Source organism: Streptomyces lanatus, assembly GCF_014655715.1.
Classification (GTDB): domain Bacteria; phylum Actinomycetota; class Actinomycetes; order Streptomycetales; family Streptomycetaceae; genus Streptomyces; species Streptomyces lanatus.
The window spans coordinates 211,963-268,019 of sequence record NZ_BNBM01000013.1; the positions used below are offsets into that span (position 1 = coordinate 211,963).

Below are 56,057 nucleotides of genomic sequence, written 5' to 3' on the forward strand. Positions count from 1 at the left end.
AGATCCGAAGCTTTCGTCGCTGTCGTCATGACAACCAAGGTGTCATTTTCGGCGAGATTTGGCAACCAGGGTGTCATGATGGCCCCGTGAACGACTCCGACAAGCCCCTCTCCCCCGACGATCTCGGCGACCGGGTCAGCGAGGTGTTCGATCTGATCGGCGCGCTCTACCGACGCGGCCTGCGCAAGCTCGAGCAGGCCGAAGCGGTCGAGGGGGTGTCCGTCGGTGTGCGCTCGGTGCTGGTGCTGCTGCACAGGTACGGGCCCATGACGGTGCCTCAGATGGCCCGGGTGATGGCGCTGACCCGGCAGTTCGTGCAGCGCATGGTCAATGACGCGGCGGCGAGGGACTGGGTCGAGGCCATCCCCAACCCCGCGCACCAGCGGTCCTCGCTGATCCGGATCACCGGCGACGGCGAGGCCGTCATCACCGCGATCCTCGCGCGCGAACACGCCCTGAACCGGCAGGTCGGCGGCGAGCTGACCGAGGCCGAGCTCCGGGCGTGCGTGCGCGTGCTGAAGCAGATGCTGAAGACCTTCGACCACGGCGACCCGTACTGACCTACTTCCCCATGACGAGCCCGTCGTCCGCCGCGCCCCGGCTCAGCACGACCTCCCGGATCCGGTCCCGCTCGCCCTGCAGTTCGGCGCCCTTGGCGATGGCCCGGTTGAGGTCGAGCACCCGCCCCGCGTCGATGTCGAACATCTGCGGCACGAACTCGGCCTTCTTCACCTCCCAGCGCTCACCCGCCCGCTCCGGCGGGGCGAAGGTGAAACGGGCGAGGGTGGACTGGTTGCCGCGCGGGTCCTGCACGCCCTGGTCGTTGTACATCGGGCCGGCGACCTGGTCGCCCATGCCGTAGACCACCCAGGTGCCGTTCACCTTCTCGTAGGCCTGCGGGACATGGGCGTGGGTGCCGAGGATCAGGTCGATGTCGGGGCGTTTGCCGGAGTGGGCGGCGGTCAGGTCACGGGCCAGGTCCACCTGGTCCTCGTCGGGCGCGTCCTGCCATTCGGTGCCCCAGTGCATCGACACGACGACCACGTCGGCGCCCCCCTTCCGGGCGGCCCGGGCGTCGGCCACGATCTTCTTCCGGTCGATCATGTTGACCGCCCAGGGCTGGCCCGGCGGAAGCGGGAAGCCGTTGACGCCATAGGTGTACGCGAGATGCGCGACCTTGGCGCCGCCCGCGCGCAGCACCGTCACACTGCGCGCCTCCCCCGCGGTGCGGGCCGTTCCCGCGTGCCGCACCTTCGCCTGATCGAGGGCGTTCAGCGTGCGCAGGATGCCGGCGGCGCCGTCGTCGAGGCTGTGGTTGGAGGCGGTGGAGCAGCCGTCGTAGCCGGTGGCGGCGAGGCCCCGGGCCACTTCGGGCGGGGACTTGAAGAGGGGGTAGCCCGTGTAGTCGCCGTTCTCGCCGTAGATGGTCTCCATGTGACACAGCGCCAGATCTGCCCGCGAGACCACGGGGCGCACGCCGGCGAACATCGGGCGGAAGTCGTACCCCTTGCCGCCCGCGTCGAAGCGGGCGCGATCGATGATCGAGGTGTGCGGGAGGACGTCGCCGGAGGCGACGAGGGTGAAGTCGCGGGACCCGGCGGAGGGGGCCGGGTGTCCCGAGGCCTCGCGGTTGTGGGCCTGGCAGGCGGCTCCTGCGACGAGGACAGCCGCGGCAGCAATGGCCACAAGCCGACTGCGTGCGATCATCAGCTCACCCCTTGTGGTCGTATATACGCACCAAAATAGGTACGAAATATGGCCCTCCCGCAAACAATCCGGCCGCTTCCGTTAGCCCGTCCGGCGCGCCCCGGCTTGCGGAGGCGACCGTTCACCGAACCGTTCGCCGACGCGATCGACCGTCCGCCGCAGATCCGTGCGCATGCCCTGTCCTGTGGCGGGCGCCTGCGATGCCATACGGCCATGACGGCCGGAACCACGCTCACGAACGGGACGACCGCCGAGCACGAGCTCGCCGCACTGCAGCGGGAGCACGGCCGGCCCCTCTTCGCGCTCCTGCTCCGGCTCTGCGACGGCGACCGGCAGCGCGCCGAGGACCTCGTGCAGGAGACGCTGGTGCGGGCCTGGCAGCATCCCGAGGCCCTGCGCGCCGACGACTTCGACTCCGTACGGCCCTGGCTGATGACGGTCGGGCGACGGCTCGCGATCGACGCGCGGCGGGCGCGGCAGGCGCGGCCCGCGGAGGTCGGGGACGCGATCCTCGAGAATGCGCGGGTCATCTCCGACCACGCCGAGCGGGCCGCCGAGATGCTCGACGTCCGTGAGGCTGTGAAGACACTCACTCCGGAGCACCGTGAAGTCCTGGTGCTCGTGTACTTCCAAGGGGCGAGTGTTGCGGAGGCCGCGGAAACCCTTGGTATTCCGCCCGGTACGGTGAAGTCCCGCGCGTACTACGCACTGCGCGCACTGCGTCGGGTGCTTCCCGGATACGCGGCCGACCTGCGGTGAAACCGAAGGCTTAGTCAAACCTCCGTAAAGCGCCTTGCTGAACACCCCGATTGAGTAATCGGCTGTCCTCATCCGTGTTCCGGATTGGGCAAGGGCCCAGGGCCCCGGGGTAGGGCGACGCACTCACCGGAGGAAGGCAGGAAGGGATGCTGCACAGAGGTCAGGAGAGCACGGACGGCACCGGTGGCGGTGAACTCACCGTCCCCATGGCGTGGTTGTACGCCGAGTACATCGCCGACGAGCTGCTCCGCACCGGCGACCTGATGCCGCCGACGTCCTTCGAGTTCCGTGCCGGGCGTGACGCCCTGGCGCTGACGATCTTCCTGTCCGACACCGACGGCGAGCTGTCCGGCATCCGGGTGGTCACCCAGCTGGAGACCTGGCTGTCGCTGACGGCCTACGACCAGCCGTGGCAGGACTGGGTGCGCGAGCGCATGGCGGGCCTGGCAGCCGAGGCGGCCGACTCCGGCGGGCCCGCGCCCGACCTGGAACTCGCCGAGGCGGCCTGGCGCTGGCTGCAGGAGACCGAGCTGCTCGCGCCCGATCTGAACGCCGTGCCGGGCGGCGGTGCGCCGGGCGGGGAGGACGAGGGACCGAAGGTGTGGACACCGGCGTGGCAGCTGGGGCTGCCGCTCGGGCATCTCGCCATCCACCTTTTTTAAGTTCTTTTCTCCCCGGACCAATCCTCGGCACCGACGGCTCCGAATCCCTTGGTTGCGATTCTGTTTCGGCCTTGAGTGATTCGACTGCCTGGTGCGTACCAGTGGGCGCAAGGAGTAACACACCCCACACCCAACGGCACGAGGATTCGGCATGAGGTCCCTGGAGAGGCATCGCGACGTCGCCGCGTACGCGCTCGGCGTGCTGAACGAGGCGGAGGCATTCCGCTTCGAGGACCACCTCATGGAGTGCGCGCGCTGCGCCGCACACGTGACCGAGTTCGGGCCCATCACCCGCCAGTTGATGCTGTACCGGCGGTCCACGCCCCGATTCGTGCACCCCATGACCAAGCCGGGCCCGCAGATGCTCAACCGGCTGCTGGAAGCGGTGGCGATCCGCCACCGTGCGCGCCGCCGGCGCACGCTGTACGCCGTGGCCGCCTCGGTGGTCATCGCCCTCGCCGGACCCGGCGTCGCGATCATGGCGAGCGGCGACGAGAAGGCCGCACAGGTCGTCCAGGCGACCGACGAACGGTCCGGGGTGTGGGCGCAGGTCACGACCGAGAACCAGGCGTTCGGCAGCCAGGTGGAACTGAAGGTGAAGGACGGCGCGGGCCCGCGCCCCTGCCATCTGGTCGCCGTCGGCCGGGACGGTTCGGAGGAGACGGTGACCAGTTGGTCCGCCGCTCACCACGACGCCCGTGAGAACACGATGACCGGCGCGTCGGGGATGCACTCCGACGAGATCGTGCGCTACGAGGTGCGCACGGCGAACGGGGAGCACCTGGTGACGCTCAAGCCCCGGTGACACGCATGTTGAACGGTGAAATACCGTCAGTCGGCGCCGGGCCAACGAAGTTGCCGCGCCGCTGTGATCAGCACAGACTGGAGACGAGGACGTGAAGCCACCGAAGGGGCTGACCCGGTGGACAGCACATTGCAAATCCTCGTCAGCGAGGAAGGCGCGGAGGCCGAGCGCCTGGCGGATCTGACCCGCTATCTGCGCGAGGAACTCCTCCAGCTCGACGTGGACGACGTGAAGGCCGCTCCCGGCGAGGAGCCGCCACCCGGCGCCCGGGTCGTGGGTGTCGTCGAGGTCGGCACCCTGCTGGTGACCCTGGGCAGCTCCGTCACCGCGCTGAACCAGGTGGTGGGCGTGCTCCGGGACTGGCTCGGCCGGTTCCGGAACACCCGTGAGGACACGCGTCCCGCCCTGAAGCTGAAGCTGGGCGACGACGTCCTGGAGATCTCGGAGGCGTCCGACGAGCAGGTGGCACAGGCGCTCGGGGCGTTCCTCCAACGCCACTCCGCCACCTCCGAGGCCCGGCCATGACCGACACCCGGCATGCGCTGATCATCGCCAACGACCGCTATGACGACCGGGCGCTGAAGAAGCTCAAGGCGCCCGCACACGACGCCGACGCGCTCGCGGACGTGCTGCACGACCCCCAGATCGGCGACTTCGAGGTGGACGTGATCAGCAACGAGCCGTCGCACGTACTGCGCCGGCGCATCGAGCGCTTCTTCTCGGACCGCCGCCGCGACGACACCCTGGTGGTGCACTTCTCCTGCCACGGGATCAAGAGCGAGTCCGGCGAACTGTACTTCGCCGCCAGCGACACCGAGCCCCTGCTCCTTGAGGCCACCGCGGTCCCGGCCCAGTTCGTCCGGCGGTGCATGTCCCGCAGCCGCGCGGGCCGGACCGTGCTGTTCCTCGACTGCTGCTACGGCGGCGCCTTCTCCCGGGGCTCCTCCGGCGTGCGCTCCACCGGCGATGTGAACGTCCTCGACACGTTCGCGGCGGACCCACCGCCCGGCGGACGGGGCTGGGCCGTGATCACCGCGTCGAGCTCCATGGAGTACGCCGTCGAGGGCGGCGACCTCACTGCGGACACCGCCGCCCGGCCGTCCGTGTTCACGGGCGCCGTGGTGGAGGGCCTGGAGACCGGTGAGGCGGACCTCGACGCGGACGGCGAGGTCTCCCTGGACGACCTGTACGACTACGTCTACGACCATGTCCGGGAGCAGAACCCCAACCAGACGCCGAGCAAGACGGTGGAGATGCAGGGCGAGCTGCATCTGGCACACAGCCGGCGCCGCCGTATCAAGATCGAGCCGGAGCCGATCCCGGCCAGCTGGCGCACCGCCCTGAACAGCAGGAACCACTTCACCCGTCTCGGGGCCGTCGCGGAGCTGCGCTTCCGCCTGGAGAGCGAGAACCTGCCGGTGGCCGAAGGGGCGCGTCAGGCCCTCCAGGAGGTCTCGAACAACGATCTGCGGCAGGTCGCGGACATGGCGAGCCTGCATCTGCGCGAGATCCGCCTCCAGCCGTCACCGGTCCAGCTGGACTTCGGCCGGCTGAACCGGGAATCCCCCGCGCCGCACCGGTCGGTGGCGCTGGGCGGCCTTCCCCTGGCCCGCGCCTGTGTACCGGTGGCCACGGAGCCCTGGCTGGACGTCACGGAGTCCGCGGACGGCCTGGACATCACGGTGGACACCACGGCGGAGGGGCCCCTGGCCGGTGACGTCGTGCTGAAGGGGATCGCGGACGAAGCCGTGGTCCATGTCGAGGCGGAGGTGGAGACACGGAGCGAGGCCGAGGAACGCGAGCGGCGTGAGGGCGAGGAGAAGACGCGCGCGAACATGGCACGGCCCACCCAGGCCGTCACGACGACACCGCCCCGTCCGGACCCGGGCCCGCAGCCGGGGCGCGGCGAGGCCGCCACACAGGTCGTCCGGAGCAGGGAGCCGCATCGCTCGCGCCCCCTCCCGCCACGCCCGTCCCGGCCGCCCGACGACGCCAGGAGGAGAGCCGAACCCGCGCCCTCCAAGTCCAGCCGTGCGCCCGCTGTGGCGACCGCCGCGCTGGCGCTGGCCTCGGCATCCGTGATCACCGTGATCCTGGCCGTCGTGGAAGCCGCGGAGGCCGTGAGCGACCGGGCGGCCGAAGCACAGGGTCCCAAGCTCCGCCACTACGCCGAGCAGACGAACCTGGAGGTGTACCTCATCGTCTCGGCGGTCACCGCCATCGCGGCGCTCGTCCTGAACTCCGTCGCACGGCACCACGTACGCGCCCACCCGGACCGCTACACGAGCGCGATGACGGGCCTGACGGCGACACTGACCTCGCTGGTGCGGTACTTCGCGATCCCGGCGCTGATCCTGGCCGTCCTCGCGGGCGTCGCGTACTACGTGGCACGCGGCCTCTGGTGACGCACCGGACTACTTCAGCAACCTCGACATGCGCCGGTCCGCCAGTGGCTTCCCGCCCGTCTGGCAGGTCGGGCAGTACTGGAGCGAGGAGTCGCTGAAGGAGACCTCGCGGATGGTGTCGCCGCAGACCGGGCAGGGCTCGCCGGTGCGGCCGTGGACGCGCAGGCCGCTCTTCTTCTCGGACTTCAGCCGGCCGGCCGCGACCCCGCGCGAACGCTCGACCGCCTCGGTGAGGGTCGTGCGCAGTGCCTCGTACAGCCGCGTGGTGTCCTCGGCGGTCAGGGACGACGCCAGCTTGAAGGGGGACATCTTCGCGGCGTGCAGGATCTCGTCGCTGTAGGCGTTGCCGACCCCGGCGATCAGGCTCTGGTCGCGCAGGGCCCCCTTGATCTGGCGGCGCTCGTCCTTCAGCAGGGCGGCGAGACGGGCCTCGTCGAAGCCGTCGGCGAGGGGGTCGGGGCCGAGCCGGGCGACGCCCGGTACCTGCTGCGGGTCGGCGACGACATACACCGCGAGCCGCTTCTGCGTGCCCGCCTCCGTCAGGTCGAAGCCCGCGCCGGTCTCCAGGGCGACGCGCAGGGCGAGGGGTCCCTTGCCGGGGCGGGGCATGCCGCTGGGCAGCTGGTCCTTCCAGTGGAGCCAGCCGGCGCGGGCGAGGTGGGTCACCAGATGCGGGCCGGCGTCGGTCTCCAGGTCCAGGAACTTGCCGTGGCGGTGCACGGCGGTGACCTCATGCCCCTCGATGGCGGTGACCGGCGGGTCGTACGTCTTGAGCACGCTGATCGCGACCGGCAGCACGCGGACGACCTCATGTCCGACCAGGTTCTCGGTGAGGAAGTCCTTGAGCGCTTCGACCTCGGGGAGTTCCGGCATACGTCCAGCTTGCCATCCGGGCGGTCAGGGCCGCTCCGGCGCCAGGAACTCGCACCACACGGCCTTGCCGCCGCCCCGCGCCTCCACGCCCCACACGTCCGTGAGCAGGTCGACCAGGAGCAGACCCCGCCCCGAGACGCCCGACTCCCCCGCCTCGCGGCGCCGGGGCAGGGCGCTGGAGGAGTCCTCGACCTCGACGCGCAGCCTGCGTTCGGAGCCGGCGAGGACCCGCAGGGTCACCACGGCCGAGCCCTCGGTGTGCATCAGGGCGTTGGTGATCAGCTCGTCGGCGACCAGCTCGACCTCGTCGGCCCGGTCGGCCGCGCCCCACGCGCGTACCGCGGCGCGGATCATGTGCCGGGCCGCGGTGAGGGCCTCGGGGTCGCCGGGGGCGACATGCTGCTGGAGGCGGCCGCCGGCCTGCGGGGCGTCCAGGACGCGGCGGCGCAGCAGGAGCAGGGCCACGTCGTCGTCGCCGCCGCGTTCCTCGGCGACGTCGATGAGGCGGTCCGCGAGGTCCCGTACGTCGTCGGGGCCGGTGGCGATGAGCGCGGTGAGGGTCTGCATGCCGTCGTCCAGGTCGGCGCCGGGCTGTTCGACCAGGCCGTCGGTGCACAGCAGCAGGGTGTGGTCGGAGTCGAGCTCGATGGTGCCGACGGGGTATTCGAGCCGCCCGAACTCGGCGGACAGGCCCAGCGGCAGCCCGCCTTCGACGGTGATACGGCGGCAGGCACCGCCTGGTTCGCGGATCAGGGGGTCGATATGGCCCGCCCGCACCACCTGCACGACCCCGGTGGACAGATCGGCCTCGGCGTACAGGCAGGTCGCGAAGCGGTCGGTGTCCAGCTCGTGCAGGAACACCGAGGCACGGGCCATCACCGTGGCCGGGGTGTGTCCTTCGGCGGCGTAGGCGCGCAGGACGATGCGCAGCTGGCCCATGACGGCGGCGGCGTGCGTGTCGTGGCCCTGGACGTCGCCGATGACGGCGCCGACGCGGCCGCCCGGCAGCGGGATCAGGTCGTACCAGTCGCCCCCGATGTCCCGGCCGAGGGAGGCGGAGCGGTAGCGGACGGCGACGTCGGCGCCGGGCACGCTGGGGATGGTGCGGGGCAGCATGGCCTGCTGGAGGCCGGTGGCGAGGTCTTTCTCCTGCTCGTAGAACATGGCCCGCTGCAGGCTCTGCGCGATGCTGCTGCCGAGGGCGACGAGTACGTTGCGGTCCTCGGTGGAGAAGCCGCGCCGGTCGCTGTAGAGCAGGCCGATGGCGCCGATGGGCCGGGCCTGGGCGATCAGTGGCATATAGGCGGCGGCGGTGATGTTCAGGTCGGTGATGTGCGGCCAGAGGACGGGGTAGCGCTCCGCGAACTCCTCCGGCGATTCGATGAAGCGCGGGCTGAGGGTCCGCACGACCTCGCTCATCGGGTACTGCTCGTCTATCCGGGTGACCAGGGTCCCGGGCACGAAGCTGCCCGCGGGGCCCTCCGCGACCAGCCGGATGCGGCCGGCCTCGACCAGGCCCATGACGAGGCTGGTGGCGCCGAGGTGGGTCAGGCCATGGGTGTCCTTGAGGACGTCGATGACGTCCTGGATGGTGCGGGCGTGGGCGAGGGCGGCCGTGGTGAGCTGGACGACGTTGGTCTGCTGGCGGCGGGCCTCGTCGTCGGCGGCCTGCTCGCGCCGCTCCTCGATCTCGGCGAGCTCTTCGGTGGCGTCCCGGACGATGCCGATGATGCGGCGCGGGCGGCCCGTCTCGTCGCGGCGGATGTAGCCCTGGGTGTGGGTCCAGCGCAGGGTGCCGTCGCGGCAGCGGATGCGGAAGTAGACGCCGTAGTTCTCGCTGCCGTCCTTCATCGCCTTGGAGACCAGGCCGTCCAGCCGGTAGGCCTCCGGCGGCGGGACCCGGATCGCCAGGGTCGCGGGGTTGCCGTCGTATTCGTCGGGGCGCAGGTCGAAGACCTCGTGGGCCTGGGCGTCCATATGGAAGACACCGTTGTCCAGGTCCCAGTCGAAGCTGCCCATCTGGTTGAGCGCCAGGATCGGGTCCGGGTGGGCGGGCCAGTCGTCCGGGAGTGACAGGGCGCTCGCTCCCCGATCAACCATGGAGCCACCTTGCCAGGATTCGCCGGATTCTTCGACCGGTGCGACGGGCCGTGCTGCGCGGACCGCCCGCTCCGCACGCCGGTGCCGGTCAGCCGTCGAAGACGTCTGTGGGGCTGCCGAAGATGCGGACGCGGGGCACTCCGTGCCGGTCGACGAGGACGGTGGTGCCTGCCTGGAGGACGGACTGGTGGCCGGTCCCTGTTCCATCGCGGTACCCGTGGTTGGTGACCCGGGCCCGGGTCGGGTCGGATCGGAGGCCAGTGCGTCGATCTGCCGCTGAACGTCACAACTCTCCGCCCCGACCGCGGCCTGCGGGCGACCGCCGTCGACTGGGCCGCGGCATTCACGGTGGAGTCCATGAGGGGATCCGGTCCTCGGGCCGCCGCCGGCTGGAGGTGGCCCTCCCGCACGTCGCCGTACCCTCGTCGCCGTGACCGCCGCACCCGGCGTCGAGCAGCGCCGCCTGGAGCACGCAGGCCGTGACGACGGCAGGGACGGGTGTCCGCGCCAGGTCCCGCACGACGTCCTCCCGCAGCTCCTCGGGAATACCGTCACCATTGTCTGCTTCACTCACTTGGGTTACGCAAGCGGAGAGGTGGTATACGGAGAGTCACATGGGTCGAGTGGCGCGACAATGAGGAAAGGAGGCGTACGGCCGTGGACTGGTTCGTCGCACCGGACTACTGGACGAGCCGGCTGGTCTTCCAGCGGGCTCTGGCCGGCGTGTACCTCGTCGCGTTCCTGACGGCGGCTCTGCAGTTCCGGGCGCTGATGGGCGAGCGGGGCATGCTGCCCGTGCCGCGCTTCGTGGCGCAGGTGCGCTTCAGGGCGGCCCCGAGCGTGTTCCAACTGCACTACTCGGACCGGTTCTTCGCGCTCTGCGCCTGGGCGGGCTGCGCGGTGTCGGCCGCGCTGCTGGCCGGGCTGGACTCCATGGTGCCGCTGTGGGGCGCGATGCTGCTGTGGCTGGTCCCGTGGGCGCTGTATCTGTCGATCGTGAACGTCGGCCAGACCTGGTACTCGTTCGGCTGGGAGTCGTTGCTCCTGGAGGTCGGCTTCCTCGCCGTGTTCCTCGGCAACGACGAGGTGGCGCCGCCGGTCGTGGTGCTGTTCCTGCTGCGCTGGATCCTGTTCCGCGTCGAGTTCGGCGCGGGCCTGATCAAGATGCGGGGCGACGAGTGCTGGCGGAAGCTCACCTGCCTGGACCACCATCACGAGACCCAGCCGATGCCGGGCCCGCTGAGCTGGTTCTTCCACCACCTTCCGAAGCCCCTGCACCGGGTCGAGGTGGCCGCCAACCACTTCACCCAACTCGTCGTGCCCATCCTCCTCTTCACCCCGCAGCCGATCGCGTCGGCCGCCGCCGCCCTGATGATCGTGACCCAGTTGTGGCTGGTCCTGTCGGGCAATTTCTCCTGGCTGAACTGGATCACCATCGTGCTGGCCCTGTCGGCGCTGCGGTTCCCGAGTGATCCACCGCGCGTGTCCGACGCCCCGCTGTGGTTCGAGGTCGTGGTCCTCGCGGTCGCCGCGCTGCTCGTGTTCCTCAGCTACCGCCCGGTCGCCAACATGATCTCCCGCCGCCAGGTCATGAACCGCTCCTTCGACCCGCTCCATCTGGTCAACACCTACGGCGCCTTCGGCAGCGTCTCCAGGACCCGGTACGAGGTGGTGGTCGAGGGGACCGCCGACGACGTGCCGCGCGAGGAGTCGGACTGGCGGGAGTACGAGTTCAAGGGCAAGCCGGGCGATCCGCGGCGCTGGCCACGCCAGTTCGCGCCGTATCACCTGCGCCTGGACTGGCTGATGTGGTTCGCGGCGCTGTCGCCCGCCTACGCCGGCCCCTGGTTCGGCGCCCTGGTGGAACGGCTCCTGGAGAACGACCGCGACACCCTGAAGCTGCTGCGCCGCTCGCCCTTCCCCCCGGACGAGCCGCCGCGCTTCGTACGCGCCCGGCTCTTCCGCTACCGGTACACGACGTGGCGTGAGCTGCGGGAGACGGGGGCGTGCTGGGAGCGGGTGTATGTGCGGGAGTATCTGCCGCCCACGCGGTTGGCGGGGGTGGCTCAAAGGTCATGAGGTTCAGAGATACAGAGGTTCAGAGGTTCAGAGGGAGTCGTCATGGACGGTCAGCGGGATCAGGTCAGGGTCGTCACGCCCCGTGACCGAAGGCCGGGGCCCCCTACTCCGGGGATGGACCGGCAGGAGGCGTTCGCCACCCGGGGAACATGGTCGGGACACGTCCGCACCGAGCCCGGCATGGTCTCGGGCTGGCATCACCACGGTGACTGGGAATCGGTGATCTACGTCCTCACCGGCGCGCTGCGCATGGAGTTCGGCCCTGACGGTGCGAGCACGGTGGAGGCCGGTCCCGGCGACTTCATCCATGTCCCCAAGGGCGCCGTGCACCGAGAGAGCAACCCTTCGGCCGAGCCCGCCGACATCATCGTCGTGCGAGCCGGTACCGGAGGTGAATCGACCTTCAATGTCGATGGGCCGGAGCAGGGTTGAGACCGTAGACGCGTGTGGCCGTGCCCGCGAAGAGCTGGGCGCGGTCGGCCGGATCAGTCAACTCCCCTGCCGTGGCGAGCACTTGGCCGTACGTCGCGGCAAGCGTGCACACCGGCCAGTCCGAGCCGAACATCAACCGGCCCGGGCCGAAGGCGTCCAGGACGACGTCGGCGTACGGGCGCAGATCGTCGACCGTCCAGGAGCCCGGGTCGGCCTCGGTGACCATGCCGGAGAGCTTGCAGACGGTGTTGGAGAGAGCGGCGAGTGAGCGCACGGCGGTTTCCCAGGGTTCCCGCTCACCGGAGGCGATGGGCGGTTTGCCCAGGTGGTCGAGGACGAAGGTGAGGTCGGGGTGGTCGGCGGCGGCCTTGACGCAGGCCGGCAGCTGGTGCGGCAGCACGACCAGGTCGTAGACCAGCCCGGCGTCCGCGACGGCCGCGAGCCCGCGCCGTACGTCCGCCCGCAGCAGCCACTCCGGGTCGGGCTCGCCCTGCACCTGGTGGCGGATGCCCTTGAGGTACCGCCCGCCGGGCAGCTCCCGCAGCCGGGCCAGTTCGTCGGCGATGTCGGGGCGGGTGAGGTCGGTCCAGCCGACGACACCGGCGATCAGTTCGTGTTCCTCGGCCAGGGCGAGGAACTCCGGGGTCTCCTCCGGCACGGTGATCGTCTGGACGAGGATCGTGCGGTCGACTCCGGCCGCGCGGGCCTCGATTTCGAGGTCGGCGACGGTGAAGTCCCGTCGGATCGGGCTGTGTTCGGGGATCCAGTCCTGGTCCCGCACCGACAGGTCCCAGACGTGGTGATGGGCGTCGACGACACTCACGGCAGCTCCCATACGACGGGGAGGCCCGCGTCCGCACCCTCACCGGAGTAGTCGTGCACCACGTCGAGCAGCTCGGCCATCCGGGCCTGCCAGGCCACGTTGACCGGGAGTTTCTCCAGCTCGGCGAGGAGACGGCCGTAGTCCTCGCACTCCAGGACGTGGAAGAGATCGGTGCCGCTGCGCCAGATCGTCCAGGAGGTCGCCCCGGCGGCACGGATGGCATCCGTGAGCTCGACCGGCACCTCCCGATGGGCGGCCTCGTACTCGGCGACGCGGTCCGCGCGGACCTTGGTGTGCAGGGCGACTCTCATCACGACTCCTTGCCGGAGGACAGCAGGCCGGACTCCAGCAGCTCCCCCCAGAACGCCATCGGCACCTCTGTCGCGAACTGCTCAGCACAGTCCCGGACTTCGTCGGCCGACCGGGCGCCCACGAGGACACTCGCGACGGCCGGGTGCGCGGCGCAGAAGGCGAGGGCGGCGGCCCGCAGGGTGATGCCGTGCCGTTCGGCGAGGGACTTCATGCGCAGGGCGCGGTCCAGCAACTCCTGCGGCGCGCGGCTGTAGTTGTACGTCGCGTCCGGCCTCGGATCGGCCAGGAGACCGGAGTTGAAGGCGCCGCCGACGACGACGGAGGTGTGGCACTCGTCCGCCACCGGCAGCAGATCGTCGAGCGCGCTCTGGTCGAGCAGCGTGTAGCGGCCGGCGCACAGCACCACGTCGACGTCGGTGTCCATGGCGAAGCGGGTGAGCATCTCGGCCTGGTTCATCCCAGCGCCGATCGCACCGACCACGCCCTCGGAGCGCAGCTTCTCCAGCGCCGGATAGCCCTCGGCGAAGGCCTGTTCGGCGTGGTCGTCGGGGTCGTGGAGGTAGACGACGTCGACGCGGTCGAGGCCGAGGCGCTCCAGGCTCGCCTCCAGGCTGCGCCGTACACCGTCCGCGCTGAAGTCCCAGACGCGGCGGTGGTCGGCGGGGACGGCGAAGCCGTTGGCCAGGTCGTCGCCGGTCGCGTCCGGCACCGGCTCCAGGCGGCGGCCGACCTTCGTGGAGATCGTGTACTCGTCGCGCGGGTACTGCCGCAGCGCCTCGCCGAGGCGCCGTTCGGACAGGCCGAGGCCGTAGTGCGGGGCGGTGTCGAAGTAGCGGATGCCCTGCTGCCAGGCCATGTCCACCGCCTCGTACGACTGCTGGTCGCCGACCTCGGTGTAGAGGTTGCCGATGGCGGCGCCGCCGAAGGACAGCGGGCTGACCTCGACGTCGGTGCTGCCGAGCCGGTTCACTGGGCGACCGGCCTGAGGCGCAGGCCCTGCATACCGCCGTCGACGGCGAGGGCGGTGCCGGTGGTGGCGCCGGAGAGCGGGCTCGCGAGGTAGGCGACGGCGCCCGCGACCTCGGCGGCGGACACGAGTCGGCCGGTGGGCTGGCGGGCCTCAAGGGCGGCGCGTTCGGCGGCCGGGTCGGGAGCCTTGGACAGCAGTCGGCCGACCCAGGGGGTGTCGACCGTGCCGGGGTTGACGCAGTTGACGCGGATGCCCTCGCGGACGTGGTCGGCGGCCATGGCGAGGGTGAGCGAGTACACGGCGCCCTTGGTCGCGCTGTACAGCGCCCGCTGCGGGAGCCCCGCAGTCGCGGCGATGGAGCAGGTGTTGACGATGGCCGCGTGCGAGGACTCCCGAAGATGGGGCAGCGCGGCCCGTGCGACCCGCACCATGCCGATGACATTGACGTCCATGACCCGGTGCCACTCGGCGTCGTCGTTGTCCTCGACCGTGCCCTCGGCGCCGATCCCGGCGTTGTTGACCACGACGTCCAGTCCGCCGAGCTCGGCGACGGCGGCGGCCACGGCCTCGCGCACCGAGGTGTCGTCGGTGACGTCGGCGCGGAAGGCGAGCAGCGGCTTGTCGACGGAGGACGGGTCCAGGTCGAGTACGGCGACCTGGGCGCCGCGTGCGGCGAGGAGTTCGGCCGTGGCCCGGCCGATGCCGGAGGCGCCTCCCGTCACCAGCGCCTTGAGACCGTCGAAGTCGCTCATGCCGCGTGCCCCTTCTCTGCGGTGGCCTTGAGGTCGGCGGCCCAGAAGGCGCCGTCCGGGAACGTGTACCGCGCGATCGACTCGGGCCGCATGGCCGCCGAGAAGCCCGGCGCGGTGGGTGCCATGTAGTGACCTTCCCTGATCACCACCGGATCGACGAAGTGGTCGTGCAGATGGTCGACGTACTCGATGACCCGGTCCTCGGTGGTGCCGGTGACGGCGACGTAGTCGAACATCGACAGGTGCTGGACGAGTTCGCACAGTCCGACACCGCCCGCGTGCGGGCAGACCGGGACGCCGAACTTGGCGGCGAGCAGCAGGATGGCGAGGTTCTCGTTGACGCCGCCGACGCGGGCCGCGTCGATCTGGACGATGTCGAGGGCGCCGGCCTGGAGGAGTTGCTTGAAGACGACCCGGTTCTGTACGTGCTCGCCGGTGGCGACCTTGACCGGGGCGACGGCCTCGCGGATGGCGGCGTGGCCGAGGACGTCGTCGGGGCTGGTGGGCTCTTCGATCCAGTACGGGTCGAACTCCGCGAGGGCCTTGGTCCAGCGGATGGCCTCGGCCACGTCCCAGCGCTGGTTGGCGTCGATCGCCATGCGGATGTCCGGCCCGACGACCGAACGGGCGACGCGGCAGCGCCGTACGTCGTCCTCCAGGTCGGCGCCGACCTTCAGCTTGATCTGCCGGAAGCCGTCGGCGACGGCCTCGGCGGCGAGGCGGGTGAGCTTCTCGTCGTCGTAGCCGAGCCAGCCGGCGGAGGTGGTGTAGGCGGGGTAGCCGCGCTCAAGGAGCCGTGCGACGCGCTCCTGCGCGCCTTCGCGCCCCCGGTGCAGAAGGGCCAGCGCCTCCTCGGGCGTGAGGGCGTCGGTGAGGTACCGGAAGTCGATCTGACGGACGATCCACTCCGGGTCGGCGTCGGCGAGCAGCCGCCACAGGGGTTTGTCCGCCCGCTTGGCGGCGATGTCCCACACGGCGTTCATGACCGCGCCGATGGCCATGTGCATCACGCCCTTCTCGGGGCCGAGCCAGCGCAGCTGGCTGTCGCCGATCAGGTCGCGGTTGAGGGTCCCCGGGTCGGCGCACAGCTCCTCGACGGACCGGCCCACGACATGGCCGCGCAGCGCCTCGATCGCGGCGACCTGGATCTCGTTGCCCCGCCCGATGGTGAAGGTGAACCCGTGCCCCTCGTGCCCGTCCGCCGCGTCGGTGCGCAGCACGAGGTACGCGGCCGAGTAGTCGGGGTCCGGGTTCATCGCGTCGGAGCCGTCGAGCTCGCGCGAGGTGGGGAAGCGGATGTCGAAGGTGTCGACCGCGGTGATGCGGGCGGGCGTCGAGGACACGGAGTGCCTTTCGGTCGAGGGCAGGGGACGGTCAGTCCTGGGCGCGGCCCGTCGTGACACGGGCGATCATGAGGGCGATCAGGATGATGCCGCCGTAGATGGCCTGGATCCAGAAGGACGGGACCTGGGCGAGGGTGAGCAGGTTCTGGACGACGCCCAGGAGGAGTACGCCGGTCAGGGCGCCGAACATGGTGCCCCGGCCGCCGTCCAGGCTGATGCCGCCGATCACTGCCGCCGCGAACACGGTGAAGATCATGTTGTTGCCCTGGTTGGCGCTGATCGCGCCGACATAGCCCGTCTGGATGATGCCGCCGACGGCCGCGAGGGTGCCCGCCACGATGAACACGCCGAGCATCACGCGCTCGACCCGGATGCCGGCCGCGCGGGCCGCGTCCGCGTTGCCGCCGATGGCGTACAGGGCGCGCCCGATGCGGTGGTACCTGAGCACGAACCCGGCGATCGCGAAGGCCGCCGCCGCGAGCCACACCGACATCGGGACGCCGATGAAGGTGGTGGTGGCGAGGGAGTAGAAGCTGTCGGGCATCCCGAACAGCGTCTTGCCCTTGGTCGCGCCGACCAGCAGTCCGCGCAGCACGATCAGCATCGCGAGGGTCACGATGAACGCGTTGAGCTTGAACTTCACGACGAGGATGCCGTTGAAGGCACCGACGGCCGCGCCCACGACCAGGATCGCCAGCAGGGACAATACGGCGGGGAGTTCGGTGCCCCAGCCGGACTGCGCGGCGGGCAGAACCAGGAGCGCCCCCACCGCGGGCGCGATGCCGACGACCGATTCCAGCGACAGGTCGAACTTGCCGGTGATCAGGACCAGCGACTCGGCCAGCACGACCATCGCCAGCGCGGCGGACGCGCCGAGGATCGAGATCAGGTTCCGCTCGGTGAGGAACGAGTCGTTGACCACCGCGCCCAGCACCATGAGCAGCAACAGGGCGGGGACCAGGGCGAGTTCGCGGGCGCGGCGGAGCAGGACCGTCCTGGCGGCACGGGCGTCCGGCACCTTCACGGGCAGGGCCGGTGGGGCCTTGGTGTCAGCCATGGTGGTCCACTCCTTCGATGGAGGCGATCAGCTCGTGGTCGCGCCAGCCCGCCGGGTGCTCGGCGACGACACGGCCGTGGAACAGGACGAGGACGCGGTCGCAGCGGCGCAGGTCGTCGAGTTCGTCGGAGACGACCAGTACGGCGATGCCGTCCTCACGGGCGCTGTCCACGCGGGCCAGCAGGGACTCCTTGGACTTCACGTCGACCCCGGCCGTGGGGTTGATCAGCACCAGGAGCCGGGGTTCGGAGGCGAGGGCGCGGGCCATGACGACCTTCTGCGCGTTGCCGCCGGACAGGTCGGAGACGGGCTGGTCGGGGCCCTCGGTGTGGATGTCGAGTCGCTCGATCAACGCCGTCGCGAAGCCACGCTTGCGTTCGGTGCCGACGAAGCCGAAGCGGCCCAGCCGGTCCAGGACGCTCATGGTGGCGTTGTCGCCGATGCTCATACCGGAGACCAGGCCCTGGTCGTGCCGGTCGCGGGGCACGCAGGCCACGCCCGCTTTCAGAGCCGCCTGCACATCCCCGAACGGCAGCCGCGCACCGCCCAGTTGAGCGGTCCCGCCGGTCGGGGTGTGCAGTCCCGCGAAGGACTCGGCGAGTTCCACCTTGCCGCTGCCGCTGATCCCGGCGAGCCCGACGACCTCGCCGCTGCGGACGGTGAGGTCGATGTCCTGGTACGCCGGTGAGGTGAGCCCGCGTGCTTCCAGCAGCACGGGGGCGTCATGGTCGACGTCCCTCGGGTCCACGGCCTGCTCGGCGATGGCCTCAAGGGACTCCCCCGCCATGGCCTCCACCAGGGCCCGGCGCGGGAGTTCGGCGACCGGGGCGGTGGTGATCCAGCGGGCGTCACGCAGGACGGTGACGGTCTGGCAGACCTCGTACACCTCCTGGAGGTGGTGCGAGATGAACAGGAAGGTGACACCGGAGTCCTGGAGCGTCCGCATCCGCGTGAACAGCCGCTCGATCTCCCGCTTGTCGAGCTGTGCGGTGGGCTCGTCGAGGATGATGAAGCGGGCGCCGAAGCTCAACGCCCGGGCGATCTCCACCATTTGGCGGTCCTCGACCTTGAGTTCGGAGGTGCGGGCCTCGGGGTCGACGTGCACGTCCCAGGTGGCGAGGAGGTCGGCGGCCTCGGTCCGCAGCTTGCGCCAGCTGATGAAGCCGCGTTGGAGCGGCTGCCGGTTGATGTACAGGTTCTCGGCGACCGTCAGCTCGGGGACGACAGTGGGCTTCTGGTAGACGCAGGCCACCTTGCGACGCCAGGCGTCACGGTCGGCCAGCGGGGGCGCGGGCTCGCCGTCGAAGCGGACCTCGCCCTCGTCGGCGGCCTGGAGCCCGGTGAGGATCTGGACCAGGGTCGACTTGCCGGCGCCGTTCCGGCCGACGAGGGCGTGCGACTCGCCGGGCAGGACGGTGAGCCGTCCGTCGGCGAGGGCGGTGGTGGGGCCGTAGCGCTTGACGATGTCCCGCGCCTCAACGAGTGGCGTGATCACGGACGTACTCATTTGACCGTGTTGCCCCAGAGCTTGGGGTCGTCGACGTTGTCCTTGGTGACCAGCGGGGCGGGCAGCTGGTCCTCCAGGATGCCGCTGGGCAGCTTGACGATCGTGGAGTCGTGGTCGGTCGGGCCGGGCTTGAAGGTCTTCCCCTCCATCGCCGCCTTGATGTAGTACATGCCGTACTTGGCGTACAGGTCGGCGGGCTGGGAGACGGTCGCGTCGATCTCGCCCTTGCGGATGGCGTCGTACTCCTGCGGGATGCCGTCGTTGGAGACGATCGTGATGTGCCCGTCCTGCCCGGCCTTCTTCAGCATGCCCTTGGACTTCAGGGTCTGGATGGTCGGCGCGAGGTAGACGCCGCCGGCCTGCATGTAGATGCCCTTGATGTCGGGGTTGGCGTTCAGGAGGGTGTCCAGCTTGGAGGCCGCGGTGTCGGACTCCCACTTGGCGGGGATCTCCAGGACCTTCAGCTTGGGGAAGTTCTTCTTCACACAGGCCCGGAACGCCTCGGAGCGGTCACGGCCGTTGACGGACGCCAGATCGCCCATGATCTGCACGACCTTGCCGGAGGGGATCTGCTCGCCGAGGTACTGGCAGGCCTTCTCGCCGTACGCCACGTTGTTGGCGCGCACCACCATCGCGACCTTGCCCTTGTCGGGCGCCACGTCCACGGCGACGACCGGCACGCCCTTGCGCTCGGCCTGGTCCAGGCCCGCCTCGATGGCGGCGCTGTCCAGCGGGGCCACGATCAGGCCCTTGACGCTCTGGTTGAGCTGGTTGTTGATGTCGGTGATCTGCTGGGAGGGGTCGCTGTTGGAGTTGACCGTCTTGAGCGCGTCGACCCCTTCGGAGTCGGCCATCTTCGGCACATAGTCGTTGTACGACTGCCAGAACGGCGAGGTCAGCAGGGGCAGGATCACCCCGACCTTGCCGGTCCCGCCACCGCCTCCGGTACCGGAGGCGCCGGTGTCCTTGGTGCTGCCGCAGGCGGCGAGCACCAGCGAGGCGCCGACGGCCAGGGCCATCGCGCCGACGATCCTTGACCTGTTCTGCTTCCGCGCTGTTCTGCCGGGCATCTGGCGGCTCCTCATTGAGCGGGTTCGAGCACTTGGTTCGAGCAGATGCCCGCATATTTATCAGACCACTTCCGGGGAACAACACCCTCCGGTGGCAGATTTTCCGGTGTCGAGACCGTATTGGTCGGACCACCTCGCTGGTTAGACTGCGGCGGCACCGGTGACAGGAGGAATGGCGTGAACGTGGACGAGACAGCCCCTCAGAAGGGCACCGTGACGCAGCGCGCCATCGAGCGGATCAAGGCGATGATCGCCGAGGGCCGCCTTGAGCCGGGCCAGCGGCTGCCGACCGAGCGGGATCTGGCGGCGCAGCTCGGGATCTCCCGCAGCTCGATGCGCGAGGCGATCCGCGCGCTGACGGTGCTGGGCGTGCTGGAGGCCCGGCACGGTTCGGGTATCTTCGTCACCCAGCTGGAGGCGGGCGATCTGCTGGAGACGTTCGGTGTGGTCGCCGATCTGTCCCGGGGCCCGCGTCTGGTGGAGCTCCTGGAGGTGCGGCGCATCCTGGAGTCGACGGCGACCGCGCTGGCGGCGGCGCGGATCACGCCGGACCAGCTGGCGGAGGTCGAGAAGCACCTCACCGCGATGAACGCCACGGAGGACCCGGAGGAGATCCTCGCCCACGACCTGGCCTTCCATCGCGAGATCGCGGCCGCCGCCGGCAACGACACCATGGCCGCGATCCTGGAGGGCCTGTCCTCACGCACCTTCCGCGCCCGAGTCTGGCGCGGCTACCAGGAGGAGGGCGCCTTCACCCGCACCCGCCGCGAACACGCCGCGATCCACCGCGCCCTGGTGGCCCGCGATCCGGAGGCGGCACGGGCCGCGGCGGCGGCGCATGTGGGCGAGGTGGAGGAGTGGCTGCGGGCGCAGATCGGCGGCTGACAGTGGTGCTACGGCCGTACGTCGAAGTCGTGGGCGTCGCCGAGCCGCTCAAGTGACGTCTGCCCAGGAATGCCATTGGCGTCGTCGCCGCTGAATCCGCAGCGCCGCTGCCAGGCGGCGTACGCCGCGACGGTCGTCGTGCCGAAGTGGCCGTCGGCGAGCTCCGCCGCGAGGAGCCCCTCCGAGACGAGCGCCTTCTCCACGGTCTTCACCCCGGAGTACGACACGGGCGTGCCCGCCTCGGCCGGATCACGCCGGGCCGCGGCGATCACCTTCGACACATCGACCACCCGCCGCGGCCCCGGAACAGTCGTGGAGCCACCGGGCCGCGGAGCGCCCTTCTCGACCCACGCGTACAGATGCTTGCCCGGGCATTCCGTCGCGAAGCCGTCCCGGTGCCCCTTGATCTCCTGCCCGGCGCCATGGCGGCGCAGCAGTTCGATGCCGTCGCGGATCGCGCGCAGCATCGCCTCCGTCGGCTTGGTCAGCCCCTCGTCGCCGACGAGGCCGACGATCGCGTAGTGCGCGCGGTTGAGCGGCTGGTTGCCGTTGGCGCCGGTGCGTTTGCCGAGGCCGCGACCCTCCAGGAGGTGACCGTGCGGGCAGGCGCCGTAGTTGTAGGCGATGTCGGAGTAGTTCTCCTCCTTGTTCGCCAGATGGGATGCCCGCATCGCCTTCCATTCGGCGATGCAGAGGTCGTGGTCGTCGAGGAGCTTGACGCTCACCTTCGTGCCTTCGTAGTGGACCTTCACGCCCTTGGCCGAGGCCTGCGCGGGTGCGGCGGACGCGGGCCAGCCGAGCTGGGCGCGGGTGACGAGCTTCATGAGTGCCTCCGGGACGCGAAGGGGACGCCAGCATCCTTGAGTGTGCAAGTCATTGGCGTCCCCTCGCAGGACAAGCGCGTCGCCGTCCCCCGTCCGTGCTACACGGCCCGCCGCAGCCGTAGCGTCACCAGTTCGAAGGGCCGCAGCCGCAGCGCGATCCGACGGCCCTCGTACGACGGTGTGTCGGGCAGCGCCCGTTCCAGCAGATCCGTCGCCGCGACGTCCGTGACCTCGAAGTCCGCGGTCAGGGTGGCCCGTGCCCGACCGCCGTGGGCTTCATGGAGGCGCACGACCACATCCCCGCTGCCGTCGTCGGCCAGCTTGACGGCGGTGACGACGACCGCGTCCTGGTCCACCGTCACCAGCGGAGCCACTTCCCGGTCACCGCGGATTCGCCGCTCCGGCAGATTGATCCGCCATCCCTCGCGCACCGCGTCCCCGATGCCGGCGCCCGGGACCAGGGCGTGCCGGAACCGGTGGACGCCCTGGTCGGTCTCGGGGTCCGGGAAGCGCGGGGCACGCAACAGGGAGACGCGCACGGTGGTGGTCGTACCGCGATCGCCGTCGGCACGCACCGTACGGGTCACGTCATGGCCGTACGTCGAGTCGTTGACGACGGCGACGCCCCAGCCCGGCTCCTCCACATGGACGAACCGGTGGTTGCAGGCCTCGAACTTCGCCGCCTCCCAGCTGGTGTTGGTGTGTGTGGGCCGGTGGAAGTGCCCGAACTGCGTCTCGGACGCGTACCGCTCCGCGTGCACATCGAGTGGGAAGGCCAGCTTCAGGAACTTCTCCGTCTCGTGCCAGTCGACCTCCGTGTCGAACAGCAGCGCCCGCTCCCCGGGCGCCAGCGACAACCGCTGGGTGACGCGGGACTCGCCGAAGGACCGGACGATCCGCACCTCGCCGTCGACGGCCGTGATCTCGTCCACGTCGGTGAGATCGGTGACCGTGTGCCGGTAGAACTCGTCGACGTCCCAGGCGTCCCACATGTTCGGGAAGTCGGGGTGCAGTTGGAGGAGGCCGGCAGTGGATCCCGGCGCGATGGTCTCGCGGTCGGCCTCGATGTCGTACGCCGACACGACCAGACCGCGCGCGTCGATCTCGATGCGCAGCAGGCCGTTGTCGAGGACGAAGCCGCCGTCGGCGCGTGGGGTGAGCGCGGTCCGGCCCTCGGTCACCGGGAGGCGTGCGCCGCCCGCCGGAACGCCGGCGCGCGTGTGCGGAGCCGCGTTGAAGACGAGCTCGCTCTCGCCCTCGCCGGCCAGTGCGCGCTGGGCCGACTCGATGATCGCGGTCAGCTCACCGGCCAGCCGCTCATAGGTCGCGCGCGCCTCACGGTGCACCCAGGCGATAGACGAACCGGGGAGGATGTCGTGGAACTGGTGCAGCAGCACCGTCTTCCAGATCCGGTCCAACTCCTCGTACGGGTATGGGAATCCGGTCCGTACGGCGGCCGTCGCCGCCCATAGTTCGGCCTCGCGCAGGAGGTGTTCGCTGCGGCGGTTGCCCTGCTTGGTCTTGGCCTGGCTGGTGAGGGTGGCGCGGTGGAGTTCGAGGTAGAGCTCGCCGACCCAGACGGGCGCGTCGGGGTATTCGGCCTCGGCCTTCTCAAAAAACGCCTGAGGGGTCTCCCAGGCGACCGTCGCCGAACCCTCCAGGTCCCGCAGCCGCGCCGCCTTGGCGATCATCTCGCGGGTCGTGCCGCCGCCTCCGTCACCCCAGCCGGTGGGGGCGAGGGAGTGCCGGGCCCGGCCCTTGTCCTTGAAGTTGCGGGCAGCGTGGGCGATCTCGCTGCCCTTCATGGAGCAGTTGTAGGTGTCGACGGGCGGGAAGTGGGTGAAGATCCGGGTGCCGTCGATGCCTTCCCAGTGGAAGGTGTGGTGCGGGAACTTGTTGGTCTGCGACCAGGAGATCTTCTGCGTCAGCAGCCACTTGGAGCCGGCGGCCTTGATGATCTGGGGCAGTCCGGCGGCGAACCCGAAGGTGTCCGGCAGCCACGCTTCATCATTCTCGATGCCGAATTCGTCCAGGAAGAACCGCTTGCCGTGCACGAACTGACGGGCCATCGCCTCCGAGCCGGGCATGTTGGTGTCCGACTCCACCCACATCCCGCCGGCGGGCACGAACCGTCCCTCCGCCACCGCCTTCTTCACCCGCGCCCACACCTCGGGGCGGTGCTCCTTCACCCACGCCCACTGCTGGGCCTGCGACATGGCGAAGACGAAGTCGGGCTCGTCCTCGATGAGCGCGGTCATGTTGGACGTCGTACGGGCCACCTTGCGCACCGTCTCCCGCAGCGGCCACAGCCACGCCGAGTCGATGTGCGCGTGCCCGACGGCGCTGATGCGATGGGCCGACGGCACGGCGGGGGTGGCGAGGACGTCCGTGAGGCGGGCGCGCGCCCCGGCCGCCGTGCCGCCCACGTCCTGGAGGTCGATGGCGTCCAGCGCCCGCTCCACCGCCCGCAGGATGTCCCAGCGCCGCGCCGACTCCACCGGCAGCTCGGCCATCAGCTCGCCGAGCACCTCCAGGTCGATGACGAGCTGCCAGACATCCTCATCGAGGACGGCGAGATCCATCCGGGCCAGCTTGTACTGGGGTTCGCTCCCGGCGGTCTCCTTGTCGCCCAACTGCGTGGGCAGGAAGGGGTGGTAGTCGAGGATGACCGGGTTGGAGGCGGCCTCGATGTGCAGCCGCACCTGCTCCCCGCCCTCCACGGGGGCGCCGATCCGCACCCACTGGTTGCGCGGGTTGAGGCCCTTCACCGGTGTGCCGTCGGGCCGGTAGACCAGCCCCTCGCACTGGAACCCGGGCATGTTCTCGTCGAACCCGAGGTCGAGGAGCGCCTCTACGGTCCTCCCGGCCCACGCCTCGGGCACGGTCCCGATGACCCGGAACCAGCTGGTGCCCCACGGAGCACCCCAGCGGGCGCCCACCTCGATCGGCTCGGGTTCGGCCGCGAGCCCCTCGGCGACGGGCACCGGCTCGCCTGGCGCGTGCCACACCGCCACGTCCAGCGGCACGGACTCGGGGTACACGGCGGGGCGGATGCGCTCGTCGAGGACGCGCCTGAGGCGGGCTTCGACCAGGTTGCGGTCGTCATGCATGCGGGGTGCTCCGTGATTGTCCGGGCCGGTGGTTACCAGCGGTGGGTGACGGTCGCGGGGTCCGACGTGGTGTACAGCTCCCCTACGGCACGCACTTCGAACCGTGCCTCCTGCTCCCCCTGCTCGGGCCGCAGGCCACCGACGAAGAACGCCCGCTGACAGGTGCCGCCGAGGAAGCGCCGGGTGCCGTCTGGGAGGAGGCGGTGGAGGGTGTGGTGGCGTACGTCGCCGGGGGCCGGGTTCCAGGCGAAGCGCAGGTCGCCGCCACTCGCGCCGGTGATCCGCAGCGCGGTGGGCGCGGCGGGCGTCTCTGCCGTGTTCCGCACGGCGATGCCGCCCAGCCGCCACTTCACCTGTCCGGTTCCGGTGAGCCTGACGCCGATCGCACGCACGGTCCCGGTCAGGCCGGTGAGCCGTACCGTCGCGGTCTGCCAGCCGCTGCCCGAGGTGACGGGAAAATAGGTGTACGACGGTGTCGCCCCTGGCGTGGTGGGCTCGGCGGCGGCGACGGCCAGCTCGACGTCGACGGCGCCCGCGTCGGTCCGATGGGTCAGCTCGATGACCGTGTCCGCGGTGATCGGCACCTGTGTGGCGTACAGGTCCAGGACGGCTCGGTCCACCGGCCCGTCCACGAGCACACTGCTCCCGCCCCGCCAAGCGTCCGCGAAGTCGAAGGTCACGGCAGGGCGCCGGCCGTCGGTGTGCACGACCCAGCGCCGGGAGGGCAGCCGGTCCTGGAGGCCCATGTGGTTCCAAGGCGCGTCCGAGGTCACCTCCCCGTCCTCGTACCAGCGCAGCCCGTGCCCGGTGTTGAACACACTCGCGAACGGCACGGAGGAGACCGTCGACCGGTCGGCGACGGACACGGCGGGCGCCCGCCAGCTGTCCGTGGCGTCCGGCCGCGAGGGGTCCAGTGACCGTCCGGTCCAGAACCGGTCGTCGGCGGCGTGGAAGTCGCCCGGGCTCCGCCCGTCGGCCGGCAGGTGATTGCGGGTCCACTCGGGCCGGTAGAAGCCGACCGACGCGACGTGGGCCTTGTCGCGCGGCACGATGGCGTCCCAGTTGACGGAGGAGTTCCAGCCGTTGGACTCGACGTCGACGCCCGCCCACAACTCATAGCGATTACGGCCCAGTTGGCCCGCCCGCTGCCCCGACGAGGCCAGCTTCGCGGCCGTCCACCGGAAGTCCACGAACATGTCGTCGGCGGCCTGGAAGAAGGCCTCGTTCTGCGAGTTGAGCGCCCCCTGCCAGCTCACGCTTCCATTGACGGTCATCGAGTCGTACCAGGTGACCCGCTGCCCCTTGCCCTTGGCGAGCGTCTTCAGCTCGCGCAGGAAGCCCAGCATGTCCGCGCCCAGCGCGGAGTTCCCGCCGCTCGTCTCGGCGTTGACGAACCATCCGTCGAAGCCGTACGCCTCCGCGACCGCGACCAGCCGCTCCGCCAGCGGATACCGACCGGCCGCGTCCTTCTGCACCAGGTCACGGGTCCACTGCAACTGCCCGCCATAGGCGACCGGCGGCAGGAAGATGTTGCCGAGGACCGGTACGCCGTGGCGGTGGGCGGCGTCCACGATCGGCGCGTTCGGCGCCAGGATCAGCCCCTCGCCGGAGGAGCCGCCCCAGAAGACCAGCTCGTCGATGTAGGCCCAGTGGGTGAGGGCGTAGTAGTCGGCGGTGGCCGAGCCCTGGGAGGGGTTGCTGGAGGTGGGGCCGAAGGACACCAGGGACTGGATACGGGCCTGGCCCGCGCGGGCTGTCGAGTTCGCCGGGGCCGGGGTGAAGCGGGCGGCGAGCGGGACTGTCGAGGCGTTGAAGGCGAGGTCCGGGTCGTCGGCCGGGCGCCAGGACTTCAGACTGCGCCAGGTGATGCCGGTGCCCGGGGAGCCGGAGGGCAGGGAGTCCGGGTACCAGTAGGAGGCGTACGGCTGGGTCGCGGCGGCGGCTTTGGGCGCGGCCTCGGCCGACAGCGGGGGCATGAGCGCGGCCGTGGCCGCGGCGATGAGGACGGTGCGTCTGGTGGGGTTCACGAGCGGGTGCCTCCTTGTGGGGTGGGGAGTACCTGATCGGGAGTGACGACCTCGGTGATGCCGCGTGCGGTGAGGTGGTCGTGGTCGGTGGCGCGGGTGTCGAGGACGGTGGTGGGGCGGGCACCGTCGGCGACGAGCCGGAAGTAGGCGTCGTACACGGGACCGCCGGGCGCGCAGGCCGAGCGGACGGCGGGGTCGGCCGGGACCGCGAGTGCGGTGGTCCGGGGCACGGGTGCCGGCGGAGGGTCGCTCGCGGCACGGGACAGGACATGGGCCATGTCCTTCGGCTTGCGGTCATTGGTCAACAGGCCCAGCCCATACTCGAGTTGAGGAAAGTCGGCCAGCTCACGGGACACGTCGTGGGAGCACCACCAGGTGATGCCCCACAGGTCGGGACAGTCCAGGGCGTTCGCCACGGTCGCCTCGGTGAAGGCGGCGGCGTGCTCGGGCGGGACCAGGGGTGCAGGGGCGCCGACCTCCTGGAGCCAGACGGGGCGGTTCGCGTCGTCGGCCCAGGCCTTGCTCAGCTCGACGAGGTACGCGGCGTGGTGTTCGGCCGGCACGGAGGTACGGCCGTGGCGTTGGGCGGTGCCATTGAAGACCCAGGAGTGCACGGCCGTGAGGGCGCCGTGCCGGGCCGCCTGGGCAGGGGTGAACGGCTGGTCGTCCTGGTACCAGGTGGCGTCGTACTCGGCGTGCAGATGCAGCCGCCCCGGGGCGCCCTCCTCGCAGGCGGCGAGCATCCGCGTCAGCCAGCGGTCGATCTCGGCCTCGGTCGCGCGGTCGGGGTCGGGATGCGGGTCCGCCGAGAACTGGTTGACCTCGTTGCCGAGGGTCATGCCGAGGAAGTTCGGCCGGTCGGCGAGGGCGGCGGCGAGGGTGCGCAGGTAGGCGGCCTGGCCGTCGAGGACGTCCGGGTCGGTGAAGAGGTTGCGGCGGTGCCAGGTGCGGGTCCAGGCCGGGAGGAAGTCGAAGCTGCTCAAGTGGCCCTGCAGACCGTCCACATTGACGTCGAGGCCGCGTTCGGCGGCGGCGTCGGTGAGCCGTACGAGATCCGAGACGGCTCGCTCACGAATCAGGGTGCGATTGGGCTGGAAGTACGGCCACAGCGGGAAGACTCGGATGTGGTCGAGGCCCAGTGCGGCGATCGAGTCGAGGTCGGCGCGTACGGAGTCGAGGTCGAAGTCGAGCCAGTGGTGGAACCACCCTTCGCTCGGGGTGTAGTTGACGCCGAAGCGCACGGCAGAAGGCATGCAGTGTCCTTGCTGGGCGGGGGGGGTTGGGGGTTCAGCCCTTCACCGCGCCCTCGCCGACGCCGCGGAAGAAGTACCGCTGGAGGCAGGCGAAGAGGGCGATCAGCGGGGCGACGGCGATGATCGTGCCCGCGGCGACGAGGCGTTCGTCGTTGGCGAAGGTGCCGTGCAGATAGTTGAGGCCGATGGTCAGCGTGAACTTGGACGGGTCGCTCAGCACGATCAGCGGCCACAGGAAGTCGTCCCAGGCGCCCATGAACGCGAAGATCGCGACGACGGCGACGGTCCCCTTCACGGACGGCAGCGCGATGCGCAGGAACCGCTGCCAGACGTTGGCGCCGTCGACGTAGGCCGCCTCCTCGATCTCGTACGGCAGATTGAGGAAGGCGTTGCGCATCAGCAGGACGTTCAGGGCGCTGATCGAGCCGGGCAGGACGACGCCGACGAGGGTGTTGTTGAGGCCGAGCTCCCGCATGGTGGTGAACTGGGCGATGATGATGCCCTCCACGGGCACGAGCATCGCCAGGATGAAGGCGAGGGTGGCCGCGCGGCGGCCCCGGTAGCGCAGCCGGGCGAGGGCGTAACCGGCGAGTGCCGCGCCGACGCAGTTGGTGACGACGTTGGCGGTGGCGACCTTCAACGAGTTGAAGGCGTAGTCCCAGACGGGGATGGTCTCGGAGACGCGCTCGTAGTTGTGCAGCGTCGGCTCGCCCGGCAGGAACTTCGGCGGGGAGCTGAAGATATCCTCGGTGGGGCCCTTGAGCGAGGTCGACAGCTGCCAGAGGAACGGGCCTACGGTGAGGGCGAGTACGCCGAGCAGGAGCAGATAGCGCAGGGCGAGTTCCCACACCCGTATCCGGCGGCCGTGTTCGTCGGTGACGCGGGGCTCGCGTGCAGGAGCCGGCGCCTTCGGCCTCACCTTCTCCATGACGCTCATGTCTCGTCCCTCCGGTCGGCGCGCAGCACGAGCAGCATCAGGGCGACGGTGACGACGAAGACGACCACCGAGATGGCGGAGGCATAGCCGACGCGGCCGGTCAGGCCGGTGCCGGTGCGCTGGACGAGCATGACGAGGGTGGTGTCCTCACCGGCCGGGCCGCCGCTGGGTCCTGCCATCAGATACACCTCGGAGAACACCTTGAAGGCGGCGACCGAGGACAGCGCACCGACCAGGACCATGGTGGAGCGGACGGCGGGCACGGTGACCGTGACGAAGCGGCGGATCGCCCCCGCTCCGTCCACGGCCGCCGCCTCGTGCAGTTCGCGTGGCACATTGGCGAGCGCGGCCAGATAAATGATCATGTAGTAGCCGAGGCCCTTCCAGACCGTCACGGCCATGGCGCTCAGCAGGAGCAGCCACTGGTCGCTGAGAAAGCCGATCCGGCCGACGCCGATCGTCTCCAGCAGGGAGTTCACCAGTCCCCGCTCGTCCAGCAGCCACACCCAGATCAGCCCGACCACCACGATCGAGGCGACGACCGGGGTGTAGAAGGCGGACCGGAAGAAGGTGATGCCGGGGATGTTCTTCTGCACCAGCATCGCCAGCAGCAGCGGCAGGATCACCAGCGCGGGCACGACTCCGACGACGTAGAGCGTGCTGTTGCGCAGGCCGATCCAGAACATGTCGTCGCCGAGCAGCTCACGGAAGTTGGCCAGGCCCACGAACTCGCCCGGGATCAGGGTGCGACGGTCGGTGAAGGCGTTGACCAGCGTGGAGAGGAACGGGTACAGGATGAAGGCGCCGATGATCAGCAGGCCCGGGGCGGCGAACAGCCAGGGACTGGTGGGCAGTTGGCGCCGGATCCGGGAGACGGTGGGGGTGGCCATCGCGTACTAGCCCTGCTGCTGGAGCAGCGTGTCGCAGGCCTTGACAGCGTTGTCCAGAGCTTCCTTCGGGCTCTCCTTGCCCTGCAACGCCTTGGCGACCTCGTTGCGCAGCTCGGTCTTCATCTGCTCGCTGAACAGCACGGGCGTGTAGTTGACGGCGTTCTTCAGCGACTTGGCGGCGGCGACCCGCACCCGCGTCTCGTCGGTGCCGTCCTCCTTGGTGAAGTACGGGTCGTCGAGGGATCCTGCGGTGCTGGGGAAGATGGCGACCTGCTTGGCGAACGACATCTGGTGCTCGGCGTCGGTGACGTAGTGCGCGAAGGCGACCGCGGCCGGCGTGCGCTTGGTCTGCGCGTTGACCATCACGCCCATGACGTACATGTTGACGTGCCCGGTGCTGGTGATCTGGTCGGTGATGCCGATGTTCTTGTACAGGTTCGGCACCTGCTTCTTGAAGTTGCCGAGGTCGAGCGCACTGCCGGGGTTCATGGCGACGGCGCCGGTGAGGAACTTCTTGCCGGACGACTCGGGGGTGGCGGTCAGCGCCTGCGGGTCGAGGGCTTTGGCGTCGTACAACTCCTTGTATTTGGTGAGGAGTTCGACTCCCTTGGCGTCATTGAAGCTGAAGCCGTTGCCCTGCTTGTTCATGAGCTCGACGCCGTAGCGGCCGAAGTCCTCGATGGTGGGGACGTTGGCGAGGGTGGCGACCTTGCCGTCCGTTTCCTTCGCCATCTTCAGGGCGGCGTCGAAGACTTCGTCGTACGTCTTCGGCGGCTGGTCCGCGTCGAGACCCGCCTCCTTGAAGAGGGCCTTGTTGTAGAAGAGCGGGCCGGTGTTGAGGTACCAGGGGAAGGCGTACGTGCCCTGTGTGCCGGGCACCTGGTGGCTGGCCCAGGCGCCGTCCAGGTATTCCTTCTTGTACTTCCCGGCGGCCTTGTCGAGGTCGAGCGCGAGGCCCGCCTTGGCGAGTGGAGCGACAAGGTCCGGTGACACATTGACGACGTCGGGGAGAGTGCCGCCGGCGGCGTCGGCGCTGATCTTGTCGGCGTAGCCCTCGGCGGGCTGGTCGACCCACTTGACCTTGGTGCCGGGGTACTTCTTCTCGAAGTCGGCGATCACGCCCTCGAAGTAGTCCTTGAAATTGGCGCGCAGGTTCCAGGTCTGGAAGGTGATGTCGCCCTCGACCTTGCCGGAGGCGTCGGCGGTGCCGCCGCCGTCGCCTCCCGAACCGCAGGCGCTGAGGGGCAGCGCGACACAGACGGCGAATGCGGCAGCGAGGGCTCTACGGGATATGGGCACCGTGAACCGGCCTCCCTTACTGGCGGGTTGAGTCGGGCTGGTTGGTCGACGTGGCAGACCCTGCACGCCGCTCCACGGGCCCGTCAATGGCTCTCGCGCAGCTAATTTCTTTAGTGACTAATGCGCATTAGGTTCACGGGGCCCTCTTCGAGCTGAACCGCATTAGTGCATACTGCTCGGGGAATGTGCCGATGGAATGGGGGATCTCGATGTCGGGCAGGCGGTCACCGGCCCGGCGGCCGACGATGAAGGACATCGCGCGGCACGCCGGGGTCTCCCAGAGCGCGGTCTCCTTCGCGTTGAACGGCCGTCCGGGTGTCTCCGAGGAGACCCGGGACCGGGTGCGGCAGGTCGCCGAGGAGCTAGGCTGGCGGCCCAGTACGGCGGCGCGGGCGCTGTCCGGGGAGGGCGCGGCGACGGTCGGCTTCGTGCTGGCCCGGCCCGCGGACACCCTCGGGGTGGACTCCTTCTTCCTCCAGCTCGTCTCCGGCATCCAGGAGGTGCTGGCGGAGCGCCATCTCGGGCTGCTGTTCCAGGTGGTGGAGGACGTCGCCGACGAATGCGCGGTGTACCGCCGCTGGTGGGCCGAGCACCGCGTGGACGGTGTCCTGGTCGTGGACCCCCGCACCGATGATCCGCGCCCGGACCTCCTGGACGAACTGGGCCTGCCCGCCGTGGTGATCGGCGGCGCACCGGATGACCGGCACCCCGGTCTGTCCACCGTCTGGGCGGACGACGCGGGCGCGATGGCGTCGGTCGTGGACGGCCTGTACGCCCTCGGCCACCGTCGGATCGTGCATATCGCGGGCCTGCCGGGGCTGGCCCACACCGAGCGCCGTATCCGCACACTGCGCGCCGAGGCGGGCCGCCGGGGCCTGTCCGAGGTGAAGTCGGTGACCACCGACTACTCCGACGCCGAGGGCGCGGCGGTCACCCGCCGGGTCCTGGAGGGCGTCGCTCCGCCGACCGCGCTGATCTACGACAACGACGTGATGGCGGTGGCCGGAGCCGCCGCCGCGACCGAACTCGGCTTCGCCGTACCGGCGGACGTCTCGGTGGTCTCCTGGGAGGACTCGGCGCTGTGCCGCATGGTCAAGCCGTGGCTGTCGGCGCTGTCCCGGGACAGTGTGGAGTTCGGGCGGACGGCGGCGCGGGAGCTGACCGCCCTGCTGGACGGGGGGTCTGCGCGGGCGGTGCGGGTGCCGGTGCCGCGGTTGGTGGAGCGGGGCAGTACGGGGGTGGCGCGGGGAGCGTGACCTCTGCGTCGGCCTAGGACAGGGGCTGCCCGCCGAGGCCCGTCCGGCTGACGCCGCGGGGCGAGAAGGTGATCGGTCCGATCCAGCCGTGGCGGACGAGGGCGATCTGGGAGGGCAGTGGGGTCAGCGGATCGACGGCCCTGCCGCACGACCAGTTCTGGAACAGTCCCTCGGTGGTCTCGACGGCGGTCACCACCATCGTCACCTTCAGGTCTCCGTCGCTCCAGGTGTGCCACAGGGCCCAGCCCTCGGGCCTGGGCTCCACGCCGATCCGCGCGCACACCTCGGCGTACGTCTCCTCGACGCCGGCCGGCATGACCGCGGGTCGCAGCACACAGGCCCCGACGAGGCGGACCGTGGGCCGGTCGTCGTCCTCCAGGCAGCCGTCGCCCTCGAAGTGGTAGTGCCGCAGCACTCGGGCCAGCGCGTTCACACTGCGCTGGAGCGGGGTCGCGTCCTCGGGGTCCTCCAGATAGCAGAGCCAGCCTTCGTCGGACGCCGCCTCGCGGACCCGGGCCGCGAGGCGTTCGATCTCCCGGAGATGATCAAGGTCGTCGAGTTCGAGGGACGTCACGACGGCAGTCCTTGAAGCCCTTCGTAGGCGGCGGTGACGATCTCCATCCCCCGGGTGTCCTCGGCGGGCTCACGCATCTGGTGGGTCACATACGCCACCACCAGCCGTCTGTCGGGCTCGATCATCACCAGCGATCCGCCCCAGCCGCCCCAGCCGCACGCGCTGCCGAACAGGCCGTACCCGAGCCCCCACCGCGTCGGCATCCCCAGCACCCGGTCATCGCCGTCGAACTGCTCCTCGCGGGCGCGGTCGCAGCCGGCCCGGGACAGCAGCCGTACGCCGTTCACCTCTCCCCCGCAGGCCAGGACCGACTGCACCAGCGCGACCGAGCGGGCGTTGCCGTAGCCGCTCGCCGCGGGGATCTGCGCGCGGCGCCAGGCCGGGCTGTTGCCGTCGCGGACCCGCATGCCGTTCCCCGCCTCCGAGCCCGCCGGGTTGCCGGGTGCGCTCGACGCGTAGTCCTCGTCCCGCCCCGCCGGGGGAATCGCCGGGGCGACCCGGTGGTCGTGCTCGGCAGGCAGGCCGATGTGGAAGTCGGCGCCCAGCGGCCCGGTCACCTCCTCGGCGAGGAACTCCCCCACGCTGCGGCCGGTGACCCGGCGCACGACCTCGCCGACCAGGAAACCCTGGGTGAGCGAGTGGTATCCGGCCGCGGTGCCGGGCTCCCACCGGGGTGCCCGCGCCGCGAGCCGGGCGGTGGCGGCGGGCCAGTCGTAGAGGTCCTCGACCGACCCGTCCCAGTCGGGCAGTCCCGCGGTGTGCGAGAGCAGATGCCGTACCAGCACCTTGTCCTTGCCCGCCGCCGCGAACTCCGGCCAGTAGCGGGCGACCGGTGCGTCCGGGTCGAGTTCGCCGCGGTCGATCAGGACCAGGGCGCACAGTGCCGTCATCGTCTTGGTCACGGACCAGACGTTGACGATGGTGTCGCGCTCCCAGGGGACGGTGCGGGCGGCGTCCGCGTACCCGCCCCAGACGTCCACGACCGGCTCGCCGTCCACGAAGACGGCGACGGAGCCGCCCGCGTCACCGGCGTCCAGCATGGCTGCCAGCGCGTTCGGAACCGCGAGGAAGAGGTTGTCGTACGAGCCCTGAATGTCGGCCATGTGCCCCATCCAGCCCGCCCGGCCCCGCCCAGGTCAACCGAATTTCAGACCTGTGACCGGTACAGCCCAAACTCCACCACCCGCGCCACCGCCCGCGAACCGGTCACCCTCACCCGCCACCGCCGCGCCCGCACCGGCGCCGCCAGCAGCAGAATCCTGCTCGCACCGATCACCCCGGCCCGGGTCATCTCCGTCCACGCACCGTCGCGCTGCGCCTCCACCACGAAGCTCTCCACCTGCTGCCCGTGCCGGATGTCCTCCGCAAGCCGGATCCGGTCCACCTCCCGCTCCCGGCCGAGATCGACGGTGACCCGGCCCGGCGAGGCGGTCGTACGCCCGTCGCGCGCCAGGTCCTCGGGCAGCTCGCGGTCCACCCGCTCGCGGAACTCCCTGAGCCGCACCACGTCGGCCGCCGGCAGCAGACCGTCCGTGTCCGGCGGGATGTTGAGCAGCAGCACCGAGTTGCGGCCCACGGACCGGAAGTAGATGTCCGTCAACTGCTCGACGCTCTTGGGCTGTTGATCCGCGTGATAGAACCAGCCGTCCCGGATCGACACATCGCACTCGGCCGGCCACCACTGGAGGAAGTCGGCCACCGGCCGGGCCTTCACCAGGGCGGCGCGGCTGCCCATGTCGGGCGCGTCATAGGCGAGGGCATAGTCCGTCCGGCCGTAGTCCTTCTCCTGGACCGGTACGACGCTCCACTCGTCCTCCCGCGCCAGCCCGCCCTCGTTGCCGACCCAGCGCACATCGGGTCCGGACACGGCGATCACCGCGTCGGGCGCGAGCGACCGGACCAGCGTGTACCAGCTGTCCCAGTCGTACTTCTCCACCTTGTCCGGCGGGATACGCCCCTGCGCCCCGTCGAACCACACCTCGTCGATCGGGCCGTACTCGGTGAGGACCTCGTACAGCTGGTTGAGCATATGGGCGCCGTAGTCGGTGGCCGGGAGGGTGTACGAGCGGGGCGGTGTGCGGTCGTCACCCTCGACGAGGGTGGGGATGGTGCGGTCGGTGCGGGCGCTGCCGTTGGCGTACACGCCGTGGAGGTACTGGTTCTCGTCGGCGGGCGAGATGTAGACGCCGACCTTGATGCCGTGCCGGCGCATGGAGTCGGCGAAGGAACGCAGGACGTCGCCCTGGCCGCCCTGCCAACTGCTCGACGCCACCGAGTGGGCGGTGTAGCGGGTCTGGTGGAGCACGAAGCCGTCGTGGTGCTTGACGGTGAGGATGGCGAGCTTGAAGCCGCCGTCGCGCAGGGCGCGGGCCCACTGGTCGGTGTCGAGGCCGGCCGGCTGGAACACATCGGGGTCCTCGTCGCCGGTGCCCCACTCCAGGCCGGTGAAGGTGTTGACGCCGAAGTGCAGGAAGGCGGTGCGCTCCAGGCTCTGCCAGGCGATCTGCCGTGCGGTGGGACGGACCTGGGAGGCCTTGCGGACCAGGTCGGCCTCGGTGTCGTCGGGGCTGACGGGGATGCGGTACCCCGGGTCCTCCGCGGTACCGGCGATGGCCGGTCTGCTGACACCGGTCACGGCGAGGACGGCGGCTGTCGCGACGAACACGCGTCGGGAAACGGCCATGGGAAGGCTCCTAGGGTTGGCTAGGGTCGGCTGCTCAGGTGCCATACGGCGGGGGTGCGCTGGTCCGGCGGGTACTGCGCGAGCCGCCCGCCGTCCGTGACGCCCAGCGGCATACGGGTGATGGCGTTGACGAGGCGGTAGCCACCGGACGCGGGCTCCAACTGCCAGCGCTGGAGGGTGTTCTTGCTGTCGCAGGTCTGCGGTGTCGCCTCCACCCCGGGTTGGAGCGGCACATTGAGCGTGAGCTTCCCTCCCCGGATCTCCAGACAGCCGTCCGCCGTCCGGACGGTGGCGTAGCCGTCGGCGGTGCGCGTCACCCCGGCGTCGAAGGACCGGCTACCGCTGGAGAAGGTGTACGAGCCGTCCGCCACCGGCACCCGGGTCAGGTCCCGCCACCCCGGCGCGTGCCCGACCGCCGTACCGCGCGCGGTGAAGTCGGCGTACGTGGCGTCGGGGTGCGGATCACCCCAGGTGGCCTGGGCGAGGTGCCGTAGCGCGGGCCACAGGGAGGCGGCGACCTCGTTCTCGGTCTCGCCCCGGCCGTTGTCGGGCCAGAGGCTGATCTTCGCGCCGGTGATGCCCTCGGCGGTGGCCAGTTTCTCGCCCTCGAAGCTGCGCGGGTCCCAGCTCTGCTCGTACAGCCCCTTGGTGTCGCTGTGGAAGCCGCCGCGGACGAGGTAGAGGGCGTAGGCGGCGTTCATCAACGGATAGCCCTGGGCGCGGAGTTGACTCGGCTTGGTCGCCACGTTCAGCCAGTGCTCGACGGTCGTTCCCGAGGTCACCGGGACGGTGTTGGCGCCGGTGAGCCCGTCGTTCCAGATGCGCAGCCGCTTGCCCTTGCCGACCGCGTAGGTGTGGACGCGGTTGACGAAGTCGATGAACGCGTCCTGGGGTGTGGCGTCGGGGCCGAATCGGCCCTGGGCGTACTTGAGGATCTGCGGGTACTTGGCGAAGTCGGAGCCGAGCATGTACTCGTCGGCTCCCATGTGCCAGGACGTCGAGGTGAAGACGTCCGCGTACTCGTCGATCAGGCCGGTGTAGTACGCGAAGGCTTCCGGCCTGGTGATGTCGAGCCGGGACGGCTGCTTGTTGCCGTCCGAGTCGGTCAGTTGGAGGTCCGGGCGGTTCTCGATCCACGGGTCCATATGGCCCGGGGAGTTGATCTCCGGGATGATCTCGACGTGGTACCGCTTGCCGAGGGCGACCAGGCCGCGGATCTCGTCCTTGGTGTAGTAGCCCCAGGTGTTGGCCTCGGGGTGGGCGTCGCTCTTCACCTTCAGTTCGAGGAGCAGCTGGTTGAGCTTGTTGTACGCCATCTCGCGGACCAGGTTCTCCAGCCAGGGCATCGAGACGTGGATGTAGCAGGCGCAGACGCCGACGCCGCGTTCCTTGTAGCGCGGTACGTCGACCGTGCGTCCGGCGGGGACGCGGTCGCCCTGGGCGAGGAGCTGGAGGAGAGTGCGGGTGCCGTAGAAGGCGCCGGTCTCGGTGGCCGCGGTCACCGACAGCCGGGTGCCGGCGCGGAGTTCGTAGCCCTCCGCGCCGAGGGTGGTCCGGGACGGCTGGACGTCGATGACGATGTCGCCGGGCCGGGAGCCGCCGCGCACCACGGGAGGTGTGCCGTGTCCGGCGTCGCGGAGGTCGTCGGCGAGGGTGTCGGCGACCCGCCGCTCCTCGGCGCCGTCGGCCACGAGGCGGGTGGAGCGGTCGTAGCGGTAGGTGCCGGATGCCGGTGTCCAGTCGGACAGGGCGGGCACCGTGAGCGGTGGGTCCGTCTTCTCCTGTGCGACCGCCGGCAGCGGTGCCGTGAGCAAGAGCGTCAGCGCCGCGAGGACTCCGACCGTTCTCCAGCGTCTCCTCATAGGGGCACCCCCATTCATCGGATGTCTGATCATTGAGCGGGCCCCTGGGGCTGTCAATGGGAGCCGATGGGGGCCGAGTTGGCTCATTGGTCGGATGATGCGCAGGTCAGCGGGGCCTTGCGAACGGCGGGCGGCGCGAAAAGTCCAAGAAGAGCCCCGCGAATATCCAAGCCCGCAACCCTCTCGACGCCGGGGCCCTCGCCCGGCAGAGTGCTCGTACATACTCGCGAGTAATCCTGAGGAGCGCCCGTGACCAGCTGGGTCGGCCGGACCGCCGCCGAGATCGCCGCCGCCGTACGGGAGAAGCGGGCCACGCCCCGTGAGGTGGTGGCCGAGCATCTGGCCCGGATCGAGCGGCTCGACGGCCGGGTCGGCGCGTTCCGGGTGGTGCGGGGCGAGGCCGCGCTCGCGGAGGCCGACGAGGTGGGCTCGCGGGGCGACCTCGCCGAACTGCCCCTGGCGGGCGTGCCGGTGGCCGTCAAGGACAACCTCGCGGTGCGCGGCGAGTCCAACCGCGTCGGCTCCGCGGCGACTCCGGACACGCCGGCCGACCACGATCACATCACCGTGGCCCGGCTGCGGGCGGCCGGTGCGGTGGTCGTGGGGCTGACGAACGTGCCGGAGCTGTGTGTCTTCGGCACCACCGAGGGCGTGCACGGCACCGCCCGCAATCCGTGGGACACCTCGCGCACGGCGGGCGGTTCGTCCGGCGGCAGCGCGGCCGCCGTCGCCGCGGGCATGGTGCCCATCGCCCTCGGCAACGACGGCATGGGCTCGCTGCGCATACCGGCGGCCAACTGCGGCCTGGTCACCATCAAGCCCGGCACCGGCGTAGTCCCGGCCGGGATAGGCGACGGCGACTGGTTCGGCATGTCGGAGAACGGTCCGTTGGCCACGACGGTCGAGGACGCCCGCCTGATGCTGTCGGTGCTCGCCGACACGGAAGTCGTATGGCCCGAGGACCCGGGCACGCACCGGATCGCCGTGTCCCTGCGCAGCCCGCTGGCCGGGGTCGCCGTCAGCGGGCCGTACACGGCCGCCGCCCGCGAGGCCGCCGCGCTGCTGATGAAGGCCGGTCACCAGGTACGGCGTGCCGATCCGCCGTATCCGATGTCGCTCGCGGTCACCTCGCTCACCCACTGGACCGCGGGCACGGCCGTGGACGCCCAGGCCCTCGATCCGCGGCAACTGACCCGCCGGACCCGGGTCCATGCCACGGTCGGCAGGCGCTTCGTCAACCGGGTGCGGGTCGGTGAGAGCCGGGAGCAGCTGCGGCGCCGCATGGAGCCGTTCTTCGCCGAGCACGACGTGCTGCTCACCCCGGCGCTCGCGCGCCGCTCCCCCAAGTCCGAGGCGTGGCACGAGCGGGGCTGGCTGCGCAACGTCATGGCGAACACCAACTACTCGCCGCTCACCCCACCCTGGAACCTCACCGGCTGGCCTGCGATGGCGATCCCCTGCGGCACCCTGCCGTCCGGTGCCCCCACCGCCGTACAGCTGGTCGGCCGCCCTGGCTCGGAGGCCCAGCTGCTGGCGCTGGCGGAGCGGATCGAGGAACTGCGTCCGTGGCGGCGGACGGCGCCCTTGGACTAGGCGAAGGGCCCGTCCGCGGTGAACGCCAGCTGCGCGAAGCGTTCGCCGATGCGGTGGTGGGTGGCGGCGTCGGGGTGGAGGTCGTCGGGGAGGGGCAGTTCGGCGAAGTCGGTGTCGCCGTACAGGTCGCGGCCGTCGAGGTAGTGCAGGTTGGGGTCGCCGGCCGACCGCTGCTTCACGATGCGGGACAGCTCGTCCCGGATGACGCCCAGGGTCAGCTTGCCGCTCGCGCGTTCCGCCGGGTCGCCCAGGGCGACGAAACGCAGCCGGCCCTCGCTCATACCGCTGAAGTCCGGGGCGCAGGGGCCGGGCGTGTCCTCGTGGATCGGGCACAGGATGGGCGAGACGACCAGCAGCGGAGTCGTCGGATGCCCTTCGCGGATGGTGTCGAGGAAGCCGTGGACGGCGGGGCCGAAGGCGCGCAGCCGCATCAGGTCCGCGTTGACCAGGTTGATTCCGATCTTGACGCTGATGACATGGGCGGGGGTGTCGCGCAGGGTGCGGGCGGTGAACGGGTCCAGCAGGGCGCTGCCGCCGAGGCCCAGGTTGATCAGTTCGACGCCGCCGAGGGTGGCGGCGCGCGCGGGCCAGATGCCGGTGGGGCTCGCGGCGTCGGAGCCATGGCTGATCGAACTGCCGTGATGCAGCCACACCCTGCGGCCCCGATCGCGTGCGGGCTCGACGGGGGCGTCGGTGCGCAGGGCGAGCAGTTCCGTGGTCTCGTTGTGCGGGAGCCAGATCTCGACGTCCTTGTCGGCGTCGGCGAGCCCGGTGAAGCGGACGGTGCCGGGCGGGCCGGGGCGGTGCTCGGCGGTCCCGGCCATCATGTCGACGACCATGACATTGCCATCGGTCACACTGCCCTGTCCGGCGAGGCGGCCGTCGACGATCAGGTCGTACACGCCGTCCGGGCGGGGTGGGGCGCCGACGTAATTGCGCTTGGTGGGCAGTGTGTCCAGTTCGACGGCGGTGGCGCGGGTGCGGAAGGCCAGTCGTACGCCGGAGGGCTGGGACTCGGCCATGGCCAGCTGTCCGTCGGTGTTCTGGGCGCGTGCCCGGGCGGGCAGCCGGTGCGGCAGCAGGCCGCGTTCGGTGTGCTCGACGTCGAGGGCGCCGCGCAACAGGTCGGCGGTGAGGGGGGTGTTGATCCAGTCGTGCTCGGTGTCCATGTCCTCTGCCTGTCGATCAAGGGGTGGGCGCGGTCGGCCAGTTGCGCAGCAGGGCGTCGAGGGCGTCCAGGATCCGGGTCCAGCTCTCCTCGGAGTCGGGGGCGCTGTGGCTGAAGCCGCCCGCCAGCTCCAGGCTGGAGTACCCGTGGAAGACGCTGCCCAGCAGCCGTACGGCATGGGTCGCGTCCGGTTCGGTCAGGTCGTAGCCGCGCAGGATGGCCCGAGTCATCTGGGCATGCCGGACGCCGGCGCTGGCGGCGGCGGTCTCGGGGTCGAGCCTCATCCGCGCGGCGGCGGCCCGGCCGGGGTGCTCACGGCCGTAGTCCCGGTAGACGTTCGCGAAGCCGACCAGGGCGTCCTTGCCAGCCCGTCCGGCGATGGCGTCGGCGGCCCGGTCGGCCAGTTCCTCCAGCGCGAGCAGGGCGATCCGGGTCTTGAGGTCCTGGGAGTTCTTGATGTGCGAGTACAGGCTCGCGACCTTGACGTCGAACCGCCGGGCGAGCTCCGACGCGGTCACCTGCTCGAAGCCGATCTCGTCGGCGAGCTCCGCCCCGGCCCGGACCAGACGTTCCGTGGTCAGCCCTACGCGTGCCATAGCCATCCTCTCGCTTGCCGAAAGCGAGTATGCATCTACCTAAAGCGATTAGGCAAACGAGGGTGACGTGGAGGCGGTCCGCTAAAGCGCTCGGTACATGATGTGCAGCCCGACCCGGCCGTGCCGTGGATGTTCGTACGCGTCCGGCACCGTCCCGAGGACTGTGAAGCCGAGGGACGTCCACAGCCCCACGGCCGGGTTCGTCTCGACGACGGCGTTGAAGACCATGCCCCGGTAGCCGTCGGCCTTGGCCGCGGCCAGGATGTGCTCGGCGAGGGCGCGGCCGTAGCCGTGGCCGCCGTGATCGGGGTCGACCATGAAACCGGCGTTGGCGATACGGGCGGCGGGTCCCCCGTAGTTGGGGGTGACGTATGCGGAGGCGACGATGGCTCCGGCGTCGTCCTCGACGACGTAGACCCGCTTCGCCGGGTTCATCCACAGGGCCCGGGCGGCGTCCTCGGAGGTGTCGGGATCCCAGGCGTAGGTCTCGCCGGCGGCAACGATCCGGTGCCAGAAAGGCCAGATCCGCGGCCAGTCGTCGGCCGCGGCTTCTCTGATCAGCATGGGCGTGAGTGTCGCACGCCCATGCGACTCGGCGATCGCGAAGAGCTGTGCCTCGTCAGTCGACGCTGGGCAGGATGTGAGGCTCGGCGAGGTCGTCCTCGTACCCCGCCAGACGGATGGGGGCGGACCTGGCCCACACATCGAGACTGCCGATCTCCTTGGACCGGCGGCCCGCGCGCTCCGTGCGTTCCTTGGGGCGCTGCTCGCGATTCGTCTTCTCAGGTGTCACCGCGCACTCCTTCTGTGTCGGATCACCCTCGGGGCGGGCCGGCCCAGTCTGCGGTCCGGCACCTGACGCCCGCTCGGGTCTTACTCAAAGTCGGCTCGGACGCGGTGGCGCCGGAAACTGGTGTGAGAGCAGGCCGTTGTGCACCGGCTTGTCCCGGGACGGACCGTGGGTGTGGGTTGGGACCCTGTACTGCTGCCCGTCCGCTATAGATTAACCAAATGAGCGGCCCCCCGCTCGATGGGGCTGCAAACAACGTGTAACTATCCGGAGTCGACCGGTTTTCACCGGCCCGCCATCTCCCGTTTTCCTATGTAATGCGCCGTTTACGAGTCACCCGATCGGCTCACACGACACCTTGACGCCCGGCACGGGACCGGAGGACGCAGCGCAGTTCAAGTCCCGTTGGCCGATTCGCAAGGCGGCCATGATCTGCTGCCGTACGGCAACGGCTTGTCCGGCGGGAGGACTGACGCATGGAGCTGCGCAGTGTCGAAGAGCTGATGGATCTGCTGTACGCCTGCCGGGGCACCCGGGACGCCCCGGGCCTCGGGAGCACCCGAGTCGATCTCCACCAACACGCCCTGCAGACGGCCGCACTACTGCGCCGATCCCGCCCCGCCGACAAGGAACTCCAGGTCGCGGGGCTTGTTCATGCCATCGGCCCGCTGCTGCGCCCCGGCGATGTGAGCGTCCACTCCGACTCCGCGGCGGACGCGGTGCGACCCCTCCTCGGCGAACGGGTCTCCCGCCTAGTCCGCTACCACTGCCGGGCCCGCGACAGCGCCGACGACGATCTGCTCCGCCTGCACCAGGCCGACGAGGAGGGCCGCAGCGCGGAGTTCGACGCCGGGGTCCTGGAGGACTGGCGGGCGGTGCTGGAGCTGGTGGCGGCCAGGAACTCGCCGCTCGGGGCTGTCAACTGACGGTCCGTCATGAGACCGTACGGCGATGACGCCGCCGTACGACCTTCGGGGCAGGGCTGCTCTCGTCACCGGCGCCACGCGCGGCATCGGGCACGCCGTCGCCCGGCAACTGGCCGCCGCCGGGGCGCGGGTCTGTGTGACCGCTCGGGATGCGGACGAGGTACGGCGCACGGCCGCCGAGCTGGGCGGTGTCGGGGCTGCGGGCAGCGTGGCCGATCCGGATCATCTGACGTCGGCGGTGGAACTGGCCCTGAGCGAGTTCGGCCGGATCGATGTGATCGTGAACAACGCGGCCACCAATCTGCCGTACGGCCCCCTCATGGACGTCGATCCGCTGTCATGGCGCAAGGCCTTCACCATGAACGTCGAGGCACCGCTGCGGCTCGTGCGGTGCGCCTGGCATGCGTGGATGCGGGAGCACGGCGGCGCTGTCGTCAACGTCTGCACGGAGGGCGCCACCCATGTCGGCCCCAACGTCGGCGCCTACGGCACCAGCAAGGCGGCGCTCCTGCACCTCACCCGGCAGCTCGCGGGCGAACTGGCCCCGAAGGTGCGGGTCAACTCCGTCTCCCCCGGCCTGATCCGCACGGACATGGCGCGGTTCGTGTGGGAGCCGGGCGAGGAGGAGGTGGCCGCGGGGCTGCCGCTGGGGCGGATCGGGGAGCCGGAGGATGTGGCGCGGGCCGTGGTGTGGCTGGTGTCGGACGCCGCGGAGTGGGTGACGGGGGCGGATCTGCTGGTGGACGGGGGGACTCGGGTGCGGGCGGCGGCGGGGGCGGACAGGGCGTATGCGGTGCATGAACGCCTGCGGGCACATGGGCCGGTGCGGGGGGACAGGACGCGTGGACCCAACTGACAGGCCCCCACGCGCACAAGCAGGTCGGGCGATGGGCAGCGCCAATTAAGGGCGCCGGGCTGTATCGATGTGCGGCTCCGCCGCGTGGGCGCGACCAGCCACAACGGCGCCGCAGACGACGCACGACATCGCGGCACTCCCAGCGGAGCGCCTACGCGGCCAGCGCCCCGCTCTGTTCCGCCTTGCGGTGGCGTGCGCTCATGCGCGAGCCGGACTCGCGGCGGGCGGCGCGGCGCAGCAGGGGTATGGCGAGGAGGAAGCCGAGCACCGCCCAGGCGGTCAGGACCAGGGCGACCTTGGGCAGCTCCCAGGAGCCCGCCACCTCGGCGGCGCGTGCGGCGTCCGGCAGCAGTGCCGAGCGCAGGCCCTGGGCCATCCACTTGAGCGGGAACACCGCGGCCACCTGCTGGACGGCGACGGGCAGCGCGGTGATCGGGAACACCGCCCCCGAGGTCACCAGCAGGGCCATGGTGGGCAGCATGATCAGCGCCAGCGCCTCGCGCGGGTTGGGCAGCACGGCGCCTATGGCCGCACCCAGCGGTACGACGGCGAGCAGCCCGAGCGTGGTGACCCACAGCAGCGTCAGCCAGCCGCCCGGTCCGCGCGGCAGCGGGCCGTCGACCAGCAGCGCTGTCGCCCCCAGCAGCAGGGCGAGTGTGCCGGCCGCCATGGCGACCACCAGCAGGCACTTGGCGACGAGGTAGGCGGTGATCCCGCCGGGTGTGGCGCGCATGCGCAGCAGGACGCCCTCCTCCCGCTCGGTCACGAGCAGCTGCGGGAGGTTGATCAGCCCGATCTGGAACAGCAGATAGGCGGCGAAGCCGGCGATCACCAGATGGGCCATGGGGGTTGGGGTGCCGGGCACATCGCCGCTGACGTATGCGGCGATCACCAGCGCGACGACCACGTTGGTCAGATGGCCGAACATCTCCTTGGGGTTGCGCAGGAGGTGCCGCAGCTCGATGCCGCCGCGCTGGAGGCCGGCCCGCAGGCGTCGGCGGGCGAGGACGCTCTCCGTCCCGTCGGTCAGGTGTGTTTCCCTCATGCGGCCTGCGCCTCCCCGTTCGCGGTCTCGTCCGTGCCGGCGTCCGTGTCGCCGTCCTCCCGGTGCACCATGTGCAGATAGGTGTCCTCCAGCGTGGGGCGGCGGACCTCCAGGTCGGCGATCGGGCCGTGGGCGTCGCGGTGGAGTTCCCAGACCAGCCGTGAGGCGTCGGCGGTGCGTTCGCGGCGGGGTGTGCCGTCGGCGGCCGTCCAGCGGACCTCGGCCTGCGCGGCGGCCTGGCGGGCCAGTTCCGAGGGGGCGCCGCAGGCCCGGATACGACCGCTGACCAGCATGGCGATCTGATCGGCGAGCCGCTCGGCCTCGGCCAGGTCATGGGTGGTGAGCAGGACGGTGACGCCCTCGTCGCGGGCCAGCCTCTCGACCAGGACATGGAACTCGTGCCGTGCCTCCGGGTCGAAGCCGGTGGTCGGCTCGTCCAGGAAGAGCAGCTCGGGGCGGCCGACGATGCCGAGCGCGACGTCCAGGCGTCGGCGCTGGCCCCCGGAGAGCCGGTCCACCTGCTGGTCGGCCTGGGCGGTGAGGCCGACCACGTCCAGCAGTTCGGCGGGGTCGCGCGGGTCGGGATAGTACGTCGCGAAGTGCCTCAGCAACTCGGCGACCCGCCAGCGGCGATGGTCCCGCCAGGACTGCAGGACGAGTCCGGTGCGGGCGCGCCAGGCGTCGTCGCCGCGCTCCGGGTCCACACCGAGGACGTCGACCTGGCCGCCGGAGCGCCGCCTGAAGCCCTCCAGGATCTCGACGGTGGTGGTCTTGCCCGCGCCGTTGGGCCCGAGCAGGGCGAAGATCTCACCGCGGTGGATCTCCAGGTCGACACCGCGCAGGACGTCGACATCGCCGTAGGCCATGGTCAGATCGCGTACCTGGATCACGGGCTGCGCGAGGGTCGTCATCGGCCCGCCTCCGCGCGGGGCTGCTTCCGCGCCGCCCCGGTCGCGGGACCGGCGCTGTCGACGATCGCCCGGAGTGCCGCGACATGGCCCTCGAAGGCGGTGCGACCGCGGTCCGTAAGCCGCACCTTGGTGCGCCGGTTGCGGCCGCCGCCCTCCTTCTGGATCTCCAGGTATTCGGCTTCCTGGAGGGTGTGGAGTTGCTTGGAGAGGGCGGAGTCGCTGAGCGAGAGGCTGTCGCGGATGAACGCGAAGTCCGCCCACTCGGTGGCCGCGAGCAGCGCGACCACCGACAGCCGGGTCGAGGGATGGATCAGCTCGTCGAAGCCGGCCGGGGTGCTCATCGGTCGGCCTCCTCGGTGGGCTCGCCGCTGCCGCGCACCGAGTCGATCGCCCAACGGTTCGCCGGACCGAGGGAGAGCAGGTACACGGCCACCGCTGCCGTGGCCTGGATCAGGCCCGCATATATCGGCTCCAGCGGCTCCGTCAGGCGGCTGGCCAGTACGACCGTCCCGCCGACCAGCACGCCCCCCGCGGCGAACGCGAGCAGCGTGCGGCCGGTGAAGCGGGAGCGGTGCAGTTGCATCCGGTTCCTGCGGCCGCTCCAGACGATCAGCGCGCCCAACAGGCCGGCATACGCGCCGACGGACAGCAGGAGGCCCCACAGAGGCAGGTCCAGGCCCACGCCGGCCAGGAACAGCCACATGAGTGCGGCCGTGCCGTAGGTCATGCCGCGACTGCCGGATGCCGCGCGCTCGTACTCGTCGTACACCCGCTCCTGCGGCACGCGGATGCGTTGCAGATCTTGCCAGGCCTGTTCGGCATCCACCGGTGTGCTCACGCCATCGCCTTCCCCGAGGAGTTCACTTTCCCAATAGGAAAGTTACCCCCGACTTTCCTGGCTGGCAAGTCGGGATGCGATGTCTTTTTGTGGATGCCGGACGGCTACCACTTGCCCGGCGCGTAGTCCTTCAGGAAGACCCCGTACACGTCCTCCCCCGCCTCGCCCCGCACGATCGGGTCGTAGACGCGGGCCGCACCGTCCACCAGGTCGAGCGGGGCGTGGAAGCCGGCCTCGGCGAGGCGCAGCTTGTCGTAGTGGGGGCGCTCATCGGTGATCCAGCCGGTGTCGACCGAGGTCATCAGGATCCCGTCGGCCTGGAACATCTCCTGGGCGCTGGTGCGCGTGACCATGTTCATCGCGGCCTTGGCGGCGTTGGTGTTCGGATGGCCCGCGCCCTTGTAGCCGCGCCCGAAGACGCCTTCCATCGCGGAGACGTTCACGACGTACGCACGTCCGCTCGCCGCCTTCTTCGCGGCGTCGGCCATCGCCGGGCGCAGCGCGCTGATCAGGATGAAAGGCGAGGTGTAGTTGCAGAGCTGGGTCTCCAGGAGCTCCACCGGGGAGATCTGGTCGATGGTCTGCACCCAGGTATTGGAGTCGACCACGTCGGGGACCAGCCCGCCCGCGTCGATGGCGGTGCCGTCCAGGTGCCGTTCGACGCTGGCGTTGCCCGCGACCAGGGCGAGGTCGGCGACCTTCTGGGCGTCGAGGCCGCTGGTGCCGAGCGGCAGTGCCGCGAGGCCGTCGACGGCACCGGAGTTGAAGGCGCCGATGACATGGTGGGCGGGCAGCTCACCGGCGGGCAGCGGGGCGCTCTCGCCGTCGACCAGGGCGGCGTAGGCGGACGGCAGCCGGCGTACGGTCTGCGTCGCGTTGTTCACGAGCACGTCCAGCGGGCCCGCCTCGGCGACCTGTTCGGCGAGGGCCACGGCCTGGGCGGGGTCGCGCAGGTCGATGCCGACGACCTCCAGGCGGTGCATCCAGTCGGCGGAGTCGTCCATGGCCTTGAAGCGGCGGATGGCGTCCTTCGGGAAGCGCGTGGTGATCGTGGTGTGCGCGCCGTCCCGCAGCAGTCGCAGCGCGATGTACATGCCGATCTTGGCGCGGCCGCCGGTGAGCAGGGCGCGCTTGCCGGTGAGGTCGGCGCGGGCGTCGCGCTTGGCGCGGTTCAGGGCGGCGCAGTCGGGACAGAGCTGGTGGTAGAAGTAGTCGACCTCCACATACCGGGCCTTGCAGGTGTAGCAGGAGCGCGGGCGCTGGAGTATCCCCGCGATCCTGCCCTCCTCGGTGTTCGACGACGGCAGCAGACCCTCGGTCTCGTCGTCGATGCGCTGGGCCGAGCCGGTCGCCGTGGCCTCCGTGACCGCCTTGTCGTGGGCGGTCTTGGCGGCCCGGCGCTCCTGGCGGCGGCGCTGCTTGACGGTCCGGTAGACACCGGCGGTGGCCCGGCGCACCGCGATGGCGTCCGGGTGGTCGACCTCGATCTTGTCGAGTTCCTCGAGCACACTGAGGCAGACGGCGAGCCGCTCGGGGTCGATGCCGGGGCCGTACACGATCTCGTCACCGGGCTCGTGCACGACGTCCGCCGTGGTCGCCGTCGCGCCGTCCTCTGTCACCGTCATCGCCGCTGCCGTTCCCTGATCACCCGCGGCGCTCCGGTCGCGCCCGCTTTCGAACAGGGAATTCTACGGAGCGCCGGGCTCCTCCTCCAAAACCCGGCGAGGTCAAGGAGCGCAGGCGGTGATGAGCGTCTCCACCTCCTCGGACACGGCCCTGGCGAGCACATCGAGATCCGGTACGGCCTTGGCGTCGGCGACGAGTCCGTAGTGGACGTGTCCGCGGTACGTCGAGATCGCGATCGCAAGGGACTGGCCGCGGGCCAGCGGGGCGAACGGATACACCTCGGTGACGGCGTGGCCGCCGAGCTTCAGGGGGATGCCGGGCAGGGGCACGCTGGTGACGAGGATGTCGAACCAGAGCCGGGCGGCGCCGCCGACCAGCGGTCCGCCGAGCCGGTGGCCGAGTGCCGGGACGTGGTCGGCGAGCAGGGCGACGGCGCCGGCGCCCCGGTTGGGGCCCGCGTCCTTGTTGCGGTCCATGGCGGTGCGCACCGTGGCGAGGCGGCGCAGCGGCTCGGGATCGTCGACCGGGAGCCGTATCAAGTAACCGGAGAGCCGGTTGCCCTGTGGGTGCGCGGTGCGCGGGCGGCGTTTGGAGACGGGGATCAGGGCGCGCGGCGCGACGCCCTCGCTGCCGTCGCCGCGCTCGTCGAGCCAGCGGCGCAGGGCGCCGGCGACGACCGCGATGAGGACGTCGTTGACGGTGCCGCCGACGGCCTTGCGGATCACGTGCACGTCATCGATGTCGAGGACGACTCCGGCGGTACGGCGGGTGCCGCTCGGCTCGGCGGTGAGCGCGGCGGACGAGCGGATGCCGAGGGTGGACACGGCGACGGAGGCGCCGATGTCCAGGGCCCGGCCCGCGTCGGACAAGGCACCGCGCAGCAGTCCCGGCAGCCGGCGCACATCGGGCAGCCTGCTGCGCGCGGGCTCTTCGGGGCGGGGCTTGCGGGCCGGCAGGTCCATCGGGTCCAGGACGGCGGCGGCGAGCGTCAGCGCGCGCAGTCCGTCGGCGAGGGCGTGGTGGAACTTGAACAGCACGGCGAAGGACACGCCGTCCTCGCCCGGCAGCACATGTGCCTCCCATGGCGGCCGGCCGCGCTCCAGCGGGCGTTCCATGAGCAGGCCGGCGGCCGCCTGGAAGTCGGCGGTCGGGGCGTGCAGCCGGACGTGGTCGAGCGGGTCGAAGTGCGTGGCGGGCTCGCGGGTGGCGCCTCCGAAGGAGAACGGCTGGAGCAGTCCGCGCGGCTGCCATGCGTCCCGGATGCGCATGCGCAGGCCCGGCACGGCGGCGGCACGGGCGGCGAGCAGGTCGGCCGCATGGGCACCGGCGGTGGGCGAGTGCGCCGCAAAGACGCCGAGGGCGCCCAGATGCATGGGGTGTTCCGCGGACTCGATGTTCCAGAACGCCAGGTCGAGAGGTGCGAGCAGGTCAGAAGTCAATGGCTTGCCTCGCGTCGACGAAGGGTGGACCAGCAGTCAATCGCCCTCTGGCGATTACAGTCAAGTACGATCAAGCTACGCTCAGTTAACGGCAGATTAAGTCCCGCCCCTCGCGAAAGGGGCGGGACTCATGGTGCATATGAGGTCACTCCACCACGGGTAGCGGCACCGGGCATCCCGAGGGTGTCACCCGGGAGGCGTCACGGATCAGCGCCTCGTGTGCGGCCCTCAGCCGTGCCACGTCCGGTTTCAGCACCGCGCGGTCATAGGTCAGCAGCCCGTTCAGCTCACCTTCGACGTCCGTGATCTGGGTGTACACGGCGCCGTTGCTCCCCCGGCAGACCAGGGCGCGAACCTCGTCGAGCTTGGCCAGATAGTCGTCGGTGTAGGTCGCCGGGTCGACATCGACGTACGACTGCTGCACCGACCAGGCGTGTCCGGGTACCGCGAGGCCGAGGCCGCCGTACTCGCCGCTGACCAGCGCCCGTTCGCCGTCCGGGTGCGGTGGCAGGGCCGGGCTCGGATAGCCGTGCTCGTCCATGATGTCGCCGGCGCCGCCGTCGGCCCCGAGGTTCAGGCCTGACTGGTTGTTGACCAGCCGGGTGGGGTCCCAGGCCTTCGCCTGCTCGGCGACACGGCCGATGTCGTACTGCCCCCAGCCTTCATTGAACGTGACCCACATGATCACCGACGGGCTGCTGATGTGCTCGTCGATCATCTGCTTCATCTCGCGTTCGTACTGGGCTCGGGCCTCGGTGCTCGGATTCACCCCCGCGGTCATGGCGGGCATGTCCTGCCACACCAGCAGACCTAGCCGGTCGGCCCAGTAGAACCACCGGTCCGGCTCGACCTTGATGTGCTTGCGCACGGAATTGAAGCCGAGCCGTTTGTGCGCCTTCAGGTCGTACGCGAGGGCCTCGTCGGTCGGCGCGGTGTGCAGGCCGTCCGGCCAGAAGCCCTGGTCGAGGGTGGCCATCAGGAAGATCGGCTCGCCGTTGAGGACGGTGCGCGGGACACCGTTCACCTTCTCGACGGCGATGGAACGCATACCGAAGTAGCTGCCTACGCGATCGGACCCGACGGTCACCTTCAGGTCGTACAGGAAGGGGTCCTCCGGCGACCACAGGTGCGGATCGCGAAGGGTCAGCGTCAGCGGCCGGCCGGTGCGTCCGCTCGCGGTGGCGACCCTGCGCCGTCCCTCGTACGCCGTCGCGGTGACGGGTACGCCGTTGCGCACGCCCTGGGCCTCGACGGTCAGGGTGCCCGCGTCGACGTCGGGGACGAGCTTGAGGCCGTCCGCGTGATCGGGGGCGACCGGCTCCATCCACACCGTCTGCCAGATGCCGGACGACGGGGTGTACCAGATGCCGCTCGGATCCAGGCGCTGCTTGCCCATCGGCGGGTTCTCGCCGTTCGCCGCGTCGGTCGGGTCGTAGACACCGACGATCAGCTCCTGGGTGCGGCCGGGCTTCAGGGCGTCGGTGATGTCGGCGCCGAATTTGTCGTAGCCGCCGGTGTGCTCGGTGACCTTGGTGCCGTTGACGTAGACCTCGGACCGCCAGTCGACGCCTCCGAAGTTGAGCTTCAGCCGTTTGCCGGAGCCGATGTGCCAGTCGGCCGGGACCGTGAAGGTGCGGCGGTACCACATCCGGTCCTCATGGCGTTCGAGGCCGGAGAGCTGGGACTCGACCGGGTAGGGGACGAGGATCCGCTCGGCGAGGTCCTTGCCGACCGGGGGTCGCTCGCCCGCCTCGGCCGCCGCGAACTGCCAGCGCCCGTTGAGGTTGCGCCAGGCGTCCCGGGTCAGCTGGGGGCGCGGGTACTCCGGGTGGGCATTGCCGGGGCCCACCTCGTCGGCCCACTTGGTGCGCAGCTGGTGGGTGGAGCGGTTGGGGCCGCTGCTGAGGAAGCCATTGACAACGTTGCCTTCGGTGTCGGAGAGGCCGCCTTCACCGTCGTAACGTACGTCGGCCGAGCCGCGTGCCGTCCCGGTCTTGTTGCCTACGACGGGCTCCTTCAGGCCGACGAGGAGGGCCTTCGGGTCGGCCGGATCGACCTTGGCGGTGCCGAGCGGCCAGGTCGCTCCGCCGATCACCGCGTCGAGGTGGTCGGTGAAGGCGGCCGGGGGTGCGGCGAGGGCGCGGGCGAAGTCGAGCTTGAGGGTGCGGCCGTCGCCGAGGACCGTGGTGGCGATCGCCCCGTCGTAGTCGAAGCCGTCGGGGAGGCGGAACGCGGCCTGCGGGACGGGCTCCTTGCTGCCGCCGGGCTCGGTCCAGCGCAGATGGAGGTTGGAGCCGCCGTAGTGCTCGAAGTACTCGACCTTGATGTCGTAGGCGGTGCCGGCAGTCAACTGGACGGGCTCGGCGGTCTGTTCGCGGTCCCAGTCGTCGACCCAGTGGTCGATGGCGAGCTTTCCGTCGATCCAGAGGCGGAAGCCGTTGTCGCCGATGACCGAGAAGGTGTGGGCGCCCGTCTTCTCCGGCACGATCTTTCCGGTCCAGCGGACGCTGACGTCGTCGGAGCGGCCGGTGGTGAAGGCCAGGCGCGGCTCCAGGTTGTCGAAGTCGAGGGCGGGGTCGAAGGCGGTCGCCTTGAGCTCATGGAAGTCGAAGGCGCCGGGGGCGGACTGGGTGTAGTACTCGCCCTTCAGGCCGTGGATCGGAACGGGGTCGTCCGCTGCGGCCGGGGCGGGGGTCGCGGTGAGGCACGCGAGGCCGAGGACACCGACGAGGAGGAGCACGAGTCTGTTTCTGAGGCGTTTTGTGCGCATTGAGCCTCCATAACAACGTTGTCATGAACAGTACTTGGCATAACAGCACGGATTCCGTCACCCGTCCAGGTACATGCCAATCCACGACTGGCCTCCATTGCCATCAACTCGCGCCATGCAAAAGTCATTTGACGGTTCATCAATTCAGGAATCAAGTACAACTTTACGATTTCTTGGTGTAGCTCGGCCGTCCGTTACGTGAGCCTCGTGAGCACCCCCCACCACGAGAGGCAACACCCATGACGAGGAATCGCGCATTGCGGTACGGCGGACGCACCCTGGTTCTGGCGGCGACGGCGTTCGGGACGATCGCCACGGCCGTGCCCGCTGTGGCCGACGACCAGCCCACCGCGGAACAGATCGTGGCCGACTGCGCCTCGGGCGAAGGCAAGTGCAGCTTCAACTCCCCCGAGATCGGCGAGGCCTACCTCGGTGAGCCCCGTCAGGTCTCGGAGCTGCTCTTCAACTGCACCGCCTCGGCCGCCTCCCAGTCCATGTCATGGGCCGACACCGTGGGCTCCTCCCACTCGGTGGGCGGCTCGGTCACCGTCGGCGGCGGCATCGAGGGGATCGTCACCGCCAGTGTGACCGCGACGTACAACTACACCTGGCAGAGCTCCCACACGGAGACGAGCACCTTCACCGTGAACGTCCAGCCCGGCGAGGTGGGCTGGATCTCCCGTGCCCAGGTGATGCAGCGGATCACCGGCACCTGGCAGACCCACTACGACGACCCCAAGTGGGGCCACTACTACTGGTTCGTGCCCGACGTCATCACCGGCCCCGCCCCGAACGGCACCGACGGCAAGCACAGCGCCGTCGTGGTCAAGTCCCGCAAGATGACGGCCGACGAGAAGAAGCTCTGCTCCACCGGCGCCACCCGGGGCGAGGTCTTCACCCGCGGCGGCTGACCCCGCCGCTAGGAGACCTGCTGGCCCTTCCCCAGCGCGATCACCCCGCCCTTGGACACGGTGTAGAGATCGGCGTCCCGCTCCGGATTGACGCCGATCGTCGCGCCCGGGGGTACGTCCACGTTCTTGTCGAGCACGGCGCCCCGGACCACCGCGCCCCGCCCGATGTGCACGTTGTCGTGCAGCACCGACCCCTGCACCACCGCCCCCGGGTCGACCACCACGCCCGGCGAGAGCACGGAGCGCGTGACCTGGCCGCGGATCAGACAGCCGGCGCTGATGATGGACTCACCGGCGATGCCGCCCGCGTTGAAGCGGGCCGGGGACAGCTGGTTGGAGTGGGTGTAGATGGGCCAGCTGCGGTTGTAGAGATTGAAGGCGGGGCGCTCGGCGATCAGGTCCATATGGGCGTCGTAGTAGGCGTCCATGGTGCCGACGTCCCGCCAGTAGCCCCGGTCGCGGTTGGTCTCGCCGGGGACGTGGTTGGCGCTGAAGTCGTAGAGCTGGGCCTCGCCGCGGTCGGTGAGCTGGGGCAGGATCGAACCGCCCATGTCGTGCACGGACCGGTCGTCCTCGGCGTCCCGCTGGAGCGCCTCGATGAGGGCCTTGGTGGTGAAGATGTAGTTGCCCATCGACGCGAAGATGGTCTCCGGGTCGTCCGGGAGTCCGGGCGGGTCGGCGGGCTTCTCCAGGAAGCGGTCCACCGTCTGGCCGTCCGAGCCGGTGCTGATCACGCCGAACGACGACGACTCGACCCTCGGTACCCGGATGCCCGCCACCGTCACACCGGCGCCGCTGTCGATGTGCTGGGCCAGCATCTGGCGCGGGTCCATGCGGTACACGTGGTCGGCGCCGAACACCGCGACGTACTCGGGGCGTTCGTCGTAGATCAGGTTCAGGGACTGCAGGATGGCGTCCGCGCTGCCCAGGTACCAGCGCGGGCCGAGGCGCTGCTGGGCCGGGACCGGGGTGACGTAGTTGCCGAGCAGGCTGGACATCCGCCAGGTCGTGGTGATGTGCCGGTCCAGGGAGTGCGACTTGTACTGCGTGAGGACGCAGATGCGCAGGATGTCGGCGTTGACGAGGTTGGAGAGGACGAAGTCGACCAGGCGATACGTTCCTCCGAAGGTGACCGCTGGCTTCGCGCGGTCCGCGGTCAGGGGCATCAGGCGTTTGCCTTCTCCGCCCGCCAATACGATTCCGAGCACCGAAGGTCCGCCACGACGCATGGCCGCTCCCCTCACCGTGGTTGATCCCAGCCTGCCCCTGTGCAGCGCGCGCTAAGCCTGTTTGAGGATCTCCCGGTAGAGCCGCGCCGTCCGCCGCGCCACCGCGTCCCAGCCGAACTCCCCCACCGCGCGCTCCCGTCCGGCCTCGCCCATCCGGCGGGCGGTCTCCGGGTCGCCGATCACCTGGTCCAGGGCCCGCGCGAGACCCGCCTCGAAGTCGTCGTCCAGCGGCACGAGCAGCCCCGTCTTGCCGTCCTCGACGACCTCGGGGATGCCCCCGACCTGCGAGGCCACCACGGGAGTGCCGCAGGCCATCGCCTCCAGGTTGACGATGCCGAGGGGTTCGTACACCGAGGGGCAGACGAACACGGCGGCGTGGGCGAGGAGTTGGATCACCTCGGGGCGCGGCAGCATCTGCGGGATCCAGTGCACACCCTCACGGACCCGGCTCAGCTCCTGGTAGAGATCGCGGAATTCCTGGTCGATCTCGGGGGTGTCGGGGGCGCCGGCGCACAGCACGACCTGGGCGGCCGGGTCGATGTGCCGTATCGCGCGCAGCAGATGGGGCACGCCCTTCTGGCGGGTGATGCGGCCGACGAAGAGCACATAGGGGCGGCCGGCGTCCAGGCCGAAGCGGGTGAGGACGTCGGTGCGGCGGTCGGGCCGGTAGAGGGTGGTGTCGATGCCGTTGTGCACCACGTGGACCCGGCTCGGGTCGAGTGCCGGATAGCAGCCGAGGATGTCCTCGCGCATGGCGCCGGAGACGGCGATCACCGCGTCGGCGGACTCGATCGCGGTGCGCTCGGCCCAGCTGGACAGGGCGTATCCGCCGCCGAGTTGCTCGGCCTTCCAGGGGCGCAGCGGCTCCAGGGAGTGGGCGGTCATCACATGCGGGATGCCGTACTGGAGCTTGCCGAGGTGGCCGGCGAGGTTGGCGTACCAGGTGTGGGAGTGGACCAGTTCGCGGCCTTCGAGACCCGCCGCCATCGCGAGGTCCACGGAGAAGGTGCGCAGCGCGTCATTGGCGGTGTCCAGGGCCGACCAGGGACGGTGACGCTGTACGCCCACCCCGCGGCCCTCGCCCCAGCAGTGCACCTCCAGGTCGACGAGATCCCTCAACTCCCGGGCGAGGAACTCGACATGGACACCCGCGCCGCCGTACACATCCGGCGGGTACTCCCGGGTCAGCAGTCCCACTCGCACCCGGAACCCCCTGTTCTCAGCGGCTGGTTGCCCTTTCATGGTCACCCAGATGGGGCGCGTGGGGAAGAGCGCGGGGCTCGTGTGAAGCAACAGTCACCGCAGACGCCGCCGCCCGGCACCCGGTAGTAGAGGCAGCAGCTGCGGCGCCGGAAGGCGGCGTGTGTGAACGTGCCGGTGCCGGCGAGCGGAGGGCGGGTGAAGAGCTCGGCGGTGAGGGCGCGGGCGGTGACTTCCGTACGGCCTTGGGTGCGCGCCCACTGGTCGAGTTGCCGGGCGGCTCCCGCGAGGGCGGAGCCCGCGTTGCCCCGGAGCAGTCCGGGGGCGATGCGGTAGCGGGCGCTCAGGGCGGCGTTGAGGGGTTCGAGGTGCCCGTGCAGGACGAGGTCCGCGACGGTCGCCGGATCCGCGGGCCGGGGGCGTACCTCGGCGAGCCGGAGGTCGTCGGGGGCGCTGCCGTCGGGGTCCCAGTGCAGCAGGGCCGGGTCGAGGTCCGGGACCTGGTCGTACAGGGCGGCGCAGCCGAGCATCACCGACCACAGGCGGGCGGCGAGCCCCTGCTGGGCGATGGAGGCGGCGATGCGTGCCTCGGGGGCGTGCAGGGCGTCCGCGACCTTCCGGACCCGGAACGCCAGTGGATCCCCCTGCCCGTACGCCTGCGCCAGGGTCGGCAGTGGCCGAAGAGGCACCTCTGCGGTGCGTAGTACGAAGAAGCCGCCGAGCGGCCGGAGCAGGGCGAGATCGGGGTCGAGGTCCACGAAGAGCAGTAGTAGCAGGGCCTGTCGGGGTTCTCACCTGGGGGTGTCCGTCCGGGGTCACCCGCCTTGGGGATGACTTGACCGTCGTCGTACTCCATCGGCAGTACGACACAGTGCGTGCTCTGGTACGACGACGGGAAGAGGA

General features: G+C 70.6%; 52 protein-coding genes and 1 pseudogene (1 of these 53 running past the window's edge). 14 read left to right on the forward strand and 39 right to left on the reverse strand.

Going from position 1 to position 56,057, the window contains the following annotated elements; translation table 11 throughout:
* On the reverse strand, positions 1 to 29 hold the 5' end (the start) of the coding sequence (locus IE325_RS30255; RefSeq protein WP_190073272.1) for an alpha/beta fold hydrolase. 799 nt of this gene lie to the left of the window's left edge; the window shows 29 of its 828 coding nt (coding positions 1–29); the start codon lies at positions 27 to 29; its stop codon lies off the left edge, out of view.
* A 57-nt stretch (positions 30 to 86) separates the two neighbouring features.
* Here IE325_RS30255 and IE325_RS30260 point away from each other — a divergent pair, with 57 nt between their 5' ends.
* On the forward strand, positions 87 to 560 hold the full coding sequence (locus IE325_RS30260) for a MarR family winged helix-turn-helix transcriptional regulator (protein WP_190073273.1): 474 nt from the start codon (positions 87 to 89) through the stop codon (positions 558 to 560).
* A 1-nt stretch (position 561) separates the two neighbouring features.
* Here the strand turns inward: IE325_RS30260 and IE325_RS30265 are convergent, their stop codons facing one another.
* A complete protein-coding gene (locus IE325_RS30265; RefSeq protein ID WP_190073274.1) occupies positions 562 to 1,707 on the reverse strand; it encodes a CapA family protein in 1,146 nt (381 codons plus the stop codon).
* A 213-nt stretch (positions 1,708 to 1,920) separates the two neighbouring features.
* Here IE325_RS30265 and IE325_RS30270 point away from each other — a divergent pair, with 213 nt between their 5' ends.
* From IE325_RS30270 to IE325_RS30290, 5 genes are all read left to right on the forward strand, one after another.
* Positions 1,921 to 2,466: a sigma-70 family RNA polymerase sigma factor gene (locus IE325_RS30270; protein WP_190073275.1), complete on the forward strand. Its 546-nt coding sequence runs from the start codon at positions 1,921 to 1,923 to the stop codon at positions 2,464 to 2,466.
* Positions 2,467 to 2,612: 146 nt separating this feature from the next.
* The gene (locus IE325_RS30275) at positions 2,613 to 3,128 is read left to right on the forward strand and encodes a hypothetical protein (RefSeq protein ID WP_190073276.1); all 516 of its coding nucleotides are present in this window, start codon (positions 2,613 to 2,615) and stop codon (positions 3,126 to 3,128) included.
* Between the two features lie 151 nt (positions 3,129 to 3,279).
* A complete protein-coding gene (locus tag IE325_RS30280) occupies positions 3,280 to 3,933 on the forward strand; it encodes an anti-sigma factor family protein (RefSeq protein WP_190073277.1) in 654 nt (217 codons plus the stop codon).
* A gap of 117 nt (positions 3,934 to 4,050) precedes the next feature.
* The gene (locus tag IE325_RS30285; protein WP_190073278.1) at positions 4,051 to 4,458 is read left to right on the forward strand and encodes a hypothetical protein; all 408 of its coding nucleotides are present in this window, start codon (positions 4,051 to 4,053) and stop codon (positions 4,456 to 4,458) included.
* Positions 4,455 to 6,338, forward strand: a complete 1,884-nt coding sequence (locus IE325_RS30290) for a caspase family protein (protein WP_190073279.1) — start codon at positions 4,455 to 4,457, stop codon at positions 6,336 to 6,338. Before IE325_RS30285 ends, IE325_RS30290 begins: the two co-directional genes overlap by 4 nt.
* Before the next feature lie 9 nt (positions 6,339 to 6,347).
* Here the strand turns inward: IE325_RS30290 and IE325_RS30295 are convergent, their stop codons facing one another.
* From IE325_RS30295 to IE325_RS30305, 4 genes and pseudogenes are all read right to left on the reverse strand, one after another.
* Positions 6,348 to 7,211: an Fpg/Nei family DNA glycosylase gene (locus IE325_RS30295; protein ID WP_190073280.1), complete on the reverse strand. Its 864-nt coding sequence runs from the start codon at positions 7,209 to 7,211 to the stop codon at positions 6,348 to 6,350.
* A 24-nt stretch (positions 7,212 to 7,235) separates the two neighbouring features.
* The gene (locus IE325_RS30300; RefSeq protein WP_190073281.1) at positions 7,236 to 9,311 is read right to left on the reverse strand and encodes a SpoIIE family protein phosphatase; all 2,076 of its coding nucleotides are present in this window, start codon (positions 9,309 to 9,311) and stop codon (positions 7,236 to 7,238) included.
* 88 nt (positions 9,312 to 9,399) lie between these two features.
* Positions 9,400 to 9,534 (reverse strand): annotated as a pseudogene (locus IE325_RS47115) (DUF6777 domain-containing protein); the annotation flags it as partial.
* Positions 9,535 to 9,654: 120 nt separating this feature from the next.
* Positions 9,655 to 9,885: a hypothetical protein gene (locus tag IE325_RS30305; protein ID WP_190073282.1), complete on the reverse strand. Its 231-nt coding sequence runs from the start codon at positions 9,883 to 9,885 to the stop codon at positions 9,655 to 9,657.
* 83 nt (positions 9,886 to 9,968) lie between these two features.
* On the opposite strand from IE325_RS30305, the gene IE325_RS30310 reads away from it, so the two are divergent.
* A complete protein-coding gene (locus tag IE325_RS30310; protein ID WP_190073283.1) occupies positions 9,969 to 11,390 on the forward strand; it encodes a lipase maturation factor family protein in 1,422 nt (473 codons plus the stop codon).
* Between the two features lie 114 nt (positions 11,391 to 11,504).
* Positions 11,505 to 11,822 (forward strand): cupin domain-containing protein, encoded by a 318-nt coding sequence (locus tag IE325_RS30315; RefSeq protein WP_229912118.1) that lies wholly within the window; start codon positions 11,505 to 11,507, stop codon positions 11,820 to 11,822.
* Here the strand turns inward: IE325_RS30315 and IE325_RS30320 are convergent.
* Genes IE325_RS30320 through IE325_RS30355 form a run of 8 tightly spaced genes read right to left on the reverse strand, consistent with a single transcriptional unit; the run spans position 11,794 to position 19,656 of the window.
* A complete protein-coding gene (locus IE325_RS30320) occupies positions 11,794 to 12,657 on the reverse strand; it encodes an amidohydrolase family protein (protein WP_190073285.1) in 864 nt (287 codons plus the stop codon). The genes IE325_RS30315 and IE325_RS30320 overlap by 29 nt on opposite strands.
* A complete protein-coding gene (locus tag IE325_RS30325) occupies positions 12,642 to 12,956 on the reverse strand; it encodes an L-rhamnose mutarotase (protein ID WP_190073286.1) in 315 nt (104 codons plus the stop codon). Before IE325_RS30325 ends, IE325_RS30320 begins: the two co-directional genes overlap by 16 nt.
* The gene (locus tag IE325_RS30330; RefSeq protein ID WP_190073287.1) at positions 12,956 to 13,927 is read right to left on the reverse strand and encodes an aldo/keto reductase; all 972 of its coding nucleotides are present in this window, start codon (positions 13,925 to 13,927) and stop codon (positions 12,956 to 12,958) included. The genes IE325_RS30325 and IE325_RS30330 overlap by 1 nt, the downstream gene beginning before the upstream one ends.
* Positions 13,924 to 14,679: an SDR family NAD(P)-dependent oxidoreductase gene (locus IE325_RS30335; protein WP_190073288.1), complete on the reverse strand. Its 756-nt coding sequence runs from the start codon at positions 14,677 to 14,679 to the stop codon at positions 13,924 to 13,926. Before IE325_RS30335 ends, IE325_RS30330 begins: the two co-directional genes overlap by 4 nt.
* The gene (locus IE325_RS30340) at positions 14,676 to 16,022 is read right to left on the reverse strand and encodes an L-fuconate dehydratase (RefSeq protein ID WP_190073289.1); all 1,347 of its coding nucleotides are present in this window, start codon (positions 16,020 to 16,022) and stop codon (positions 14,676 to 14,678) included. Before IE325_RS30340 ends, IE325_RS30335 begins: the two co-directional genes overlap by 4 nt.
* 31 nt (positions 16,023 to 16,053) lie before the next feature.
* A complete protein-coding gene (locus IE325_RS30345; RefSeq protein WP_190073290.1) occupies positions 16,054 to 17,079 on the reverse strand; it encodes an ABC transporter permease in 1,026 nt (341 codons plus the stop codon).
* Entirely contained in the window at positions 17,072 to 18,574 is a 1,503-nt protein-coding gene (locus IE325_RS30350; protein ID WP_190073291.1) for a sugar ABC transporter ATP-binding protein, read from the reverse strand. The genes IE325_RS30345 and IE325_RS30350 overlap by 8 nt, the downstream gene beginning before the upstream one ends.
* A gap of 8 nt (positions 18,575 to 18,582) precedes the next feature.
* A complete protein-coding gene (locus IE325_RS30355; RefSeq protein ID WP_190073292.1) occupies positions 18,583 to 19,656 on the reverse strand; it encodes a sugar ABC transporter substrate-binding protein in 1,074 nt (357 codons plus the stop codon).
* Positions 19,657 to 19,839: 183 nt separating this feature from the next.
* On the opposite strand from IE325_RS30355, the gene IE325_RS30360 reads away from it, so the two are divergent.
* A complete protein-coding gene (locus IE325_RS30360; RefSeq protein WP_190073354.1) occupies positions 19,840 to 20,541 on the forward strand; it encodes a FadR/GntR family transcriptional regulator in 702 nt (233 codons plus the stop codon).
* A gap of 8 nt (positions 20,542 to 20,549) precedes the next feature.
* Here IE325_RS30360 and IE325_RS30365 read toward each other — a convergent pair whose 3' ends face one another.
* From IE325_RS30365 to IE325_RS30395, 7 genes are all read right to left on the reverse strand, one after another.
* Positions 20,550 to 21,365, reverse strand: a complete 816-nt coding sequence (locus tag IE325_RS30365) for an N-acetylmuramoyl-L-alanine amidase (RefSeq protein ID WP_190073293.1) — start codon at positions 21,363 to 21,365, stop codon at positions 20,550 to 20,552.
* Between the two features lie 98 nt (positions 21,366 to 21,463).
* Positions 21,464 to 24,475 (reverse strand): alpha-mannosidase, encoded by a 3,012-nt coding sequence (locus IE325_RS30370; protein WP_190073294.1) that lies wholly within the window; start codon positions 24,473 to 24,475, stop codon positions 21,464 to 21,466.
* A 32-nt stretch (positions 24,476 to 24,507) separates the two neighbouring features.
* The gene (locus tag IE325_RS30375) at positions 24,508 to 26,502 is read right to left on the reverse strand and encodes an endo-beta-N-acetylglucosaminidase (RefSeq protein WP_190073295.1); all 1,995 of its coding nucleotides are present in this window, start codon (positions 26,500 to 26,502) and stop codon (positions 24,508 to 24,510) included.
* A complete protein-coding gene (locus tag IE325_RS30380) occupies positions 26,499 to 27,755 on the reverse strand; it encodes a glycoside hydrolase 5 family protein (RefSeq protein ID WP_190073296.1) in 1,257 nt (418 codons plus the stop codon). The genes IE325_RS30375 and IE325_RS30380 overlap by 4 nt, the downstream gene beginning before the upstream one ends.
* Positions 27,756 to 27,789: 34 nt before the next feature.
* Positions 27,790 to 28,692, reverse strand: coding sequence for a carbohydrate ABC transporter permease (locus IE325_RS30385; protein WP_190073297.1), 903 nt, complete (start codon positions 28,690 to 28,692; stop codon positions 27,790 to 27,792).
* On the reverse strand, positions 28,689 to 29,582 hold the full coding sequence (locus tag IE325_RS30390) for a carbohydrate ABC transporter permease (protein WP_190073298.1): 894 nt from the start codon (positions 29,580 to 29,582) through the stop codon (positions 28,689 to 28,691). The genes IE325_RS30385 and IE325_RS30390 overlap by 4 nt, the downstream gene beginning before the upstream one ends.
* A 6-nt stretch (positions 29,583 to 29,588) precedes the next feature.
* Positions 29,589 to 30,881 (reverse strand): ABC transporter substrate-binding protein, encoded by a 1,293-nt coding sequence (locus IE325_RS30395; RefSeq protein ID WP_190073299.1) that lies wholly within the window; start codon positions 30,879 to 30,881, stop codon positions 29,589 to 29,591.
* Between the two features lie 209 nt (positions 30,882 to 31,090).
* On the opposite strand from IE325_RS30395, the gene IE325_RS30400 reads away from it, so the two are divergent.
* Positions 31,091 to 32,137, forward strand: coding sequence for a LacI family DNA-binding transcriptional regulator (locus tag IE325_RS30400; RefSeq protein WP_190073300.1), 1,047 nt, complete (start codon positions 31,091 to 31,093; stop codon positions 32,135 to 32,137).
* Positions 32,138 to 32,150: 13 nt separating this feature from the next.
* Here IE325_RS30400 and IE325_RS30405 read toward each other — a convergent pair whose 3' ends face one another.
* The 4 genes from IE325_RS30405 to IE325_RS30420 are packed head-to-tail and all read right to left on the reverse strand — an operon-like array spanning position 32,151 to position 37,256.
* Positions 32,151 to 32,711 (reverse strand): hypothetical protein, encoded by a 561-nt coding sequence (locus IE325_RS30405; RefSeq protein ID WP_190073301.1) that lies wholly within the window; start codon positions 32,709 to 32,711, stop codon positions 32,151 to 32,153.
* On the reverse strand, positions 32,708 to 33,814 hold the full coding sequence (locus tag IE325_RS30410) for a serine hydrolase domain-containing protein (protein WP_190073302.1): 1,107 nt from the start codon (positions 33,812 to 33,814) through the stop codon (positions 32,708 to 32,710). Before IE325_RS30410 ends, IE325_RS30405 begins: the two co-directional genes overlap by 4 nt.
* A 44-nt stretch (positions 33,815 to 33,858) precedes the next feature.
* Entirely contained in the window at positions 33,859 to 35,394 is a 1,536-nt protein-coding gene (locus IE325_RS30415) for an alpha-L-fucosidase (protein WP_190073303.1), read from the reverse strand.
* Positions 35,395 to 35,414: 20 nt separating this feature from the next.
* Positions 35,415 to 37,256 carry a glycoside hydrolase family 20 protein gene (locus tag IE325_RS30420; protein WP_229912120.1) on the reverse strand — a complete coding sequence of 614 codons (1,842 nt, stop codon included), beginning with the start codon at positions 37,254 to 37,256 and terminating at the stop codon, positions 35,415 to 35,417.
* A 249-nt stretch (positions 37,257 to 37,505) separates the two neighbouring features.
* On the opposite strand from IE325_RS30420, the gene IE325_RS30425 reads away from it, so the two are divergent.
* The gene (locus IE325_RS30425) at positions 37,506 to 38,849 is read left to right on the forward strand and encodes an amidase (protein WP_190073304.1); all 1,344 of its coding nucleotides are present in this window, start codon (positions 37,506 to 37,508) and stop codon (positions 38,847 to 38,849) included.
* Here the strand turns inward: IE325_RS30425 and IE325_RS30430 are convergent.
* The 4 genes from IE325_RS30430 to IE325_RS30445 all read right to left on the reverse strand — a co-directional run bounded on the left by IE325_RS30430 (position 38,846) and on the right by IE325_RS30445 (position 41,406).
* On the reverse strand, positions 38,846 to 40,018 hold the full coding sequence (locus IE325_RS30430; RefSeq protein WP_190073305.1) for a GDSL-type esterase/lipase family protein: 1,173 nt from the start codon (positions 40,016 to 40,018) through the stop codon (positions 38,846 to 38,848). The genes IE325_RS30425 and IE325_RS30430 overlap by 4 nt on opposite strands.
* Before the next feature lie 16 nt (positions 40,019 to 40,034).
* Positions 40,035 to 40,613 carry a TetR/AcrR family transcriptional regulator gene (locus IE325_RS30435; RefSeq protein WP_190073306.1) on the reverse strand — a complete coding sequence of 193 codons (579 nt, stop codon included), beginning with the start codon at positions 40,611 to 40,613 and terminating at the stop codon, positions 40,035 to 40,037.
* Positions 40,614 to 40,694: 81 nt separating this feature from the next.
* Positions 40,695 to 41,177 carry a GNAT family N-acetyltransferase gene (locus IE325_RS30440; RefSeq protein ID WP_190073307.1) on the reverse strand — a complete coding sequence of 161 codons (483 nt, stop codon included), beginning with the start codon at positions 41,175 to 41,177 and terminating at the stop codon, positions 40,695 to 40,697.
* Between the two features lie 55 nt (positions 41,178 to 41,232).
* Entirely contained in the window at positions 41,233 to 41,406 is a 174-nt protein-coding gene (locus IE325_RS30445) for a hypothetical protein (RefSeq protein ID WP_107086874.1), read from the reverse strand.
* Between the two features lie 473 nt (positions 41,407 to 41,879).
* Here IE325_RS30445 and IE325_RS30450 point away from each other — a divergent pair, with 473 nt between their 5' ends.
* Complete coding sequence (locus IE325_RS30450; protein WP_190073308.1) at positions 41,880 to 42,329, forward strand: hypothetical protein; 450 nt, start codon at positions 41,880 to 41,882, stop codon at positions 42,327 to 42,329.
* Between the two features lie 25 nt (positions 42,330 to 42,354).
* A complete protein-coding gene (locus IE325_RS30455) occupies positions 42,355 to 43,185 on the forward strand; it encodes an SDR family oxidoreductase (protein WP_190073309.1) in 831 nt (276 codons plus the stop codon).
* Positions 43,186 to 43,336: 151 nt separating this feature from the next.
* Here IE325_RS30455 and IE325_RS30460 read toward each other — a convergent pair whose 3' ends face one another.
* The 7 genes from IE325_RS30460 to IE325_RS30490 form a co-directional block, all read right to left on the reverse strand.
* Positions 43,337 to 44,230: an ABC transporter permease gene (locus IE325_RS30460; RefSeq protein WP_190073310.1), complete on the reverse strand. Its 894-nt coding sequence runs from the start codon at positions 44,228 to 44,230 to the stop codon at positions 43,337 to 43,339.
* Positions 44,227 to 45,141 carry an ABC transporter ATP-binding protein gene (locus IE325_RS30465; RefSeq protein ID WP_229912121.1) on the reverse strand — a complete coding sequence of 305 codons (915 nt, stop codon included), beginning with the start codon at positions 45,139 to 45,141 and terminating at the stop codon, positions 44,227 to 44,229. Before IE325_RS30465 ends, IE325_RS30460 begins: the two co-directional genes overlap by 4 nt.
* Positions 45,138 to 45,482, reverse strand: coding sequence for a transcriptional regulator (locus IE325_RS30470; protein WP_190073311.1), 345 nt, complete (start codon positions 45,480 to 45,482; stop codon positions 45,138 to 45,140). Before IE325_RS30470 ends, IE325_RS30465 begins: the two co-directional genes overlap by 4 nt.
* The gene (locus IE325_RS30475) at positions 45,479 to 45,979 is read right to left on the reverse strand and encodes a hypothetical protein (protein WP_190073312.1); all 501 of its coding nucleotides are present in this window, start codon (positions 45,977 to 45,979) and stop codon (positions 45,479 to 45,481) included. The genes IE325_RS30470 and IE325_RS30475 overlap by 4 nt, the downstream gene beginning before the upstream one ends.
* Before the next feature lie 104 nt (positions 45,980 to 46,083).
* A complete protein-coding gene (locus IE325_RS30480; RefSeq protein ID WP_190073313.1) occupies positions 46,084 to 47,604 on the reverse strand; it encodes an SDR family NAD(P)-dependent oxidoreductase in 1,521 nt (506 codons plus the stop codon).
* A gap of 102 nt (positions 47,605 to 47,706) precedes the next feature.
* Positions 47,707 to 49,044, reverse strand: coding sequence for a wax ester/triacylglycerol synthase family O-acyltransferase (locus IE325_RS30485; protein WP_190073314.1), 1,338 nt, complete (start codon positions 49,042 to 49,044; stop codon positions 47,707 to 47,709).
* A gap of 145 nt (positions 49,045 to 49,189) precedes the next feature.
* A complete protein-coding gene (locus IE325_RS30490; protein WP_190073315.1) occupies positions 49,190 to 51,814 on the reverse strand; it encodes a PA14 domain-containing protein in 2,625 nt (874 codons plus the stop codon).
* 239 nt (positions 51,815 to 52,053) lie between these two features.
* On the opposite strand from IE325_RS30490, the gene IE325_RS30495 reads away from it, so the two are divergent.
* A complete protein-coding gene (locus IE325_RS30495; RefSeq protein WP_190073316.1) occupies positions 52,054 to 52,725 on the forward strand; it encodes a hypothetical protein in 672 nt (223 codons plus the stop codon).
* Between the two features lie 8 nt (positions 52,726 to 52,733).
* Here the strand turns inward: IE325_RS30495 and glgC are convergent, their stop codons facing one another.
* From glgC to IE325_RS30510, 3 genes are read right to left on the reverse strand one after another with little or no spacing between them, the layout of a single operon-like run.
* Entirely contained in the window at positions 52,734 to 53,954 is a 1,221-nt protein-coding gene (glgC, locus tag IE325_RS30500; RefSeq protein WP_190073317.1) for a glucose-1-phosphate adenylyltransferase, read from the reverse strand.
* A gap of 51 nt (positions 53,955 to 54,005) precedes the next feature.
* Complete coding sequence (glgA, locus tag IE325_RS30505; RefSeq protein ID WP_190073318.1) at positions 54,006 to 55,157, reverse strand: glycogen synthase; 1,152 nt, start codon at positions 55,155 to 55,157, stop codon at positions 54,006 to 54,008.
* A gap of 41 nt (positions 55,158 to 55,198) precedes the next feature.
* On the reverse strand, positions 55,199 to 55,930 hold the full coding sequence (locus IE325_RS30510) for a (2Fe-2S)-binding protein (RefSeq protein ID WP_190073357.1): 732 nt from the start codon (positions 55,928 to 55,930) through the stop codon (positions 55,199 to 55,201).
* Positions 55,931 to 56,057: the final 127 nt, after the last annotated feature.

Excerpts from the sequence above, each read along its gene's own strand:
- IE325_RS30325 (WP_190073286.1), bottom strand. The coding sequence starts at position 12,956 with ATGAGAGTCGCCCTGCACACCAAGGTCCGCGCGGACCGCGTCGCCGAG.
- glgC (WP_190073317.1), bottom strand. The coding sequence starts at position 53,954 with ATGCGTCGTGGCGGACCTTCGGTGCTCGGAATCGTATTGGCGGGCGGA.
- IE325_RS30435 (WP_190073306.1), bottom strand. The coding sequence starts at position 40,613 with ATGGCACGCGTAGGGCTGACCACGGAACGTCTGGTCCGGGCCGGGGCG.
- IE325_RS30265 (WP_190073274.1), bottom strand. The coding sequence starts at position 1,707 with ATGATCGCACGCAGTCGGCTTGTGGCCATTGCTGCCGCGGCTGTCCTC.
- IE325_RS30380 (WP_190073296.1), bottom strand. The coding sequence starts at position 27,755 with ATGCCTTCTGCCGTGCGCTTCGGCGTCAACTACACCCCGAGCGAAGGG.
- IE325_RS30355 (WP_190073292.1), bottom strand. The coding sequence starts at position 19,656 with ATGCCCGGCAGAACAGCGCGGAAGCAGAACAGGTCAAGGATCGTCGGC.
- IE325_RS30280 (WP_190073277.1), top strand. The coding sequence starts at position 3,280 with ATGAGGTCCCTGGAGAGGCATCGCGACGTCGCCGCGTACGCGCTCGGC.
- IE325_RS30460 (WP_190073310.1), bottom strand. The coding sequence starts at position 44,230 with ATGAGGGAAACACACCTGACCGACGGGACGGAGAGCGTCCTCGCCCGC.
- IE325_RS30440 (WP_190073307.1), bottom strand. The coding sequence starts at position 41,177 with ATGCTGATCAGAGAAGCCGCGGCCGACGACTGGCCGCGGATCTGGCCT.
- IE325_RS30420 (WP_229912120.1), bottom strand. The coding sequence starts at position 37,256 with ATGAGGAGACGCTGGAGAACGGTCGGAGTCCTCGCGGCGCTGACGCTC.
- IE325_RS30270 (WP_190073275.1), top strand. The coding sequence starts at position 1,921 with ATGACGGCCGGAACCACGCTCACGAACGGGACGACCGCCGAGCACGAG.
- IE325_RS30450 (WP_190073308.1), top strand. The coding sequence starts at position 41,880 with ATGGAGCTGCGCAGTGTCGAAGAGCTGATGGATCTGCTGTACGCCTGC.
- IE325_RS30495 (WP_190073316.1), top strand. The coding sequence starts at position 52,054 with ATGACGAGGAATCGCGCATTGCGGTACGGCGGACGCACCCTGGTTCTG.
- IE325_RS30390 (WP_190073298.1), bottom strand. The coding sequence starts at position 29,582 with ATGGCCACCCCCACCGTCTCCCGGATCCGGCGCCAACTGCCCACCAGT.
- IE325_RS30295 (WP_190073280.1), bottom strand. The coding sequence starts at position 7,211 with ATGCCGGAACTCCCCGAGGTCGAAGCGCTCAAGGACTTCCTCACCGAG.
- IE325_RS30465 (WP_229912121.1), bottom strand. The coding sequence starts at position 45,141 with ATGACGACCCTCGCGCAGCCCGTGATCCAGGTACGCGATCTGACCATG.
- IE325_RS30490 (WP_190073315.1), bottom strand. The coding sequence starts at position 51,814 with ATGCGCACAAAACGCCTCAGAAACAGACTCGTGCTCCTCCTCGTCGGT.
- IE325_RS30455 (WP_190073309.1), top strand. The coding sequence starts at position 42,355 with ATGACGCCGCCGTACGACCTTCGGGGCAGGGCTGCTCTCGTCACCGGC.
- IE325_RS30275 (WP_190073276.1), top strand. The coding sequence starts at position 2,613 with ATGCTGCACAGAGGTCAGGAGAGCACGGACGGCACCGGTGGCGGTGAA.
- IE325_RS30400 (WP_190073300.1), top strand. The coding sequence starts at position 31,091 with ATGTCGGGCAGGCGGTCACCGGCCCGGCGGCCGACGATGAAGGACATC.
- IE325_RS30335 (WP_190073288.1), bottom strand. The coding sequence starts at position 14,679 with ATGAGCGACTTCGACGGTCTCAAGGCGCTGGTGACGGGAGGCGCCTCC.
- IE325_RS30320 (WP_190073285.1), bottom strand. The coding sequence starts at position 12,657 with ATGGGAGCTGCCGTGAGTGTCGTCGACGCCCATCACCACGTCTGGGAC.
- IE325_RS30365 (WP_190073293.1), bottom strand. The coding sequence starts at position 21,365 with ATGAAGCTCGTCACCCGCGCCCAGCTCGGCTGGCCCGCGTCCGCCGCA.
- IE325_RS30290 (WP_190073279.1), top strand. The coding sequence starts at position 4,455 with ATGACCGACACCCGGCATGCGCTGATCATCGCCAACGACCGCTATGAC.
- IE325_RS30410 (WP_190073302.1), bottom strand. The coding sequence starts at position 33,814 with ATGGCCGACATTCAGGGCTCGTACGACAACCTCTTCCTCGCGGTTCCG.
- IE325_RS30415 (WP_190073303.1), bottom strand. The coding sequence starts at position 35,394 with ATGGCCGTTTCCCGACGCGTGTTCGTCGCGACAGCCGCCGTCCTCGCC.
- IE325_RS30315 (WP_229912118.1), top strand. The coding sequence starts at position 11,505 with ATGGACCGGCAGGAGGCGTTCGCCACCCGGGGAACATGGTCGGGACAC.
- IE325_RS30345 (WP_190073290.1), bottom strand. The coding sequence starts at position 17,079 with ATGGCTGACACCAAGGCCCCACCGGCCCTGCCCGTGAAGGTGCCGGAC.
- IE325_RS30370 (WP_190073294.1), bottom strand. The coding sequence starts at position 24,475 with ATGCATGACGACCGCAACCTGGTCGAAGCCCGCCTCAGGCGCGTCCTC.
- IE325_RS30430 (WP_190073305.1), bottom strand. The coding sequence starts at position 40,018 with ATGGACACCGAGCACGACTGGATCAACACCCCCCTCACCGCCGACCTG.
- IE325_RS30300 (WP_190073281.1), bottom strand. The coding sequence starts at position 9,311 with ATGGTTGATCGGGGAGCGAGCGCCCTGTCACTCCCGGACGACTGGCCC.
- IE325_RS30480 (WP_190073313.1), bottom strand. The coding sequence starts at position 47,604 with ATGACGGTGACAGAGGACGGCGCGACGGCGACCACGGCGGACGTCGTG.
- IE325_RS30470 (WP_190073311.1), bottom strand. The coding sequence starts at position 45,482 with ATGAGCACCCCGGCCGGCTTCGACGAGCTGATCCATCCCTCGACCCGG.
- IE325_RS30385 (WP_190073297.1), bottom strand. The coding sequence starts at position 28,692 with ATGAGCGTCATGGAGAAGGTGAGGCCGAAGGCGCCGGCTCCTGCACGC.